Below are 43,556 nucleotides of genomic sequence, written 5' to 3' on the forward strand. Positions count from 1 at the left end.
CGCTCAGCCTTACTTTTATCCTTTAGAGCCTGGGGGCGGCCGAATCTTTTTGGGATTAGTGACGCTGTTGTTGATATTTCTGTTCGCGGCGATGTTTGTGGCTGTCAGTGTTGTCAGTTTGGGTGCTCAAGTCTTTTTCCCAGAGGCTTTTAACGGGGTCGCTGCTGGCTTAGCTACTTTGATTAAAGGGATTATCTACTCACCGACAATTGCGATCGTTGGTTTAATGCTAATCCTCCCGCTGGCTGCTTTTATCTTTTTCAGAAGCAAGTTGATACCGCGCTGGAAGCAGTGGATAATGTTAGCTCTGCTGCTATTTTTGTCGCTATCAGTTAGCGGGATTAACGTAGTAATTAGCTACATAGGTAACTTTTTTACGACATCACTTGCTGAAAAAGATCAGAACACTTTTTGGCGGTTTATGTGGGTTTATGCTGGAGTTTTCATCATCGGTACTCCTATGGTAGTTATCTACCGATATACCCAAGATAAACTGGGACTATTTTGGCGAGAGTGGATGACGGATAGTTTCCTGGATAGATATTTTCAAAACCGCGCTTATTACGAAGTAAATTCTCAGAAGGAAATCGACAATCCCGACCAGCGAATCGCTGAAGATATCAAATCCTTCACTAGCACGAGTTTAGATTTTTTGCTGCTGATGTTGGGAGCAGTTATTGATGTTATTTCTTTTACGGGTATTCTGTGGTCTATTTCTAAGGGTCTTTCGATAGGACTAATCATTTATGCTGTCTTTGGGACGGTAGTAATGGTAATTTTTGGCAAGAGATTGATAGTTTTGAACTTCAATCAGCTCCGCAAAGAAGCTGACTTTCGCTATGGATTAGTTCACATTCGGGACAATGCAGAATCAATTGCTTTTTACCGGGGAGAAGCGCAGGAATCTGTTCAAGTAAAAAACCGATTCTCAGAAGCAGTTCGCAACTTTAATTTACTCATTGGCTGGCAGCGAAATCTGCAATATTTTACATACAGCTATAAGTATGCAACTTATATTATCCCCTCTTTATTTCTGGCTTCTATCTACTTTGCAGGTGAGATCAGATACGGCGATATTACTCAAGCTGAATTTGCTTTTCGTCAGGTTTTAGAAGCCTTTTCTTTGGTGGTCTACAAGATTGAAACTTTGAGTTTATTTGCAGCGGGGATTAATCGTCTAGCTACGTTCAATGAGTCTTTGAAAAATGAAGGAACTCCAGTTGAAGTCGAAGTCAGAACAATTGATACAGTTATAGATTCCCAGTTGTTACTGGAACACGTCACCTTAGATACTCCGAAACATCAAAAGACTTTGATTAGGGATTTGTCGGTAGCAGTGTCGCCCGGTGAAGGACTGTTAATTGTCGGACAAAGCGGTGCTGGGAAGAGTTCTTTGCTGCGGGCAATTGCGGGTTTGTGGGAGTCGGGAACGGGCCGTTTGGCGCGGCCGGAATTGGGGGAAATGCTGTTTTTGCCGCAGCGTCCTTATATGATTTTGGGTAGTTTGCGATCGCAACTTTTGTATCCCAACAGCAGCAGCGAGGTTGATGAGGAAAAATTGCGTCGCGTTTTGGCATCAGTAAACTTAGCAGATTTACCAGACAGATTGGGCGGTTTTGAGGCGGATTTAGATTGGCGTGAGATTTTGTCGCTGGGAGAACAGCAACGTTTAGCTTTTGCTAGATTGTTATTGACGGAACCGAAATACGCTATTTTGGATGAGGCGACAAGTGCTTTGGATTTGAAGAACGAGCAACATTTATACGAGCAGTTGCAAGCGACTAAAACTACGTTTGTGAGTGTCGGCCACAGAATGAGTTTGTTGCAATATCACCAGCAGGTTTTGGAACTTTTGGGCGATGGAAGTTGGCGGCTGGTTTCGACGGAAGAATACCGAGATAGTGCGAAGGTTTTTGGCTGATACAGCCCTGCTTTCAAGAATTGTGAATTTACCCGGTTGTTGGTTGGCGGTGAGTGGTGGCGCGGTTGGATGTATCGTTTGGTTCAAAAGATTAATCGCCGCGCCTCCACCCACCCGACAATAGGTTCTACGGGTAGAAACACAGTAACAATTAATGCCGATCTATTCCCGTTTCCTCATACCCTTTTAGATTAAAAAATTAAAGAATTGAAAAATTGGTAATGACTGATTATGTATGGGTTTGGAGCGCGGGCCTACAGTTGCATTTTTTGTTTAAACTGATATCACAATCGATAACCGGGTATAAATATCTAAAATTGTCCAAACAGCAAAAAGCAAGCTGAACGTTTGCAAATTCGATTCAATTGCTCGCCCGCGAGAACTCACACAATATAATAGAAGATAGATTTTTTTAGTATAGGCGAGATTCCTACCTTGACTACTCCGATTCCTCAAAACTTTGTGCAAACGATCGCCAAACAGCGTGGCGTCACAGATGCCGAGTTAGAAACTGTGTTTATGGCTCTCGACGGTCACTCTACAGCGACGATCGCCACAAAGCTTGGCATTAGCGACATCGCCGTTCGCAAAAGACTCGGCGAAGTTTACAAAAAGTTTCAGATCGGGGGGAACGGCCCTGGAAAGCTTTCGGAATTGAGGCATCAGTTGCTGTTCTCATACCACACCGATCAGGGAACGAGCGATTTTAGTCGAGGTAAAAGCTCTCTATTGAAGATGGCGATCGTCTCCGAGGGCTTCGCTAACGGACAGCGACAGGAAGATTGGGGCCAAGCACCGGATGTTTCGGTTTTTTACGGACGGACTGAAGAATTAACTACTTTAAAGCAGTGGACTGTATCAGATAATTGTCGCCTGGTAGCGCTGCTGGGTTTGGCTGGTAGCGGCAAAACAACTCTGTCGGTGCAGTTGGCAAAACAGGTACAGAATGAGTTTGATTTTGTGATTTGGCGATCGCTGCGATCGACACCCGCACCATCTGACTTCATAGGAAGCTTAATTCAACTTTTTTATAACCAACAACAACCCGATGTGCAGATCGACCTCAACAGCAAAATTTCGCGATTGGTCGAGTATCTGCGGAAACACCGCTGTCTGGTAATTTTAGACGATTTTGAGGCGGTTCTCAGACCCGAAGAATTAGCGGGACACTACCGCGAAGGCTGCGAAGGATATCGAGATTTAATTGTGCGGCTCTGTGAGGTCAATCACAATAGTTGTTTGGTACTCGTTAGTTCGGAAGAACCTACGGAACTGGCTTTGTTGGCGGGAGAAAAAGTGCGATCTTTAAAGCCTGCTATTTCCTCGGAAATAGTCCGGGAAATTTTCCAAGAAAAAGGTTTGTCGCCTCAAGATCAAGAGTTGGAAATCTTGTTATCCCGCTACGGAGGCAATCTGTTAGCATTAAAGATTGTAGCTACCACAATTAACGAGTTTTTCGAGGGAAATGTTTTAAAGTTTTTGGAAGCAACGGCGTTATTTATTGAAGAACATATCAGCAATTTGCTGGCGCAGCAGTTCGATCGAATGTCGAGTTCAGAGCAAGATATTGCCTACTGGATGGCTATTGCTCAAAGCCAGATTTCCCTGGCAACTTTACGAGAGCAGATTTTGGTCAATTCATCGCTTTCAGATTTGCTAAAAAATCTTGATTCTCTGAGTCGTCGCTCGCTGATTGAAAAAATTAGTGAGGGCGGGGAAACTGTTTTTATGCTTCAGCCTTTGATCGTGCAATATGTGACCGACCGATTAGTCGCTCAGATTCGAGCCGAGGTTCTGGAGACGGTTAAAACGCAAGGAATAGAAAGAATGGGGCTGTTGAAAACTCACAAATTGAGCATCAATATTCCTAAAAGCAAAGGAGGTAAAGAGGCGAGAAGCCGAGCTATTTTAGAATTAGTTAAAAATCGGTTGAAAGTTTTGTTTGTGAAGACCACAGGCTCTGAACAACCGCTAAATATCTTGAAGAAAGTTGCCTCGGATCTGGAGGATAAATCGATTCTTGAGGTGGGATATGCTAGGGAGAATCTGGCGCAGATTATTTCAGAAATTCAGCGATAAGAAAAAAGCGATCGCCCTTTGCCAAAAGCGATCGCCCAATTTTTAACACAAACAGAATTCGATAAAATTATTTGACAATGCCAAAAACCGATGCAGATTCAGACCCTGTAATTTTGTCCAAAGCAGGCGATTTTTGAGCTTGGGCAATTTTGGGAACCAAAAGTTGATTCGCATAAATCCGAGGATTGTCTTGAGCGATTTGGATGTAAGATTGGCGGACTTCTGCGTTCACCGCCACAGTCTTCGCGTCGTAGACTTGCATCGCCATGTTGGGATAAAAACCAATGCCGACAATCGGTATCAAAAAGCAAAATGCGATCGCCACTTCCCGAGGTTTAGCATCAATAAACGGTGCCTCACCAGGCAAAACGCAACTATTACCAAAACAAACCGCTTCATCCAGATTGTTTCTCTGATTCTGCAAATTGAGATCCTCAAGGTCGCAAGCCGCTAGTGTCCCACAGTTGTAAAATAACTGTCGCAGCATCGAGAGCAAATAAATCGGTGTCAAAATCACTCCAACCGCCGACAGGAACACAATCGCTGCGCGGAAAGAATCGCTGTAGATATCGCTAGTTGCTACACCGACAAATACCGAAAGTTCGCTAGCAAAACCGCTCATTCCCGGGAGTGCCAAAGATGCCATCGCGCCTACGGTAAACAAGGCAAACACTTTCGGCATGACTTTCCCAATCTCGCCCATCTCGTCCATGATCATTGTATGGGTGCGATCGTAAGTAACGCCAGCCAGGAAAAACAATACTGAGGCGATTAAACCGTGGGAAATCATTTGCAACAGCGCCCCGTTGATTCCCAAATCCGTGAAGGAAGCAATACCCAACAACACGAATCCCATGTGAGAAATCGACGAATTCGCTAAGCGGCGCTTCATGTTCGATTGGCCGAAGGAATTCAGCGCGCCGTAGATAATGTTGACCACGCCGAGCACCGCCATAATCGGTGCAAAGTAAACGTGTGCTTGAGGAAGAAGTTCCAAATTCAGGCGAATCAGTCCGTATCCGCCCATTTTCAGCAATACACCTGCCAGAATCATCGACACAGGAGAAGATGCTTCACCGTGGGCATCAGGTAGCCAAGTGTGGAAGGGGAAAATCGCCAGTTTCACGCCGAAAGCAATGAACAATCCCGCATAAAGCAGTAATTCTAAACCCAGTGGGTAGTCCTTCAAGCCAAGTTCTACCATGTCGAAGGTGGGGGTGCCTCCGCCGTAGAATGCCATTGCTAAGGCAGCTATCAAAATAAAGATGGAAGCGCCTGCGGTGTAAATCAAGAATTTGGTAGCTGCGTAGCGACGGTTTTGTCCGCCCCAAATTGAGATGAGGAGGTACACCGGAATTAGTTCTAGTTCCCAGACAATGAACAGCAACATGATGTCTTGGGCGACGAAAACTCCTATTTGTGCGGAGTACATCACCAGCATTAGGAAGTAGAAGAGTCGTGGCTTGCGATCAACTTCCCAGGCTGCAAAGATTGATAGTGTCGTCACCAATCCCGCCAACAGTACCAACGGAACTGACAGTCCGTCAACGGAAACAGACCAGTTGAGGCCTAAAGAAGGTATCCAGGGATATTGTTCTACGATTTGGAAACTAGAGATGCTTGGATCGTAATGAGTCCAAAACACCCAGCACATTAATACAAAATCTGCAATGCCTACGCCTAGGGCATACCAGCGAATGGTTTTGCCGTCGGTATCCGGCAGAAAAGGGATGGCGAGGGAAGCGAGGAGGGGTAGGATGACAATTGCGGTCAGCCAAGGAAATTGATCCGCTACCATAGTGAGAATAAATACTTAGTTGGAAGTTACCAAAATTATAATACTAAATTTTATTAAAACTTAAGATTTATTCATAAATATTTTTTATATCGAGACAAATGCTGAGAACAATATCACGAATTGCTACACACGTCAATTGATTTTTGATTTTCGATTCAGGACTTATGCACAACAAAATATAGCGTTTTGTAGGTGCAATCTGGCTGGGGTTGAGCGTATTCTGGTAGATGGTTGCGTAAGCCCTGTCTATTAAGGGCGATCGTAAATTAGCTTTCAATCAGCGTTCAATCTGGATTAACTCCCAATTCGCGCAACTTAGCCGCCAATCGTTCAGCCCTTTGCCTTTCCTGGTCAGCCCTTTGCCTTTCCTGGTCAGCCCTTTGCCTTTCTTGCTCAGCTTGTTCTGAACTCCACAGCAACAAATTACCTCCATCATCCCACCAACGCAGCCAGTTCATGGTTTGCTATGCTTCCGAGAGAAACTCCATCACGATCGCCACATTAGCACCATCAGTATGAGGAGTATAACTACGGCGAATTACCCCCTCTGCTAGAGGATGTACTTGCGGCACATAAAACCAGTCTGGAGCTTTGACGACAATGTTTTTATTGATAGTTGCGACTAGCCCCAAATTAGAGCTAATCAGCATTTCTGACTGAATAAGTCCTGCAGCTCCCAGTGCATCGGTGAGAGCAGCGGCGAGAGAAGGTTGTTGAGTATTTTCCACCGGCTCGTCCGGTAATACGAAGTTAGCTGGTAGGGGTTCCCAAGTGACGGTTGGTTTGGCTTTGATAGACTGGGCTTCGAGTACCATTGTATTAACCCTCAACCAGCAATGTTTGTGTAAATTTATCTATATTAACTCAAGTTGCGAGTCATTGTAAAAACAAAGAAGGTTGAAAACTGATAGAAGTATTCAGAGCGCTCTAGATAGAGTCAAAAGCCGATCGCCAAAAGATGCAATTAAAGTACGATCGACTAATTGCGATCGCCATTTTTCCGGTATACCAGATTCTCCGTAAAAAGCCCCCGCCAACTGTCCGTAAACCGCACCAGTTGTATCCGCATCATCGCCCAAATTCACAGCCAACAAACAGCCTTCAGCAAAAGAAGAACTGTTGTAAAAAGCCCAAAGTGCCGCCTCCAAAGACTTGACAACATAACCCGTACCCTGAATTTCAGGAGGTTGTCGCAGTTTAAAAGAACCCGCCGCAATCTCATCAATCTCTGCCACCAGCGGATTTGCGGCCCAATATCCCGAAATGGGACAATATCTTTCCGAAAGCAACACATCTTTAGCAACTCCATTCACCGCCCCCGCAATTAAAGCACCAAAATAGCGGCAAGCATCCACACAAGTAGCAGCACCGTGAGTAGTTCTCGAACTTTCTCCCGATTTTTCTATGAGTTCCAAAGGATTTTTAGCATAAAACAAAGGCACGGGAGCCAAACGCATAATCGAACCATTTCCAGCAGCCCAAGCATCCGTAGAACCGCAATAAGGCTTGTTTGTATCTTCAAACTGCAAAAGTGCTTGTTGAACCGTATTGCCAATATCAAAACATTCACCAGTGCTGCTCAAATGTCCATCTCGCTTCCACCGCAAATATGTTTCTAACTGATGGACTGGATCGAAACCTTGTTTTTCAATCAAACTTTCAGCCAAACAAAGCGCCATCGAAGTATCATCAGTCCACTGCCCTGGTTGCAGTTGAAACGGGCCGCCGCCAATCATATCGTTAATAGGTGTAAATGTTCCGGGGCGATGGAACTCTAAAGTTGTACCCAAAGCATCACCAACTGCCAAACCCAGAAGACTACCGCGATAACGTTCTATTTGCTGCATAAATTGGGAATTGGGAATTGGAAATTGGGAATTGGTAACAAATAACAACAGTTAACAGTCAACAGTTAACAGTCAACAGTCAACAGTTAACAGTCAACAATCGAGCTAATATTGATGTTAACCTGTCCCTACCCGATATCAAACTGTCCCATGACACCCGATGCCTCCCCCGGAGCCGCTGCTGCCGCCACTGAATCAACACCCGAAGTCAGCTTAGAGCTGCAAGTCCGACTCAAAACCGAAGATGGAAAGCTACTGTTGCTACTCCCCCCAGAAACCAATAGCGAACCCGCAACAGCCGCGGCCTCGACTTGGACTGAACTTTGGCAGCAGCTAAAAGTCAGGCTGAATGCGGGAGAACGCTTTTGGCAGCCAAACGCAGAAGTACAATTGATGGGGAACGATCGACTTTTAGATATCCGCCAACTACAAGAAATCGCCGATGCCCTCTCCGAAGTGGAACTGCAACTCAAACGAGTCCACACCAGTCGCCGCCAAACCGCCGTTGCTGCTGCTACGGCCGGCTATTGTGTAGAACAGCAGCCTCCGGTTTCTTCCCTGAATAAAGCCTCAGCCGAAAAACCGCAATCCCTGGCGGAACCTTTATATTTGCAGATGACAGTGCGATCGGGCGTAGAAATTCGCCATCCGGGCACCGTCGTACTTTTGGGAGACGTAAATCCCGGCGGCTCAGTCATCGCCGGAGGCGATATCCTAGTTTGGGGCCGTTTGCGGGGAGTCGTGCACGCCGGTGCCGGTGGCAATACCAAAAGCGTGATTATGACCTTGCAGATGGAACCGATGGTGATTAGGATTGCTAAGTATGTTGCCAGAGGCCCAGAAACCTCACCCGCTCAGTTTTTCCCGGAAGTCGCCTATGTGACGCCTCAAGGGATTAGGATCGGCAGAGCCTCTGATTTTGACAAATCGCAGTTAGTCGGGGGTAATGAGTAATCGATAATTGATAATTGGTCATTAGTAATGGGTAATGGGGAATTGGTAAGGGGTAATGGGTAATACTATTTCTCTTTAACCCTGCACTTGATAATTTTTGCCTTGACTAAATCAGTCACTAAAGGACGATTTAAAAATTAAGTGCAAATTCATAGAGAATTAGTAGAACAAGGAGAGTTGTGAGTTTATCAAGTAGGGACAAAGGCTTTCGCAGTGTCCCTACGGCGGGGATAGAGCGATCGCGCGGTGTCCTTCATAAACGTGGCATCTGCTTTAATTCCCTGAATAACCGATTGCTGCTAATTACCAAAGAATAATTCCCAATTATCAATTAACAATAAGACCAATTACCACTTAGCCATTACCAATTACCAATCACCAATTCTCAATTCCCAATAAATCTAAAATCGCTTATGGCTCGCATTATTGTTGTTACATCAGGGAAAGGCGGGGTAGGAAAAACCACCTCCACAGCCAATCTCGGCATGGCTTTAGCTAAGCGGGGGCGTAACGTTGCCGTAATTGATGCCGATTTCGGTCTCAGAAATTTAGACTTGCTGCTGGGCTTAGAAAATCGCATTGTTTATACGGCATTAGAAGTTCTCGCCGGAGAGTGCCGATTAGAGCAAGCTTTGGTGAAAGATAAGCGGCAGCCGCGCTTGGTGCTGTTGCCGGCTGCCCAAACTCGGATGAAAGATGCCATCAGCGCCCAGCAAATGAAGCAGCTTGTGGGGATGTTGGGAGCAAAGTACGACTATATTTTGATCGACTCTCCTGCTGGAATTGAACAAGGTTTTCAAAATGCGATCGCCCCGGCTCAAGAAGGGATAATTGTTACTACTCCCGAAATCGCTGCTGTCCGCGATGCCGATCGAGTCATCGGCCTGCTGGAAGCCAACAACGTCAAGAAAATCAACCTGATCGTCAACCGGATCAGACCCGCAATGGTGCTGGCAAATGATATGATGTCGGTACAAGACGTGCGGGAAATCCTTGCCATTCCGCTGTTAGGCGTCGTTCCCGACGACGAGCGCGTCATCGTTTCCACCAACCGAGGCGAACCATTAGTATTGTCGGAAACGGCCTCTTTAGCTGGAACTGCCTTCGACAATATTGCCCGCCGCTTAGAAGGCGAAAAAGTTGAATTTCTAGATCTCAATCCCCGTCGGGAAAACTTCTTTACTCGCCTCCGCAAGTTCTTAAATACTAAAATTATGTGATGTGCTGCAATATGGGCGATCGGTTTTCAACCGCAGCAAGTGCATCACAAAAACTGGTCAAGATTTTCCCCGAGTGATACCAGTTCCCCAAAAAAATGAAACTGTATGTCAACTCCAAACCCTTAGGGAATGAGTGATTCCCCAATCGAAAATCGAAAATCGAAAATCGAAAATGGTATGACCTTTTCTATGTCTAATCCTTGACAAACCCGCCAGACCCATGCTATATACACTTCTCGAACGACTTTTCCCGCGCACCCCTGACAACAGCCGCGACGAGGTAAAACGGCGCCTCAAACTGGTTCTAGCCCACGATCGCTCAGAACTCAGCCCAGAAATGGTTGAGTCGATGCGCCGAGAAATTCTAGAGGTGGTATCTCGCTACGTGGAAATCGATACCACCGGGTCTGAGTTCTCGCTGGAGAGCGACCAGCGGGCCACAGCACTGATTGCAAATCTCCCGATCCGGCGAGTCAGGCTCGAACATCCACCGGAGAATTTGCCCCAGAATTTGCCCCCGAATCGGCCCGAGAATCGATCCGAATATGTACCGGAGTATGTAGTCGAAATTCTCCCCGACACTAGCGAGTGATAGGGATTGAGATTTTATTGTCAGGCAAAGAGTTCGAGGAGGCTCGATCACTATTAAAATTCAACTATCTCTCTACAATTAAAATCTTGTGGTGGGCACTCTTAGGCCGCCCAAAATACGTGATTTAAAAGGGAAAAAGTTTCGGATGCCTAAAAACTCCTGAAGTTAATCTTTATAACTAATCGCTTTTTCCAGAGGAGCTGGCGTGGACTATGTTAATAACTAATCGCTCTTTCCAGAGGAGCTTGTAACTGAAGTTCTAATGGTCGGTCGGAGCGAATTTCTAAACCGGGTAACTCATGTTTGACTAACATTTTTTCGCCTGTTTCAGCAGTGGCACTCGGCCAAAGTACCCAGCGGCTGCCTAGGGAAAGAGTGCTTAAAGCTGCAGAGTTTTGAGTCAGCCAAATTATCGGCAATTTCGGCCGATTCTCAACCGCATCTTCCCCAGCATTAACCGCCGCTAAAGTTTCCAAAACTACCCGGTTCCCCGATACGAGTCCAGTCCGGGCAGTCCAAAGTTTGACGTTTAACAGGCGCTTGCTAGCATAGAAGTAAAGAGACGCAGCAACTGTCACGGCTCGTTCAAATTCTTCTGCTTGCCACGTCGCAGCGCTGTCGAGAGCAATAATAATTTCTTGACCGCCGGCTGCAACTTCTAACTCTCTTACCCGCAGTTCTCCGTAGCGGGCGCTGGTGCGCCAGTGAATTAGGCGGGTGGGGTCTCCGTGGCGGTAAGGTCTCAGGTTGCGGGTGAGGCCTTCGGTAGCAGTTTGCGATCGACTACGATTGTAAAATTGCGGGCTGTCTTCTTGACCGATGCGATCGATCAAAGGGCAAGTGCTCAAGGGCAAAACTTGTGGATAGACAACCGCCACCGCTTTGACTGGGCGGCTGCGTCGGCACCAAAACAACCCTAAAGGTGCTGCCGTCCTCAAGTTTACCTCTTGCCACCGATAGACCCCGCGCTGCCGGACTTCTAGATAGTATGTATCCCTGTATATACTGTTAGGCTCTATGACTTCGATGGGACGGGCGACGGGTTCTCCCAATACAAACGGCAAGATGTCTATGACTTGTAACAGAGTCTTCGGTTGGCGGGCGCGATTTTCGATTTCTAGTTCAACGGTGATTTGATCGCCCGCACTCACCGGTTCGATCGGGCGGCGACGGACTTCCAAGGAACGGAGCGATTTTCCCGGCAAAACTGCCGCTACTCCCAACAGCGCCAAACCCCCACCGCTGAGCACATATAGCCACCCAGACATTGTATTAGTCGCAGACCCAAAAAAGAAAACCGTCATTCCCAAGAGCAGCCAACCCGCGTAGGCGGGGGTGACAGCTCGATTTTCGAGCCAGTCGGCGATTTTGTGACCGATGTTCATAAAAAAAGTTCGGTAAGTGGGAAACGAGCGAGACTTTAGTCCTGAGAGGAAAACGACCCGGCGATTTCAATCGCCTTGAATCCCCTTTCGGGGTTGGAGAGGTATGGTTGCCTCTCCGGTGAGGTATGGCTACCTCAATCTCCCTTTCGGGGTAATGTTCGCTTGGCCAATGTTATAAAGGCTTGTTCGGCTTACAGCACTGTTTCAGGGACTTTAAAACTGTTTAACTGTAAACAACAGAGCGGAAAACTAGCGTCGCATTCACCGGTGTTATGACCTAAATAGCGTAGTCAGCTAAGACTTAGGCGGGTCAGTACAGCTTGCTTGATCTCTCTTACAAGCTCAGTAGCTTTAGCCCTGAGTTACTGACAGGAGTTTAAAGTGTTAATTACTCGATCGCCCCATCAAGCCTAATTGTAAAATATTCTCAGCATTTAACACCGAATTAGCTGCGAGCGATAAGATTAGAAATCGGGCATTTTGTCGCAATAAATCACATTGACCCCGCCCAAAAACGGATACAAGCCCCCGACACTCAGTCAGGGTCGATCCCCAAATTTTAGACTCTAGTTCCTGCTCCCCGATTAATCTCTGGAGTCAATCTAAAATCTAAAATCTAAAATCTAAAATAGGCTAACTGGAGACCAAAAAATGAACCCATTAAACAATCGTACACCCCTTCGACCAGAGGCTCAAGCCCGCCGAACACCGCCCCCGCCCCCGCCCTTGGCTGCAACTCCCGCGCCGCCTCCTGCACCCGCGCCGAGTGCGCCCCCCCCGGCTCAGCAGCGGCCTGTCGAGACACCCGTCAGTACGATCGAACAAATGGTCAGAGATGCCCATAGTGCATCGGCTTCCGACATTCACATTCGAGTCGGCCAAGTACCTCGATTTCGGATTCGGGGCGTGATGCAAGTAGCAACTACCCACCCTAAAGTAACGCCAGAAATTTTTGAACAGTACCTAGCCGAAATTCTCACCCCGGAACAGCGAAAACAGTTTGCAACTACCAAGGAATTAGATTCAGCAATTTTTTACCCTGGCTTCGTGCGGTGTCGGCTAAACTGTTTTGATTCCCTCAGCGGCGGTGCGATGGTATTGCGGTTGATCAGTTTGGAAATACCTACTATCGATTCCTTGAGGTTGCCAGAAGTTTTCAAAAGTATCATTTTGCGATCGCAGGGATTAATATTGGTTACTGGGCCTACCGGTTCGGGGAAATCGACAACCGTAGCTGCGATGATTGACCATCTCAATCAGATGGAGCAAAAGCACGTAGTTACAATTGAAGACCCGATCGAATTCATTCACCCCTCTAAAAAATGCTTGGTCAGCCAGCGAGAAGTCGGCTTGCATACCCATGAGTTTCAGCAGGCTTTGCGCGCAGTTTTGCGTGAAGATCCCGATGTAATTCTAATCGGGGAAATGCGCGATCGCGTTACCATCAATACAGCGTTGCAAGCAGCTCAAACTGGTCACTTAGTATTGGGAACTCTCCACACTCGCAGCGCCATTAACGCTATTAATCGGTTGTTGAACCTCTACCCGCCCGAGGAACAACAGGCGATGCGGATTCAAATTTGCGATACTTTAGTAGCGGTAATTGCCCAACTTTTGCTGCCAACAGTTGATAACCGTCGGGTAGCAGTTCACGATATTTTGGTGAATACACCTGCCATGCACGATTACTTGATGAAAGGTGCTGATGATGAAGCTTTCCGATTAATGGAACATGATACTTACGAAGGAATGCAGATTATCAACCAGGGTCTTTACAAACTGGTGCTTGAAGGCAGAGTGACGATCGAAGAAGCAGCAAAAACTTCTCCCGAAGCCAGCGATTTAGACCGTCGCTTGCGAACAGGAGGCTACGATGTTGGGGACGCTCGCGGCTTTGAAGGTAGCAAAAAAGAACGCATTGTTCGCGCCTAGTAGCAGCACATATACAGGGGTAGGCACAGCAGGACTACCCCACCCATCAAGTAACAAGATTTTCCGCAGACGGAAATATTTGGTTAAGGCTTTTGTGCGTATTTTTACTTAAAACCCCACTCTATTGAGTAACAAAAAATACATTTTAATTAAATAGTAAAATGCTCTAATCCATATCGAGTGTATTGTTAAGTTTTTTAAACGTAGACCCTACTTTACATAAACTTTAAAATTACGTGAAAACTCGTAGGTAATTGCAAAGAAATAGTAAAGATATGTTCGGAGTATTGCCAAAACAGAGCACTTTAAGTATATAGTTGTAGTGACAAATTTTCGACAGAGAACATTCCGACTTTGCCGATATTTGCCGAGCGCAGAAATAAGCAAGTTAAAAAAGCGCTTAATAAAGCTACAAGCAGAGCCGATGGCGTGTCTTTCTGATTAAGTAGCTTTCTGTCTAAAAAATCCTAAAACCCAGCAGACTTTTAAAGATTCTGTCCATCGAAAATTGGTTTAACAACTCGCTTATCAGCAACCGTATTTCTAGAAATTAAAGGAGCGCCAAAAGTGAAGAGTGCATTTAACCCCTCAGAAGTGTTTGAAGGTGCCAGCAAAGCAGAAATAATCGATCGCATCCAGCAGCTAGTTCCGCCCGGTTCCCCGGAACCGCAAGATTCTGAAATCCTCGGGGCCTTACAAACTCTCACCGCACAGCTAATCGCAGCTTATCAAGCCGACGGACAATTAGAAAGCGACCCTTTTAGCGACGTGCGCGATCGCACCATTCACCTATACGCCGCCCAAGTCAGCAGCCAAATCCAAGGAAAAACCATCCTCATCACCGGCGGAGAAGGATGTGTCGGTCGTTTCTTAATCGCCAAACTCCTCGAATTAGGCGCAACTAAAATCATTTCCGCAGACAATGCCCGATGTCAAAACCCCGAAGAAAATCTCCCGCTTTTTAACAGAGAAGGTGCAGTCACTTTCTATGCCGCCGACATTCGCAACCTCGACGCGCTCAAACACATATTTGAGGTAGAAAAACCCGAAATTGTTTTTCACCTAGCAGCCCAGCGCCAACCCGGACTAGCTGAAATCAAAATCCGAGAAACAGTTACAACCAGCCTGTTAGGATGTAAACACGTCATCCAACTGTGCGAAGAATACGGCGTAGAACACTGCATCTTCTCTTCCACAGGCAAAACATCTCGATACTTTACAACCGAAGTTTACGCCGCCTCGAAGAAGTTTGCCGAATGGCAATTTGCCAAAGCAGCTCAAGAAGGAGATGTGACTTACGGGATGGTTCGCTTTACTCATATGTTGGAAAATAGCTTGTTCTGCGAGCAAATGTCCAAAAAAGTAGAGCAAGGTAAAACTGTCAATGTTCACGCTCCCCACCGCTACGTAACTGCTCAAAATCTTTTTGAAGCCGTACATTTATTGCTGAATTCACTGGTTGTGTCCGTTCCCGGAAAACTTAAATTTGTCGCCGTGAGTAATCTCGGGTGGCCGACAGAAACCTTGGAAGTAGCTCTTTATAAAATTCTTGAATCAGGCAAAAATCTGCCGATTTATTTTCAAGGACTTTTGCCGGGATACGAAGAACCGTTTTTCCTGGGACAGTTTGACTGGAAAAAACCTACAGACATTCACCTCCTAATTAATGTTCTGGAAGATCCTTTTAGAAGTGTTAACGATGCGGGCGACATGGTGACTGTAGAGTTAGCTCCTTTTTCTTTGCGTGTGTTAGATAAACAAGTGTCGAAACTGGAAAGCTTAATCATCGATCCAGATTTCCCCGAAGTGCAAATCAAGCACGCTCTTGTCGCAGCGGAAAAAGAAGTGATTGCTTCCTCTTTTGCGTGGAGTTCCCCCGCAGATTTGTTGAAGATTTTGCAGTGGGGAATCAATCCCAAAAAATTGCAGGGTTACGGAACGGAAATCGCGGACTATAGCGAGATTATCGAACTCCTCCTGCAAGGAATTTGCGGGCGGCTTAACCAAGAAGTCTTGCACAGTGCTGGAGTTACGGCAGATGAGTTTGATGACTTAGTTGAGAGTCTTTCTACCCTGGATGTGATTCAAGCAGAAGTGGGGTATTTGCGCTCACTGTCGAGATATCTCAGAGAATTCGCACCCCCCGCACAGTTCACCACCAAAAAATCTGAACCTGTGGCTATCCCCGATGCAGCGTAGCTTGAACATAGTTTTGAGTTTGGAGATTGCTTCCTGAGTGCCCACTCACGGGGGAGGAATGAGTTATATCAATTCCGGTTGCACGAGCGAAATGATTGTTGACGGTTAACTCGCCGTCGCAAAACTGAATGGTTGAGTGTTAACTGTTGACTCGATTTTATTATTCCGATGCAACCGGATTTGATGTTAAATATCGACCAAGTGTTTAGTTGATTAAAAATATGACACCCAGAAACCTGGTTTCTTTTAGAAACCAGGTTTCTCCAGTCTGGGCTTGTTTGAGGTTTAATCAAATTGAGTGACTTAACATTGTCAGAAGAGAGATGATATGATATTAGTTGCGATCGCACAACCGCAATCAAATTAATTTGTAGTGATGAGGCTAGTCCTAGTAGTTTTAGGAGGACTTAAGTCGTCACAACAAAGGTGAAAATGGTGATTTTTTGCGGGCATGATATAATGATACTTTAGATAGCGTGGCGCAGTGAGTTAACAAAGGTGCAATAAGATTAAATAAACTCAATGAACGCAACAAAAAAAATAAAATTAAGGTACTAGAATTGTGGAAATTAATCAGCTACTGTTCCTATTGATTGATGTTGTGCTAGGGGCGATCGCCCTGATCCTTCTCATTCCCGTTGCAGTTCTATTTCTAGAATGCAGTGCAGCTTTCTTCTCCGGCTTCGGCGCCACACCGGAAACTACAGCGCCCCGCCCCAAAGTAGCAGTTTTAATTCCCGCTTACAACGAAGCAGCAGGAATTGCCGCCACCATCTCCACCATATTGCCGCAGCTAACACCTCAAGACCGCCTGTTAGTGATTGCTGACAACTGCACGGACGCTACGGCAGAAATCGCCCGTAACTGCGGTGCAAGTGCGATCGAGCGACAAGACACACAACGTAAGGGCAAAGGATACGCACTGGATTTCGGCTTGCAGTCGATCGAATCCGACCCCCCCGAAGTAGTCATCATGGTTGACGCAGACTGCATCTGTCAGCCAGACTCTATAGAAAAATTAGCCCGGGTTGCAGTTGCTGAACAAAGACCGGTGCAAGCAACTTATCTCATGGAACAGCCACCCAATCCTACTCCGAAAGATTCTATTTCTGCTTTAGCATTTCTAGTTAAAAACTTAGTCCGTCCCAGCGGCTTAAAAAAGTTAGGATTCCCATCCTTACTAACAGGTACTGGCATGGCTTTTCCCTGGTCGATAATTCGATCGGTTTCCCTAGCTAGCAGCAATATTGTTGAAGATATGCAGATGAGTTTGGATTTGGCGATCGCCGGACACCCAACAGTATTCTGCCCCCAAGCAAACGTCACCGGGTGTTTGCCACAGCAGCAGCAAGCAGCTAAAAGTCAAAGAACCAGATGGGAACACGGTCACATACAGACATTGTTAACTCAAACTCCCCGGCTGACAGCAGCTTCAGTCGAACAAAAACGTTTTGACTTATTGGCGATCGCCCTCGACTTATCCGTCCCACCCCTATCGCTGTTAGTAGCTATCTGGGTAGCTGCTTTTGCCGCTTCCTTACTAGCAGCAACCTTGGGAACATCCCCAATTCCAGCGGTCTTGTTAGCAGTACAAGGATTGCTGATTTTAGTTTCCATTGTCGGCGCTTGGGCAAAATTCGGGAGGGCCGATATTTCCGGTTCCACTTTGTTATCTGTACCTTTTTACATCCTGTGGAAAATCCCTTTGTATCTGGGTTTTCTCCTGAAGCGGCAAACTAAATGGGTGCGGACAGAACGCGATGTTTAGTATTCGGTAGGGTGCGTCATTGAGATACTTGACGCCACTCTAAAATCTCGTTTCCCGAGCATATTGAATAAACTGGTGCGGACAAAACGCCATGTTTAATATTCGGTATGGTGCGTCCGCCAAATACTTCACCTAAGTCAAAAAGTAAAAACAAAAAGTCTGAAGCTGGAAAATTCCAACTTCAGACTTTTACTAACTCCCCGGGTAGGATTTGAACCTACGACCAATCGGTTACACTTATCCCAACGTTTCCGAAGGGCGCGGACTATTTCATCATCCCTACAAATCATGTTTGTGATCTGTCGTCGGATGTCGGGCGCTATGAGATTTATTGGTTAGGCTCCTCATCTCTAGTCTCTGCACCTTCCTGGGTACTTGCGATCGTAACCGCTGCCTTTCGCCAGACTTGGCTCAAGATTGCCGCCACCCAAAGTGCTGCGGTTTCCTTGAATTCACCCGATTTTTCAGTATCCGTTACCGGATAGAGCTGCTATGTCACTAGGGCTTTTGGTTGATGCCAAAGGCTTGCATTCATTACAGCCGACCGCTCTGCCACTGAGCTACCGAGGATTGGGGGTTTTTGTGACCCACAATTACTAACAATAGCTGAACTTACTCGATTTGGCAAGGCCTTTGATAAACTTTTTTTTTGTCAGACAGCGAGCGGGTTTGAGCAGCTAATGCAGCCCCATTCTCAACTTGGCGAGGCGCTGCTGGGATTCGGGATCGAGGGAATTGGCGAGAAAGCGACTGGAGTTGTGTTTGCGGGATTTGTGCTGGCGTTCGCTGCGGCGGGCGGTGGATTCTACATCAGCCGCTAATTGTTCGGCGGACATCCATTCAGCACCGTAGCCCACTACAGTCAATTGCTGCGCTCGGTCTGAGGTGGCGACAATCATGCGGCCTTTGCCTTTGACCGATCGCAACTCGTAGCGCAAACTAGCACAAGATTTTTCAATATAGGTATCTGCTGTCTGACCGAAGTCAGTGTAGTGCACTGATAAATTTTTAGTAATAATTTCTTTAACGCCGGGAGTATCTCGATAGTGCGCGTCAAACACCAGCCTGGCCTCAAAATCTTGAACGGCGCTGTAGTTAACTAAAACCTCTATTAACTCGCGGCGAGCTGTTTCGAGTTCATCGCGATCGCGCTTCTCTCGGAGTCGAGGCCAAAGTCCAATTATGTTATAGCCGTCTACAAGTAAAACTGCTTGTGATACATAGGGTGACATGGTTCAAGGCTGAAGAGCTCCAGCACGTATAGGACATTATTTGCATTGTTCATCAAAGCTTTTGTTCAATAATATTACCTATTGATGTGTAATTGCTAGGTTACATCGCAATAATTCAACCCCCCAGAGCCAGCTTTACCTGAGTGTTGGGGGGTTAGATTAACCGATAAATTTTCCAGCTTATTCTGCCGATTCCAGCGATACGGGCGATCGTACAACTGTCGGCAGGGATATTTTCTCAACAGCAGGAGTACAACCGAGCCACTGCACCGACAACTCCGCAAACTGCTGCGGGGGGCCACTCACGCAAAAACGAGTCGGTAGCGCACTACCAGCATTCCGCAGCCCCAAAAGCTCCAATTCTCGGGCAGCAGCAGCAACCACCCGTACCGCAGGATCGATCAATGTCACCCCAGCAGGCAAAAGCGAGCGAAGCACAGGAGCCAACAGCGGATAATGAGTGCAGCCGTAAATCAGCGTATCGATGCGCTGCTGAATCAAAGGAGCCAAATATTCCCGAGCTACCTCACAAGTATAAGGGTCGTGAATCCGGTTTTGCTCCACCAGCGGCACAAAAGCCGGACAGCTAACCTGCCACACCAAGCAAGAATCGTCCATCTCCAAAATCGCATTTCGATAAGCATTGCTAGCAGCCGTAGCAGGAGTTGCTATGACCCCGATCCGCTTGCCTTGCTGCACCGCAGCCTGCGCCCCCGGCAGAATTACTCCCAGCACCGGGATATCAAATTCAGCCTGCACCATCTCCATCGCCAAAGCAGAACTGGTGTTGCAGGCCATAATCACCATTTTCACATCCTGTTCCACCAACCAGGCCATAATTTCGCGGACAAACTCCACAATTTCCGACGGCGTGCGAGTGCCGTAAGGCAGCCTCGCCGTATCTCCAAAATAAAGTATCGATTCGTTGGGCAATTGTCGGTACAACTGGGTCAAAACAGTCAAACCGCCCACGCCGCTGTCAAAAATACCGATTCTTTGTTGTCCAGAGTCTGTTGTCATTTGTTAATAGTTAGTTATCTGTTGGCAGTTGGTAGTTGTCAGGTGTCTGTTGTCTGTTGTCAGGTGGCAGTTGCCTGTTGTCTGTTCTCATTTGTTAATCGTTTGCTGTGGCTAATAACAAATAACCAATAACATTAATCAACGCTCAACAGTCAACAGTCAACAGTCAATTGCCCATTATCTTTGTTGAAGATAAAACACAATGCCGCGAGCGATCGAAGCCGCCATTTGACTGCGGTAAGCTGGATCTGAAAGCCTAGCAGCATCCTCAGCACCCGTGACAAAACCCACCTCCAGCAAAACAGAAGGCATAGAAGTTTTTCTTAAAACATAAAATCTCGCCTGCCGCACCCGGCGGTCATTCGCCCCCGTGCCCTCCAAAATACTGGCGTGAATCACCCTCGCCAAATCTTGGCCGTTATTGAAATAATAAGTCTCAATCCCACTGATATCCGGCCGGCTCATATTAATCGCATTAGCGTGAATGCTCACAAACAAAGTAGCATTCACCCGTTCCGCCAAAGAAACTCTGGGTTCCAGGTCGATTTCGCTGTCGTCAGTCCGAGTCATCACCACCTGCACGCCCTGCTGTTCCAGCAGCCTCGCCACCTGAAACGAGATATCCAAAACAATCTCCTTCTCCTGAATGCCCTGAATCCCGACTGCCCCGGGATCGCGGCCACCGTGACCAGGATCGATCGCTACTACGGCGCGGCGGTTAGAAACTTGGGGTACATCGTCGTTTCCGAAAGTCCTTCTCGGCAAAGGCGACAAATTGGGAGGGCGAGTCAAAGGTTGCTGCGCGCTAGCATTAGAGCGCAACTGCAAAGACAGCAACTGCGGACTCGGCCTCGTCACCCTGCCTACCTCTACCCCCGATCGCGGTTGCACCCAAATCACCACAGTCTCCGCATCTTCTTGGCTGGCTGTAAACGATACAGGACTGTTGGCATCGAGCTGAGGAATTTCCCCCGTCAGGACACCAGAGGCGATCCTGATCCAGTAAGCTCTCGACCCCTGATCCCAGCCGCTGGTATAGGAGACTTGGCGGTCAGTTCTCACCACGAGTTGCGTGCCATTACTGGCTAAATCAATTGACTGAACTCTGGCTAAATTTCCTTGAGCTTGTCTAGCCGGAGGATCTACAGTCAGGCGGCGGGAAACCGAGGGCTGTCGTACTACACTTCCAGGCGATAGCGCAACCCCGCCCAAATTGCTCACAGATGCCCGCCACTGAGTATTAGAATTCTTCATCCGCAAAGTCACGCGGGTAACGGGCGGGTCTGTTGGCAGTTGCCGGACTTCAATCTTATCAACCCCGTGCTGACCGTTCGTTTGAGGCTGTTGGCTGTTTAGACCCGGAGCTAAACTAGCTCCTTCAATATCGAGGGTGGCGATGTCCCCAGCCCGACTTTGTTGAAAATTAATTTGGGGGCGACCGCCCGCAGTGCGAACTAAAAAACCGTCCGCCGTCGCCTGAACGTTCTGAACTACAGTCGCCTGGGCTGACTCGGCTTGGGGTGCTGAAGATTCAACCGATAACCTTTCTCCCCCTGGCTCTGAAATCGGATTTTGCGTTTCTCCCGGTACCGGCGTTGGCAAATCCACTGTCCACTCGCTCGGAGAAATCCCCCGGAATTTTACTTGCTGAGGGTCTATAGTAAACCCCTCTCTGATCTCGACAACAATTCTGGTCGTATTGTTGTCAAACTGCCCTACCCGCACCGATTCGATCGCCCCTGAGAGCGGTTTGCTGACCGAGGGACGACCCAGACTCGTCCCCGGCAAGTCGATTACCAACCGCATCGGGTTGAAAATCAGTTGAGCCTTGGGTTGTACTCCCCCGTCTGTTGTAATGTAAAGCCGGTTCTCTGAAGCATCAAACCGCCAAGATTGCAGTCTAGCTGCTTCGGCGGCTCCGGCGAGCAAAAATACACTTAAGAAACTCGGTAGTAGCCAGTGGAATTTCACGACAGTTTTTTCCTCGTTTGCGTTACTGCCAAAAGCTGGAAGGGCGCTGCTTGCCCGATCGGCTTTCAGCAGTTAGCCGCCAGCAGACCGGGGGCACGGGGGCCGTCAGTTGTTGGCTAAATTGACTTTTTTATGAGTTAACAGGCTCCAAAATGCCAGATCCCGGCATTTTTGAACTTTCCCCTATACTTGGGGGCGATCGGTTATAAGCAGACTGAAAGATTGTTGGCACAAGGCAAGGTATTTATTTTTAGGAGCAAGAAACAAGGTGTTTCTTGAAGTTAGAAGGTACAAGTTAGAAGGTAGAATTTTACCGTTCTACCAGGGAGGGGTTTCATAGCTCTTTAATGTTGACGAAGCTCGTTACGGCAAGGGTTATAATCCGCTTTACACTTGCGTTTTGTTCTAACTTTTCCTAAACTACCTCAATAACTTAACAACTTAGCTGGGTAACAATCCGGATTTTCAACATTTAGATAACTTTTCAAGGCCGCCAAATGTTAGTCCCCCACAAAGTGACATATTCTTTGGAAAAAGCTTTTTGGCTACTTTTTTGCTAACAGATTGACAGTTAAATACAACTACATATCGCCCCTGCTCTCTTTTTTCTGAATTTTTAATCAGGGATTTTCGGTGCTGCTTGAAACTTAGTGGGGCGATCATGATCGCGCCCGCCAATTTGACACTATGATAGCTAGTCCATGTTTTCAGCAGTAACGGGAGAGTTTTGTGTTTTACTGGGGCGGGCAATGCTTTGTCCTTTAGACTCTTTTTGAGTGTACGATCGACAGCCAGAGCATTGGTTGGTTGACCTGATAAAAAGTTTTGACCGTAGATTTTGACCGTAGATATAGTTATCGCAGTTGTAAAGTTTGTTGGACAGCAAGGACAATCGATCGGCTTGTGGGTAAAACCTGTGATTTGGTTTAATGACTTGCCTTTCGACTAACTGCATAACTTGGATCTGTACTACCAGTTAGAGAAGATACACTATCTTGGTGATTGTGTCAATCTCTGAGCTTCTAAAAAAAGGGGCAATCAATAACAGTAGATACATGACATCACAGAAAGACGGAGACTTACTTTCCTCCATGAGTCGTCCACAGCAAACCAGTGGTTTAGGTTAGTTCAAGCCTCTAGATAGCGGCTGGGGAGTCAATCTTGAACCTCAAATCGACTGACTCTCAAGATAGGGAAGTTTTGTAATATACCAACCGCCATGACGGTGAGGACGTTATTAATTTTTCAAACCTAAGCGGTCGATTGCGCCTTCTTGCAGGACTGCTTTTTACCCGCTCCCCTTCGTCGCTATAGCCTTCAACATCTGCTATACCATACCACCGGTGGGATCGAGTTCTAGCAAATTTATTTTTGAGTGGGATCGATACCTGGAAGTTATTTTTTTCCCTTAGTAATCCACGGCCCCATGTCTAATCAACAGCGCTGCAATTCGCTCTCGCCCAGAGGTGCAAAATTCCGGCTCATCCAGTTCAAAATTGCTTGATTTACTTGTTCCGGGCATTCATCCTGGGGACAGTGGCCCGCATTGTCTAATTCAATTAGCTCTACATAATTGGGATTGCATTCGACAAATTGGTGCGGCCGGGCGAACCGAGGGGGAATCATCCGGTCTTGTTTGCCCCAAATTAACAGCATCGGGATTCTTAAATTTCGCAGCACAGTCTTGACACTCGGACAAAATTGTGAGCTGCCTACAGCTTTAAATAAAGCGCAGAAGGCGCGGGCGGCTCCCCGATCGCCAGCAGGCCCTGCTAGAATTTCCACTAATTCGTCGGTAACAGCTTCGGGGCTGGCGTAGGCAAAGCCAACCCAGCGGCGGACAAAGGAAGGCTTGCGGGCAAAATAAAACAGAGGCCTGAGTATGATCGGGGAAACAAACAAACTTTCCACAGCTTCGATCGCCGGGAGCAGCCATCCGGGCACCGCCTCGGCTCGCACAGAGGGGTCTGGGAGGCTAATCATCACCGTGCCGGCCACCATGTCCGGGTGAGCTGCGGCTACGGCCAGACAAATTAGCGAGCCGATCGAGTTTCCTACCAAGACTACCGGCTCTCTGATAAAATTCACCCAAAAATCATAAACTTGATCGACCCACAAAGACACAGAGTAGTTGACCGGAGCTTTTTGGGAAGCGCCAAACCCCAACAAATCCAAAGCGTAAACGGTTTGGTTTTGGGCGAGTTGGGTGAGATTTTGTCGCCAGTGACCGATCGAAGCTCCAAACCCGTGCAGTAAAATAATCGGCGTTCCCGATGCGCGCGCGGCCATTGGTTCGGCCACAGAATCTTGAAATTCCAGCGCGACTTGATTTTGTACCCCATCGGGCCGCAAATAAGTGTAGCGAGTTTGCCAACCCCGCCACATCCAGTCTCGTTGAGTTCCCACCCGTTGGTGCCACAGCAGAGAATTTGTCAATTTTGCCTCAGCTCGCAACATAAATTTACACTTGCTTATACCTATTCTATAAGGCAAATCAGGCGACTTGGGGGACTTGCCAGACCGGGGGAGATGCGGTAAGAAAAGCCGTTTTACCTCATCCTTAACCTTTTACCCTGATTTTTGACGGTTTTGTCATCACTTTGACCTTCGGGCGGGCGATCGTGTGTGAAGTTAAAATAAAACTAGGCAGAAACTCAGCCAGACTGAGTAGAATAGCAAGTATTGTAAGAATTCATTTACGATCGTCCAAATATTCCCCAAGGCTTTAGCGGAGGGGAGACAGGGCGCGGTAGTACGTCCGGTAAGGGTAACACCTTATAAAACAGTTCGATCGTCAATCGTGAAATATTGGCCGTTCAAACCTGTAACTATCAAGAAGCTTCGCTATTAAACTACTGCTTGTAAAACCATTCATGCCTGTGATTGAAAGAAGACAAAATCGCAACCTACCCCAGATCAACGAAAACATTCGATACCCCAAAATCCGGGTAATCGATACCGACGGCGCGCAACTAGGGATATTGACGCCTGCAGAAGCGCTGCGCCTCGCCGAAGAAAAAGAACTGGATCTTGTACTTGTCAGCGACAAAGCTGACCCGCCCGTATGCCGGGTAATGGACTATGGGAAGTACAAATTTGAGCAGGAAAAGAAAGCGCGAGAAGCAAAGCGGAAGCAGCACACTGCGGACGTTAAAGAAGTGAAGATGCGCTACAAAATTGAAGAACACGACTACCAAGTGCGCCTCAAACTAGCAGACCGCTTTATCAAATCTGGGGACAAAGTAAAAGCCACGATCATGTTCAGAGGTCGGGAAATCCAACACAGCAACCTAGCAGAGGACTTGCTTAAGCGCATGGCCACAGATTTGCAGGAAATCGCAGAAGTGCAGCAAGCGCCGAAAAAAGAAGGACGCAGTATGATGATGCTGCTGTCGCCGAAGAAAGTATAAATAGATAGTCATCAGCTATCGGTCATCAGTCATAAACTGGTGACTGATAGCTGATGACTTCCGCAGTTAGTCAGGAATAAGCTACCACACAGGGAAATCAACGCTGCATGGAAAATTTTCAAATCAGCGGTTCGGCGGGAGTAAGACAAGGAGTGCTACGATCGCTCAACCTGCGATCGGAAGAAGTAGAGCGAACCGTACTGATGTTCCTCATCTACACTCTAACCTCCGTCGGGCTGATCTGGCTGGAACTCAGCACAGTAGGTCTTTTTCTAGATGAATTTGGTGCAGATAAAATGCCCTGGATTTACATAGCCAGCGCGTTTATCGGTTCTGGCTTGGGATTTGTCTACTCGTGGCTGCAAAAAATCCTGCCGCTAAGGCGCACCGTAGTGGTTGTTCTGGGAATGATGTCGATACCGCTATTTTTGTTTCGATTCGGCATCGGCTACGAAAATACTCAGATAGCTGGCGTCAGCATAGCTTTTATTACTATTTTTTTGATGTGGCTGTGGGTGGAAGCTTGCTATGTCCTCAATGACCTCAACACTTCTATCACTTCCAACCAACTGTTTAATATTAGAGAAATCAAGCGCACCTATCCGCTAGTCAGTAGCGGCTATCTAGTAGCTGGAGTAGTCAGCGGATTTTCTCTGCCTGTTTTGCTGTACGTAGTCGGACTCAAAAACGTTACCCTCATATCAGGGTTGATGGTGGCGACAGGCTCGGTGTTGCTCTACTACCTCACGGAAAAATACAGCCAAGCATTCCCGGAAACGGCTCATTGGACGGATGACGACGAAGACGACGAGCAAGAAGAATTTACCGCCCGCAAAGTTACAGGCCCGCTCCAAAAATACGCCGTACCTCTAGTCAGTTTCTTCATCCTCGCAGAAGTCGTCTACGTGCTGGTAGATTTCCAATTCTACAGCCAGCTAGAATACCAAAACCCGGGGGACGGAGCTAGCTGGATCGCTAGCTTCCTGGGCATTTATGAAGGCATACAAGGCCTGTTTCAAGTGGCGACTCAGTGGTTCGCTTCGAGCCGGTTGGTGGAAAGAATCGGTGTATTTGTGACGGCGATGATTTTGCCGGCGGGCATCGCTATACTCGGGGTGCTGACCATAGGAGCATCTCTGGGCCAGCTAGTATCTGTGTTCATCGGGCTGATATTGCTGAGATTTTTAGACGAACTGCTGCACTACACGCTGTTGGAAACTGTTAGCCCGGTTTTATTTCAACCGATTCCCGACAATATTCGATCGGGCATTCAAACGCTGGTCAACGGTGTAGGCGAACCTTTGTCTACCGGAGTTACAGGAGTTGGCATCCTGATTATGCTGTGGGTGACAGGCAAGATACTTCCCCAGCAAGACGAAAGGGCTTTTCACGACCAGCAAAGCTTGATATTTATTGGCGCGATCGTAGTGTTGGCCCTAGTGTGGGTCTTTGTGGTCTGGCTGATCCGCTCTCAATACGTGGGTTTGTTGGTCAAAAGTGCGGAACGGGGGCGCTTGGGCGTCACAGACGTTGACCTCAAAGCTCTCAAGCGCGCAGTCGTAGAAACTTTACAAAAGCCGGGGGGCGAAGATGAAAAGCGCTCTTGTATAGAACTCCTGACGCAAATTGACCCCAAAAATGTCGGAGAAGTTCTCGCTCCCCTCCTCAATTCGCTGTCCCCAGGTTTGCAGCGCCAGAGCTTGGAAACGATGCTGCAACACCCGAACCCCGCATATTTAGAATCTGTCCGCGCACTCTCGCAGCAATCCTTGCCACCGGAGGTTCTGGCCTTGGCTTTGCGCTACATTTGGCTGACGGAAGCTGAACCTAATATTGAGAGCTTGCGGCCTTACTTGCAGCCGACTGTCGATCCGGTGGTGCGGGGTACGGCGGCTGCTTTAATTATGAGAAGGGGCGATCGCCAGCAAAAGGCAGAGGCTACTAACACGCTGCGCCAAATGCTGACGCACAAACAAGAGCGGGAACGTGTTATGGGGACACGGGCTCTGGGAGAGGCTGATTATTTGCAAGGACTGCGGCTGTACATCCCCAATCTGTTGCAAGATGAATCTCTGCGAGTCCGCTGCGCTCTGTTAGACGTGATTTCCTCTACTCATTCGGAAGAATATTATCCTTCGCTGCTGCGCGGACTTGGTTACAAATCGACTAGGGAAGCGGCTTTGCAGGCTCTAGTCAAACTTCACAACGACGCCATTCCTTTGCTAGTGTATTTGGCTGAGGACATCCACAAGTCGGATTTGGTCAGGTTGCAAGCTTGGACGGCTCTGGGTCAAATTGGGAGCCCGGAGGCGATCGACATTTTGGTTAGCAATTTGATGACGGGTTGGGGCACTACCAGGCGCAACATCCTCCGCATCCTGTTGAAAATGCCTTCGGAAGCGGGGATAGAAGGGGTTCTAGACCGCATCGGCCGCAGCGGCTTGGAAACTCTCATCGAACAGGAGTTAATGTTTATCGGTCAAATTTATGCAGGTCTGGTAGATTTGTCTGGGGTAAAAACCTATGGCAATTTTTCGGGGGATGCCAACAGCACCGGGGCACCTGGCAACGATACGGCTCAATTGTTGCAGCGGGCTCTGGCGGGGTTGGAAGCTGATGCTAAGGAGCGGTGTTTTTTGCTGATGAAGTTTCTTTATCCCCTAGACACAGTACAAGCGGCTGCTTTCAACATCGCTTCTGGCCAACCTTCTTTGCTTGCTAGGGGATTGGAAATTCTGGATAATACTGTCGATATAGCGAGGAAGCGATCGCTGATCAATTTGTTGGATCAGCACTCGGAAAGAGAAAAATTGAGCAACCTCTCGGAATTGATGGTTTACAAACCTCTAGCCCCTAGCGATCGTTTGCGTCGCTTGCTAGAATTGCGCCACTTCCTTTCGGATTGGGCTTTGTCCTGCTGCTTTCACTTGGCGAGAGAAGCGCGCTGGAGTCTTACGGCTCAACAAACTCTCGTCTGTCTGCAGCACCCGACGGGTTTTGTCCGCGAAGCAGTGTTAGCCTATTTGAAAATAGCCTCGCCGCGGGCTTTGGTCGAATTGTTGCCCAGGCTGCAAAATGACCCCGATAATTTGGTCTCGGCTCAAGTTGAAGAGATGATGGCAGAGTTGGGTGCTGGGGGAAAAAGGTAACATTAGTTAGTTGTCAGTTGGCAGTTGGCAGGTGTTATTGTCAGTCAACAGTTAACCGTCAACTGTCAACCGTTTTTATTTCCCTTCTCCTTCTCCTTTTTAAGTTTAAATTAATCACTGCATCTCATTATGTTAACAAGCGTCGAACGCCTATTGTTTGTGAGGGAGGTTCCGATTTTTAAGGAACTGCGGGATGATTTTCTCGTGCGTCTAGCATCGGTAATGGATGAACTCTCGTTTCCTTCCAAACACAGGATTTTTACGGAAGGGCAAGAAGGTCGGTCTCTGTATATTTTGGTATCGGGAACGGTGCGCGTGCATATAGGCGATCGGGATTTGGCACAGTTGAAAGCGGGGGCTTGTTTCGGGGAAATGTCGCTGTTTGATGCAGAACCTCGATCGGCTTCTATTTCTACTCTCGAACAATCCGAGTGTTTGATGCTGACTCAAATGCAGCTCTACGATGCGATTGATGAAACGCCGGGAATTGCTGTGAATATTATTCGCTTGCTGTCGCGCCGGATTCGCGAGTTGAATCAAAAGTTGAATGCTAAAGAGGCAATTATGCCACCTACCGAGACTGTGAGAGTTCCTGAAATGCGATGAAAGTTGGGAATTGGAAATTGTGTTTTTAGATCGGTAATTCTGCACAATTTATCTTCTGTAAGGTGCGAATAGCGATTACTAATATGCACAATTTCTCTGGTAGATTATACCAAATCCCGTTTAGCTACCCCCCCTTATAATGGCAGAGCCGAAACGGAACCCTCTGCGCTCGATCACCAGCGCGAGTTAATGAGACATTTCCAAAATAGTAACATTATGTGGTAAAAAAACATAAGAGACATTTTTTTACACAAAAACATGAGCGACCTCCTGAATTAGATTGAAGAGAATTACAGCACTTCCGGATGTTATGAGGTACAGTAGCAGCAATTAGTAAACCAGTTTTTGAGATGTTTCGGATTAATTAAGTCAAGAGCCACAGCAATTATCGTGTCAACCATTTTAGTGCTGGTTGGTGAAAACTGTCGCAATAAAGATTTAAGTTGCGACCACCATAATTCAATCGGATTAAAATCAGGAGAGTATGGGGATAAACATAAAATAGAAGCACCCACCACGGCAATCATCGATGTAATTGAATCTACTTTATGCGCTGGTAAGTTATCCATCACTACTACGGCTCCGGGCCACAATTGTGGCACTAAACATTTCTCGATAAACACCTCAAATGCTTTGCTATCCATCGAGTTGTCCAGGGTCATTAATGCCACTACTTTCGTGAGGCTAATTGCACCAATTACTGTGACTTTCTTGCCTCGATAAAAAGGTTTGACCGCATAGGCTCTAGTTCCTCGTTGCGAACGTGCATGAGTTCTGGTTAAACCTAGCAATACTCCAGTCTCATCTAAAAATACTAGATTTTTTGGCTCGATATCCTTGACTTTTTCCCAATAGTCTAACCTTAACTTCATCACTCTTTCTGTGCCTGCTTGGCTACTCCTGACTGTTTTTTTTTACGATTTAATCCCAACTTCTGTAAGGCGCTACACATGGCTGTTCTGCCTACCCAATTTCCTGTCTTTTGGGCGAACAACTCACACAATTCTACCAAAGTTGCATCGGGATGTGTGACCACTATTTCTCTTAACTCTTGTGACGCATTATTCAAATGACTGAATCTGGGTTTACCCCTCGGTTTAGGCTGTAAATTCCCCTCTATTTTTTGTTGCTTGACAAGTTTTTGAACTAAGCTTTTACTGCAGGCAAATATTTCTGCTGTTTTTCTGATCGACAGCTTCTGCTCGACATGGGCTGCTACTATTTTGGATCGCAAATCTACTGAGTATGCTTTCATTGGTATATTATTTTTAGTCGATTCTATTGTACCTCATAACATCCGGAAGTGCTGTATAAAGAAACACAGCGATTAATTGGTGTGGAATATGACCAGTTAAAAGAATTGCTCCAAAATGTCGAACGATTACATCATGAAAAACCAGCTTTACTAGAATCCAAGAAAGAGAGAATTATTGCTGGAGGAAGAGGTCGAAAACCCAAACTCTCTATTCCCGAACCAATAATTTTAACCTTGCGATCGCCTGTACTCAGTAACACGACCGAGGTATGTCTGAATTCCCATAAGCTGGAGCTTACGTCCCTGCAAAATAGCGCAACTTTAAGCCACAGCTATTAATAAAATTAAAGTATTTAGACGGTGATGACAAGCGTGACTTTTTTCTAAATTGTAGCTTCATGTGTTACAGTATTTAAACATAGCTTCGATACTAATTCGACATTTAAACGCCGATACAGCTTTTTTTAAGCTCCCTATATTTGTGAGCAAATATCACCCTTCATCTTCACTACTATCTCGATATTTGCAGAGCCAATAACCGGCGATATCAAACTGACCAAATCCTTATTGCTTTGTGACTTTAACTCCCCTCAAATAAAAGCTAATCCCCGTACTAAACCACACTCGCTTAAGTGCTTACCGCTCACTCTACCCGACAGCCCTGTCTTTTAGTCTGCTGTTTCTAATTCCTCTAATTCTTGCGTAGACTGCCATCCAGCTTGCCAGAGCGATCGGTCTTTGAGCTGTGCGGCGTTCAGCCAAAAACGGACATTTGGATCGCAAGCCGCCACCATTTCTGCAAATACCCATTTACCTTCGTTTTTTCGGTTGACCACTTGAAAGTGTCGCCACCCCCAAGTTTTTTGGTGTGAAGTCCATCGGGAACCAACTAAATAAGGAAATTTTTGTTTTTTGCTCACAGTATTTTTGTGGAAAAATATATTAGGGCGTGTCATTAGTTAATGTAAAGAAAGATCAACTAAAAACCAACCCAAATAAAAGGATTTACTCGCCATGACCAGCCGTCGTTATGCCCTACGGGATGACCGGTGGGAAATAATAAAAGACCTGTTACCAGGACGAGACGGTTATGTAGGTGGGACTGCCAAAGATAATCGGTTGTTGGTGGAGGCGGGATTGTATCGCTATCGAGTCGGCATACCGTTGCGGGACTTACGTGAACGGTTTGGGGACTTTCGAGTCGTACACACGCGCTTGGGTCGATCTAGCAAAGCTGGGGTGTGGCAACGGGTATTTGAGGTGTTAGCCGAAGAGGCAGACAGCGAGTACGCGATGATTGATTCCGCCATTGTCCGCGCCCACTTTTCCCAGCGCGGGTGTAAAGGGGGGATGCAGACACAGAAGCAATTGGACGTAGCACTCGTCGGGTTGAGCACCAAAATCCATCAAGCTTAACCGCACCACCAAGCGCGACTACGACAAAGACTTATACAAAGCCCGTCATTTAATTGAAAACTTTTTTGCCAAACTCAAGCAATATCGTGCGATCGCCACCGGCTACGACAAGCTCAAAGTTAACTTTCTGGGTGCAATTTACCTCGCTGCTACCGTGATTTGGCTCAACTAAAGCAAGTGAATTGTAATAACTCGTTCTGTTTGATGATATTAATTCCCTATCAAAGCTCGTCAAATCCTCTCCCCCTATCCCCTTCTCTCCCTCCCATCTCGAACATAACAGATAAGATAGAGGCGCTGCAGCTTATATGAGAGTTTACCTAAACTCTATCTGCAAGTAGATGCGTTTATTGTAACTTGCAGCAGTTTCGCCTCGGGGTTCAAAAGTAAGGGCAGTTCAATGACTGCCCCTGTAATTAGTTATACCTATTGAATAGGATAATTTTTCAGGCGATCCACAAATAGCAAATTTATTGAATACGAGCTAAATCGTGAATCTCAAATCTAAAAGCAAATAACCCAGGTTATAGCTGTGCACAATAATCCCTTCTGTGAAACTTACTCAAATCTACTTTTAAAGCAGGTTTGACGTTCACTTCCTGCTTCTACGAAGGCGGTCGGCCGCTTCTTGTCCACAGGCGTGTTTTCGAGCCCAACTTTCCCTACAAACATTTTTTTCAATCTTAATCGTGTTTCACTGATCCTGTACAGCTCAATAAAAACGCACTTTTAGATAAGATTGACTAATTTCTTTGATTCTGTCGCTACCTCTTGATTACTTCCCTGTTAAGGCTTTTGGCTTGATAAGTCCAGAGGAAGTTGGGGAAGCCGGAGGCGAACCGCATTTGTTTGCAGCCACAGAGTGATAGCGTGCTTCCGTTGCGGGGTCACGTACTCTCCCGGTCGGATCACGCCAGCACAGACGCCGATGTTTTTAATAAGGGTTTCTCGCTCCGATGAACTTGCACCCTGTAGCAACCTGACTTGGGCTTTGATAAAATCCACGTTCATAGCTGAAAGTAAAAGTAAGTAAAGAACTCAGTTAAATAGCGATGCTTTGGTTCCGATTGTAACTCTAAAACAACTTGGTATGAATCAAATTGATTCAACATCCCCAGGATGGGGATCGGGGCGTCTAGAGCTAGCCAACTTTATTTACTTTATCTGTTTTTGCTAGCAAAAGTGTCACTATGCTAGCAGTTTTGACAGAATTATTTATAGTTAAGAACTGTTACAAATTTTGGTCGATTTCCACAATACGGCAGAGTTTAGTGCTAACGCTACTTTCCTGAACTCAAAAAGTTCAGGATTGTCTCCAACTCCTTGCCTTCCTAGGTTTTACACTCCCCGATTGGGAAGCGATCGCTCGGGAAACATTCCTCTTCGATCGCCCCTCTTAACACCCGGACACTGCCACATCACCCTATTGATTTAGATCGTCCCGTAGGCTTGGCTGTGGACTATAACTTCCGGCATACGTGTTGTTACCGGGGCTACAATAACCGAGTAAGTTTTTATTCTTGTTCCTCAAGGGAATATTTTTTGGATTTTCTTGTAAAGCCCTTATTTGTGTTAATTAAGACAGCTTAGCAATGTCCAGGGAAAGGAAGACTCGCAGCTTGCGAATCCAGATGTTTTGTGCTGTGTGGCGGTGAATCGGTTTCCTGAATTCCTGAAGGGCGATCGCTCGTCCACGAGAATTGCCAGTAACGGATCATTTTGTATAATTCATAACATATCGGTCACTGCTAAGAATTTAAAAACAGCACAAGTTTAAACAGCCTTCCATCCTTTGATCGCTCCTAATAGCCCACAAAGAGGCATAAAAAAAATTAATTCTGCATACCCAATTTTTTTAGGCGATTTTACCTTAGCTTTTGCCTTAGATAGCAATTCACTATAGCCCAATTTTCTACTCAGTAAAGTTAAAATAAACTATAATAAATTAAGCTGATAATTCTAGGTAATAAAATATAAAAAATAACTGTTTTAATCCCCTTAAGATTAACTTACTTAAGACTAATTTATGATTTAACAAAGTATATTTACAGCCATTCTTATTGTTTGAAAACTCGTTTTTGACCGCAATCATCCAGGATACAAGCCCCCGAATTTATCCGTGGAAAAATAAAAAACGTGTATCCGATAAACAAGCCCCCGAATTTATCCGTGGGGTCAATGCTTCATTCTTTAATCTAAAATCTAAAATCTAAAATATAAAATGGATTGACGGTGGAGTCGCCGATTTAGGGAACTCTAGATGTGAATTAAAGATATTAATTAACGGGCGTTGCACAATTTGAGGATTATTGTGGGGAGTTGGGGTTAGGCGTCCCGCCTGCTGTGAAAATACACGCCTTCGGGCTCATGGTTCCAGCCACAAAAAAATTAAAATCATCCCCCTATTATGCAACCGCCCATTAACCACCTCATATGATATTTTTCACTCTACAAAAACGAACCGACCAGGCAGCATATAAAATCCCCTCGCGCAGAAGCTGGGGAGGGGAAATGGTGAATAAAATTATTGGTTTTAAATTATCGATATGTAGGTCTCTTTTTGCAGTATCAAGAGGTATCGGGCGATCGATCGACCGATGTTGGTTAGTCGCTAAGATAATTTCCCGGTGGGAAACCGAGAAATTATCAACTAAATCAACCTTTTTTCTGGCGTTGCAGTTGAGTTTTCCAATTGGCCATATCCTTCTGAGCAGGCTGATAACTCTTAGTACCCGACGGCACTAGCGAAGCAGCTTCAACTGCCTCTTTCAGCTTTCCTTGAGAGCCGCGCAACTGAGCAATTTTGAGAATACTTGCGCTCCACTCTCCAATTAACTGTTGAGCTTCTTCATACTTCGGCTGACCGGGTTCAATTTTATTAGCTTGCTGGATGCCTTTACTGTAAGAAGAGGCAACCCCCCGCTTAATTTGACCTTTAGCAGCCGATAGCAAAGCAATATTTACATCCTGGTCTTTGGATAGCTCCTCCCACTGAGCGATCGCCTGTTTCGACTGATTGTACACAGGCTGATTGACATCGGGCATCAATTTAGCCGCGCCGATCGCCCCCTGGAAATCGCCCCGAGCAGCCCGCCCGTTAGCTATATCCAAAATTGTCAAACTCCAGCGCTCAATATCCTGCTGAGCCTGCGGGTAGAGCGGATCGCTAGCCGGAATCGTTCGAGCCTTAACCACCGCTTTATTAAAACTAGAAGCCGAACCATCCTTGAGGAAAGTTTTCGCCTCAGCCCACACCTGCTGGCTCGATGGTGGCTGCTTGGTTCCACTCCCTGCTTGCACCGTCCGCGGTTGGTTCTGCGACCCCCCAGTACCAGTAAATTTTTGAGATCCCGAGTTTTGGGCATTTTCAGCAGGCGATCGAGGATCTCCTTCCCGCTGACCAAGAAAAATTGATTTGTTCGTCACAAAAACACCCAACAGCAGCACCAAAGCCGTAGCTGAACTCCATAAAACTAGCTGCTGCAAAAATGACTTATCCGACCCTCCGTTATGCTCATCCTCCGGCTTTTGCAAGTTCGGTCGATCGCCCCCCCGATCAGTAGGAGCCACAGCATTTGGCTGCGACACAGGTGGCATCTCAACCGACGAATTCTGAGCGTTGCGAACTGCTGGAGGCAGATCCATTCGAGCCGTAGCCGTCGCCATTTGCGGGCGATCGAAACCATCAGCCGCAGCAACCGTCACATTGCCGTTGCGTCCGGCCAACGCAGCAGTTGGTACCCCTGAACCATCCGGCAAAATCACTAAATTAGCCTTTCCCGGAGGATTCACCACCATCAAAGGTTCTTGTTTCGGACGCAAATGGTGGTCACACAGCTCCGGCAGTCGATCGTTCAAAAAACGGTCTAAACCCTTAATGGTCATGCACTGTCCCGAGCGTAGCCCCTCCAAAAGCGCCGTCGTAAAAAACCCCTGACGCAAAGCCGAAGTTTCCCGCGAAACTTGATTCGGGCGACAAGAAAGCACCGTTGGGATTTCCAGTTCCCGCGCCAGCTCGACCGTTTGAGAGCCGATCGTTTCCCCCGCTTTCACAATCTGGCTACGGTTCATATCAACCAGCACCAATACCGTTTCCGTAGGAGCGTTTTTCAAAGTATTCAACAGCAACTCTACCGGAATCCCCGTACCCTGAATGTCAGCCGGATTGCCGTCAACCGGCATCAAATAATCCTTACCTTCATAGCTGACACCGTAGCCGCTAAAAAAACACCAGAGTAAATCTCCCTGTTGCACATGTTCGGCGCAGAGGCTTTGGGTCAATCTCAGAATATTTTCCCGATTTGGATATGTAGATTGACCCCACAGCGACGGCGAGCTATCGGTCATCAGCAGACATCCATCCGGCGCAAAACCCGCCTCCTCAGTCAAAAAACCGTACAGGGCCTCTGCATCCTCTTGGGCATAACTCAAAGGCTGGAGTAACTGATATTGATTGATGCCTATTGCAATACAAGCGTGATTTTTCATCCCCATATGCCCTATATATATAGTGGACAGCTTGCACAAAACGATAACACATACCCGTTTAAGGTTATACCCACTTTTGCCAGCATTCAGAGAGCACTTGTCCGAAGGCAGAACTCCCAACAAGCCCCCAGATTTAGCATCCTAGAAGTTTTATTTTTTATATTGCGGCAGTGAAAAATTATACCCTGTGCCTGCCTTTAGAAAAATCAAGTTAAATTGGATACACCGGCCAGTCTATTTGACTCTAATTTTCACCAAACTACACCAAAAAGGAATAACCCGCCAATGGTCTCTACCGCCAAAAAAGAAATCTCGCCCCACAGCGAATCGCTACTGAAGCAAAAGCATCCTAAAACTCACAGCCACTATAGGTTTCAGGACTTTTTTGCCTTCGATCGCCAGATGGGTACAATTGACGACTGGAATCAGTCGCGCAACATTTTTACCAGCGAAGACTTCATTATCGGTTTGGTGGAGGGACTCGAAGAAGAAGTCGGCCCCGCGTCCTCTGTCATCATGTATACTATTGGTTGCCAGTGGGGACTCCAAGATTCCGAATTTTTTCAAAAATGGTTTAGTGCCGAATACAGCCAGAACATTCGCCAGTCAAATCTCATGTTTCTGCTAGAAACTTGGTGGTGGCCTTTCACGGCTCAAGGTTGGGGTCGCTGGGAAGTAGACATGAGCGATCGCAAGCACGGCTGCATCTTCATCAACCTCTTTGACTCAGCAGTTGCTCGCACATTGGGAGACGTAGGCAAACCGGTTTGTCACCTATACGCCGGTTTGTTCGCCGGTTTCTTCGGCTCTTTAGTCAAAAAGCCTCTGAGCTGCATAGAACTCCAATGTTACTCAATGGGAGAAACCTATTGCAAGTTCCTGCTTGGCAACCCAGATAAAATTGATGCAGCAGCATTCTGGCTCAACGAAGGTGCCAACGCCCGCGATATTCAAAATCGACTGCAACACGGTGAAATATTGCGGTAAACAACCTGGAAAGGCACATCCCCTGCCCTGCCTTTCCTCCCACCAATTTCGCGCTCGAAAGTGCGATGGTGGATTTCTCCAGGCAGGAAGAAAGATGAAAAGTCAAACTTCATGGTTGGGCCAATCTGTCCAAGAATTCTTTGGTCACTATAATTGGCTGGGAAAATCTTTAGAAACTCCAACTGGCTCTAGCCCCGGTCAACTTCTGAGTTTAACCCAGCCAGTAGCAGACTTTTTTCAAGCTATTTCTTGGGAAGGAATTCCGGAAGTAGGTGCCCTCCCCCTACCGCCACCCTTGCCAGTAATTTCTATTTCTGAACAAGCAGAAGTCACCATTGATGACCTATTCGACCTGTTTTAATGTGTGCACGGAATAAAAAATGAAAAATAGGGCAATCCCTCATCCATCTTCCCTCACCCCTCTTTCCTTATCCTTCAAAATCCCTTAGTTAAATCCGTTAAATCCCGTACATTGCTCGTTGCGGAACTTCTTTCCTTTTATCAATTATCGATTACCACTTAATTAAAATCATGCACCCTGAGATTGAGGCGCTGCTGGATCAGGCAGAAAACCGCTTTTTAAAAGGCGAAGAACTCATAGCTTTTAAGCGTCAAGCTGTAACCCTTGTCCAGCGCTTAAAAATTTACGAATTTTTGCGAGAGAAGGAAGCCAGCATCTTCCAACCAGTAGCCACCAAACTACAAGAAACATTCCCCGACGAAAAACAAGAAACCTTAGAACGATCGCTCAAACACTGGGTTTTAGTCTTGCGGTACTGCGCTATGGCTATGCTGCTGAACGATCAAAATTTTCTCGAAGAGCGCCTTGTAGACTGGCTTTCCGGCATAGTAGAAGCCCACCAAACTCAAAATATCGAAGCAACTGTTTGCAATCTGCTGCAAACTCGTTTAAAAGAATTGCTTTCCGAGCAAGCCCGGGCTATATTGCAACCATTTTTCGACCAAGCAGAGTCAATTATTATTGACCAAGGTAATAAATAATCAGCTTTCTTCCCAATTTCCAATTCCCGATTCCCAATTCCCAATTTCCGATGATTAATATAGCCGACTTACTCAAACAGCCCCGAATCCCTGGAAATTACTTTGCCAGCGATGCCTACGTCCGAGGCGACCTCGAACTCGGCCTCCTCGAAAACCGCCGCGGCGATCGGCTCCTAGCGCTCCCAGAAACACTGATTCAAGCCATTTATATCGGCTTAGAAAAAGAAACAGGTCAAGCCTCCCGCCTCGTACTTTTCAACTGTGGTCGCTGGTGGGGTAAAAACTTCTACGTGCGTTTTTGCGAAGAAGTCAGCGAATACTACGGTCAGCCAGTTTCTGAAATGGAAATGGTAGAATTTCTTCAGTCCTTGCAGCAGTGTTGGAAAACTCATGGATGGGGAACATTTGAGTTGGACCCCAGCTATGCCGAACAGGGATTTTTAATAGTAAAAATTGCTAACTCTCTTTTTGCTAAAACAGCCCCCAAGTCTAAGCGACCAGCCTGTTTTTTAGAAGCAGGTATTTTAAGTTCGTTCTTTAGTCAGCTTACGGGTCGAGAACTTCATTGCCTGCAAACCTCCTGCGAATCATTGGGTTCGGACTGCAACCGCTTTATTTTAGGGCTGCGCGATCGCCTACAACCTGGCGATTCTATGGTCGAAGAAGGAAAAGACCATGAAGCTATTCTCAGTCAACTTTTCCAAAAAAACTGACTGAGTTGACAGCTATTACTTTGTTGCTAATAGCTGTCAAATCGATGGTTGGGCAGCCATATTATCCACCGTATCATCAAAACTGTGAGTTAAATTATAAAAAAGCTCCTGAGTTAAAAAATCAGGTTTTAGCCATTTAAATAAAACCTGATGATAACTAGCAGCTACAAACTTCATAACTTCCTCTAGAAATTCATAAAATTTAAAACCCATCAAAACCTAAAACATTTTGCTAGAACTTAATGGACGCCAATGAACTTCTAACTCGATATGCAGCCGGCGAAAGAGATTTTAGACTGGCCAATCTGCGGGGCATTGTGTTGAGTCCGATCGATTTATACCGTTCCATCGATGCCCCAACTCTAATTTTGGCAAACCTCAACCAACACCAGCAACGACCCTACTTAATCGGTGCTAACCTCAGCGGGGCCGACCTCACCAAAGCCCATCTGAGCCGAGCCAATCTCAGCAAAGCTGACCTTAGCGGAGCCAATCTCACCGGCGCCAACCTCATGGCAGCCAGTCTGAGCGGAGCTAATCTCATCGGAGCCAATCTCACCGGCGCCAACCTAGCCGGATCTCATCTGAATTGGGCAAACCTGACCGGAGCAATTCTTCCCCAGGCTAATCTCATAGGGGCAGATATGAGCGCCGCTAACCTCACCAAAGCCAATCTCACCGAGGCCAATCTCAGTAAAGCCTATCTGATTAAAGCCAATCTCAACGGGGCAAACTTCAAAGATGCTTACTTAAGTCTAGCGAGTTTGAAAGAGGCAGACTTGACCGAAGCACAGCTCACCGGAGCCGAATTATCCAAAGCCAACCTAGCCGGAGCCAACTTAACCCGTGCTAACCTCAGCAAAGCCAACCTGTTGAAAGCTAATCTCAGGCGAACAAACCTCACTCAAGCCTATTTAAACGGCGCGTGCTTGATCGGATCAGATCTTAGCGAAGCTTGCTTAGATAGAGCCAATTTGTGCAAAGCAGACCTCAGCCAAACCTACCTGAGAAACATTACTTTGAATGGCAGCCACTTAAGCGGTATTAACCTCAGCGGGGCCGACCTCAGCGGTGTAGACTTGAGCCGCAAACTTTTAACTGGAATTAATATGGCAGAGGCATTGTTGAATGAAGCCAACTTGAGCGGTGCTTATCTGATGGAAGCTAACTTAAGCGGGGCAAACCTCAGCAAAGCCAACTTGAGTCTAGCCTACCTGATCAACGCCGACCTGTCTAATTCTTGCCTGCATGAAATTAACTTCAGCAAAGCTAACCTGAGTAAAGCCAATTTGCAGAAAGCTGACTTGACAGGAGCCAACCTCCGGGGAGCGATTCTCACTGAGGCGGATTTGACGGGAGCGAAATTGATTGGAGCCACTCTTCCTAACGGCACAGTTTATCGGCGTTAACTTATCCACCCCCTCGATTATTTGCCTAGTTTATTTGCCTAGTAAAGTGCGGTTGATGTCCAGAATCGGAAAAAATAGGTTCCTTTCTTCCACCGTGAGATATTGTTTGAGGACCTTTTTCATCACATCGTAGGTCACGGCCGCACTATTTCTAACTTGAACAGCCCCTAAAATAGTTTGCAACCAAAGTAGTAGCCGATCGCGCAATCGTTCCGTATCATTAATCAATAGTGCTGCCGCCGAATGCCTCAACACGCGCACAATATCTCCACGGCACTTTTCACTGACATCGTTAGCCCCCCGCCGAAATAAGTTAGGGTCTAGAGACAGCATTTGTGCTTCCACTTGCCGCATAATTTCTGTTTCAGAGGCTTGAATTTTTTTATAAGCACTCATCCGGTGATTCAAAGACTGAAAGTAGTCTTTCAAAAATTGGAGTTCTTCTGCACTGGCGTAGCGTCCGTCTGCTTCGGTGCTCAAACGCGCAAGTTGGCTCAACATAGATTTTTCTCTACTACTAAAATACAAACATATCAGTTTTAAGCTTCTTTAGTCCGAACTAAATACTGTCCCACTTGAAAGCGGGTTTCATTAAGCTGTGTAACGATAGAACGAGTAATTAACTTTCCCGATTCTACAACTACTTGACCCGTAATTGGGTGTAATAAATCTTGCTGGGCCCGGCGGCCGATCAGAGCTTCGACATTTTCAATAGCATTAATGTACATCCCCGCAGGTAACTGTACAACCACACCCTCGCCCATAATTTGAGCCTGACAAGCAAGTCGCGAATTGGCTTTAGCCGTAGTAATGACTTCCAACGTCCTTCTCTCGCGGCGGTTCATGTCCGACAAGCCTTCCATGCCTTCTTTAATGTAAACATGGCAGGTAGCGCACATTCCCCGCCCCCCGCATTCCTTGAGAACGTCTAAGTCTTTGGAAAGTAAGGCAGACAGGATATTTGATCGGGTTTCGACTGCTATTTCCTCCGCAATTGGATCTAGTTTAATAATTTTAACCATATTGATGTTTGCTCCTGTAAAGTTCAGTATTTAGCAAGTTACGATCAAGTTATTCAAAGCGCAAAAAAATTTGGCTAATACTCAAAAAGGTTAAGATGCCTTGACGACAGCATCGCCTTCTGGCTCTCTAACCCCTATGACATAACCCCACTTCTGTTTTGGTCATATCGCTGTTCCCTCGCCTCGATTCTCCAGCTTAGCCTCGAAAAGCTAAAACCTTAGATACTTTGTGGATGGCATTGAAAAAACTGTAATAGTCGCGATCGACTAAAATAGCAGCCACAGGTAGTTTTAGATCCGACACTCGAATCCGGCAAGATTGATACTGATTCCTAAAGTCAAGGATGTTAGTAGGTGCGAGTGTGCGATCGCTCTCAAGGAGGCTGAGAATAAACCGGAGATAACATAGGCTGTACCTGGCGAGCGATTCAAAAATTTGAATTTTTGTCAGAATTATTTACATATTTTAATACTAGCTCAAGCTTTTTCTATAATTAGACCGATGCAACATTCTAAGTACCGCATTTTAGGGCTAGTCGGACAAGGACAATTTGGTCGAGTCTTTTGTGCCAGCCTTCGAGAAGCTCCCGCCCAGGACTCCCGCCTCACCAGCCAACTGGTTGCTCTCAAAGAACTTAGTCATCAAAAAGCCCCAACTAGCGAATTCTTGCGAGAGCTGTGGTTTCTGATCACCTTGCAGCACCCGAACATTGTTACCTGCCGAGCTCTAGAACATACAGCTACAGGCAGGTACTTGGTTATGGACTACTGCGAGGGAGGAACCCTCCGCAACCTGCTCAAACAAGACCGCCCCTTGCGTCTGCTCGAAGGTTTACAGCTAGTCATGGAAGTTTTAGCCGGCTTAGACTACGCCCACCGCCGAGGCGTCGTTCACTGTGACATCAAACCCGAAAATATCCTCCTAACTTTAGGAGCAAAAGGTTGGTCGCCACGGCTTTCTGACTTTGGCATCGCGCGTCGGCTGCCAGAAATTGGTACCACTCGCCTCCACCAAGAAATTTCTCCCGACGCTACCGTCGGTTCCCCCGCTTACATGGCCCCTGAGCGGTTTTACGGTCTTTTTTCCCCGATGTCAGATATATATGCAGTAGGAATTCTGCTGTTTGAATTGCTAATGGGCTACCGCCCTTTCGGGGGAACCCCCGGAGACTTGAGGTGGGCGCACCTGAATCAACGCTTGCAATTTCCCGACGCCATCCCCGAACCTTTGCAAGCAATAGTTAAAAAATCTTTAGAAAAGCTGCCAGCCCGCCGTTTTGCCAGTGCTTCCCAAATGGCTCAAGCTCTGCGGCTGATCATGTACGACCCCGCTGTCAGGCAATTGGGCGACTGCATTATTCCATGGGAAAGCCCCACAACCAGTGGTGATAAAAGTCTCAAGTCGGAAACTGAGCCTTTGCTGGAAGTTGAAGAGGAAAAAGCATCACAGTCGGCTATTAATTTACTTGGGACTGTACGCTATTCGCTTTCGCAGCCCAAGCCACTGATACTTCCTGCACCGTTGACCGCTTTAATTGCCACTGAAACGTATCTATATGCTGCTGTAGGTACAGAGGTCAAGGTTTGGTCTCAGCCTGGAAAACAGCTAGTTACCGGAGAAATGTCTACTTCTATTTCATTAATGGCGGAAAGTGTGCGTGGCATTTTACCGAGTTCCCACGGCTGCTGCGTTCTCACTCCCCAAAAACTTTACTGGCTCAATGAGCGCTCTTGGGAGCCTCAGTGTTTGCTGGATATGGGTGTGAGGCAAGGTCCAGATGCTTTTAAAGCTGCTATAGACTCTCACGGCAACTGGTTGACAGTAGCCGTTCCCGGTGAACTGCGTTTTTATTCTTTAGCTGGAAACAGCACTGCAGGGGATCAAAAAAAAGCCTTGAAGCTGATCGCTACTGTGCCGTTACCAGAACACTATTTACCCGAATTAATATTTTTGGATCGGCGACACGTCTTAGCAGTTTGGCCGGACAACGAACCAAAAAATCCCCAAACTATTTTTAGAGTTTATACTCGCCGCGGCACGCCCGTGGGCTCTGTGCGGTTGTCTGCGAGCGTGGGACAGATGCTGTTGACACCTGAGCCTTATACTTTGCTGGGAATTCCCCAAGGTGGTAAAGCGGCGGTGCTGTTGATGAAATTGTGGCCGCTCAAGGTAGCGCGAAT

The 43,556-nt window shown here is 46.8% G+C and carries 35 protein-coding genes and 2 pseudogenes (2 of these 37 only partly in view); 20 read left to right on the top strand and 17 right to left on the bottom strand.

The annotated features are described in order from the left end of the window. Together D0A37_RS05540 and D0A37_RS05545 are read left to right on the top strand one after the other, a co-directional pair. Positions 1 to 1,921 carry the 3' portion of an ABC transporter ATP-binding protein/permease gene (locus D0A37_RS05540; protein WP_242722085.1) on the top strand. 44 nt of this gene lie to the left of the window's left edge, so the window shows 1,921 of its 1,965 coding nt (coding positions 45–1,965); its start codon lies off the left edge, out of view; its stop codon occupies positions 1,919 to 1,921. Positions 1,922 to 2,356: 435 nt separating this feature from the next. After that, on the top strand, positions 2,357 to 4,000 hold the full coding sequence (locus D0A37_RS05545; protein ID WP_242722088.1) for an NB-ARC domain-containing protein: 1,644 nt from the start codon (positions 2,357 to 2,359) through the stop codon (positions 3,998 to 4,000). Between the two features lie 67 nt (positions 4,001 to 4,067). On the opposite strand, the gene D0A37_RS05550 is transcribed toward D0A37_RS05545, so the two are convergent. The 3 genes and pseudogenes from D0A37_RS05550 to D0A37_RS05560 all read right to left on the bottom strand — a co-directional run bounded on the left by D0A37_RS05550 (position 4,068) and on the right by D0A37_RS05560 (position 7,645). After that, on the bottom strand, positions 4,068 to 5,798 hold the full coding sequence (locus D0A37_RS05550; protein ID WP_242722091.1) for an NAD(P)H-quinone oxidoreductase subunit 4: 1,731 nt from the start codon (positions 5,796 to 5,798) through the stop codon (positions 4,068 to 4,070). Between the two features lie 284 nt (positions 5,799 to 6,082). Beyond that, positions 6,083 to 6,613, bottom strand: a pseudogene (locus D0A37_RS05555) (hypothetical protein). Between the two features lie 102 nt (positions 6,614 to 6,715). Continuing rightward, positions 6,716 to 7,645 (bottom strand): ADP-ribosylglycohydrolase family protein, encoded by a 930-nt coding sequence (locus D0A37_RS05560; RefSeq protein WP_242722094.1) that lies wholly within the window; start codon positions 7,643 to 7,645, stop codon positions 6,716 to 6,718. A gap of 150 nt (positions 7,646 to 7,795) precedes the next feature. Between D0A37_RS05560 and minC the strand changes: the two genes are divergently transcribed. From minC to minE, 3 genes are all read left to right on the top strand, one after another. Further along, positions 7,796 to 8,599, top strand: a complete 804-nt coding sequence (minC, locus tag D0A37_RS05565; protein ID WP_242722097.1) for a septum site-determining protein MinC — start codon at positions 7,796 to 7,798, stop codon at positions 8,597 to 8,599. A 413-nt stretch (positions 8,600 to 9,012) separates the two neighbouring features. Further along, complete coding sequence (gene minD / locus D0A37_RS05570; protein ID WP_242722100.1) at positions 9,013 to 9,819, top strand: septum site-determining protein MinD; 807 nt, start codon at positions 9,013 to 9,015, stop codon at positions 9,817 to 9,819. Between the two features lie 220 nt (positions 9,820 to 10,039). Further along, positions 10,040 to 10,411, top strand: coding sequence for a cell division topological specificity factor MinE (gene minE / locus D0A37_RS05575; RefSeq protein WP_242722103.1), 372 nt, complete (start codon positions 10,040 to 10,042; stop codon positions 10,409 to 10,411). 215 nt (positions 10,412 to 10,626) lie between these two features. Here minE and D0A37_RS05580 read toward each other — a convergent pair whose 3' ends face one another. Next, positions 10,627 to 11,796 carry a DUF58 domain-containing protein gene (locus D0A37_RS05580; RefSeq protein WP_242722106.1) on the bottom strand — a complete coding sequence of 390 codons (1,170 nt, stop codon included), beginning with the start codon at positions 11,794 to 11,796 and terminating at the stop codon, positions 10,627 to 10,629. A 651-nt stretch (positions 11,797 to 12,447) separates the two neighbouring features. Between D0A37_RS05580 and D0A37_RS05585 the strand changes: the two genes are divergently transcribed. The 3 genes from D0A37_RS05585 to D0A37_RS05595 all read left to right on the top strand — a co-directional run bounded on the left by D0A37_RS05585 (position 12,448) and on the right by D0A37_RS05595 (position 17,695). After that, complete coding sequence (locus tag D0A37_RS05585; protein ID WP_242722109.1) at positions 12,448 to 13,728, top strand: type IV pilus twitching motility protein PilT; 1,281 nt, start codon at positions 12,448 to 12,450, stop codon at positions 13,726 to 13,728. 567 nt (positions 13,729 to 14,295) lie between these two features. After that, on the top strand, positions 14,296 to 15,927 hold the full coding sequence (locus D0A37_RS05590) for a polysaccharide biosynthesis protein (RefSeq protein ID WP_242722112.1): 1,632 nt from the start codon (positions 14,296 to 14,298) through the stop codon (positions 15,925 to 15,927). Between the two features lie 562 nt (positions 15,928 to 16,489). Next, on the top strand, positions 16,490 to 17,695 hold the full coding sequence (locus D0A37_RS05595; protein WP_242722116.1) for a glycosyltransferase family 2 protein: 1,206 nt from the start codon (positions 16,490 to 16,492) through the stop codon (positions 17,693 to 17,695). 677 nt (positions 17,696 to 18,372) lie between these two features. Here the strand turns inward: D0A37_RS05595 and D0A37_RS05600 are convergent. The 3 genes from D0A37_RS05600 to D0A37_RS05610 form a co-directional block, all read right to left on the bottom strand. Beyond that, positions 18,373 to 18,927 carry an NYN domain-containing protein gene (locus tag D0A37_RS05600; protein WP_242722119.1) on the bottom strand — a complete coding sequence of 185 codons (555 nt, stop codon included), beginning with the start codon at positions 18,925 to 18,927 and terminating at the stop codon, positions 18,373 to 18,375. Between the two features lie 180 nt (positions 18,928 to 19,107). Then, complete coding sequence (murI, locus tag D0A37_RS05605) at positions 19,108 to 19,947, bottom strand: glutamate racemase (RefSeq protein ID WP_242722122.1); 840 nt, start codon at positions 19,945 to 19,947, stop codon at positions 19,108 to 19,110. A gap of 177 nt (positions 19,948 to 20,124) precedes the next feature. Continuing rightward, a complete protein-coding gene (locus D0A37_RS05610) occupies positions 20,125 to 21,918 on the bottom strand; it encodes an N-acetylmuramoyl-L-alanine amidase (protein WP_242722124.1) in 1,794 nt (597 codons plus the stop codon). On the opposite strand from D0A37_RS05610, the gene D0A37_RS28915 reads away from it, so the two are divergent. Next, on the top strand, positions 21,907 to 22,038 hold the full coding sequence (locus tag D0A37_RS28915) for a hypothetical protein (RefSeq protein ID WP_278187159.1): 132 nt from the start codon (positions 21,907 to 21,909) through the stop codon (positions 22,036 to 22,038). The genes D0A37_RS05610 and D0A37_RS28915 overlap by 12 nt on opposite strands. Before the next feature lie 574 nt (positions 22,039 to 22,612). On the opposite strand, the gene D0A37_RS05615 is transcribed toward D0A37_RS28915, so the two are convergent. Both D0A37_RS05615 and D0A37_RS05620 read right to left on the bottom strand, forming a co-directional pair. After that, positions 22,613 to 22,873 (bottom strand): hypothetical protein, encoded by a 261-nt coding sequence (locus D0A37_RS05615; RefSeq protein WP_242722126.1) that lies wholly within the window; start codon positions 22,871 to 22,873, stop codon positions 22,613 to 22,615. A 479-nt stretch (positions 22,874 to 23,352) separates the two neighbouring features. After that, on the bottom strand, positions 23,353 to 24,375 hold the full coding sequence (locus D0A37_RS05620) for an alpha/beta fold hydrolase (RefSeq protein ID WP_242722128.1): 1,023 nt from the start codon (positions 24,373 to 24,375) through the stop codon (positions 23,353 to 23,355). Between the two features lie 416 nt (positions 24,376 to 24,791). Between D0A37_RS05620 and infC the strand changes: the two genes are divergently transcribed. From infC to D0A37_RS05635, 3 genes are all read left to right on the top strand, one after another. Beyond that, the gene (infC, locus tag D0A37_RS05625; RefSeq protein WP_006635262.1) at positions 24,792 to 25,328 is read left to right on the top strand and encodes a translation initiation factor IF-3; all 537 of its coding nucleotides are present in this window, start codon (positions 24,792 to 24,794) and stop codon (positions 25,326 to 25,328) included. Between the two features lie 107 nt (positions 25,329 to 25,435). Then, the gene (locus tag D0A37_RS05630; protein ID WP_242722130.1) at positions 25,436 to 28,477 is read left to right on the top strand and encodes a HEAT repeat domain-containing protein; all 3,042 of its coding nucleotides are present in this window, start codon (positions 25,436 to 25,438) and stop codon (positions 28,475 to 28,477) included. Positions 28,478 to 28,606: 129 nt separating this feature from the next. Further along, a complete protein-coding gene (locus D0A37_RS05635) occupies positions 28,607 to 29,083 on the top strand; it encodes a Crp/Fnr family transcriptional regulator (RefSeq protein ID WP_015176146.1) in 477 nt (158 codons plus the stop codon). A gap of 308 nt (positions 29,084 to 29,391) precedes the next feature. Here D0A37_RS05635 and D0A37_RS05640 read toward each other — a convergent pair whose 3' ends face one another. Together D0A37_RS05640 and D0A37_RS05645 are read right to left on the bottom strand one after the other, a co-directional pair. Further along, positions 29,392 to 29,955, bottom strand: coding sequence for an IS630 family transposase (locus tag D0A37_RS05640; RefSeq protein WP_242715923.1), 564 nt, complete (start codon positions 29,953 to 29,955; stop codon positions 29,392 to 29,394). After that, positions 29,955 to 30,338, bottom strand: a complete 384-nt coding sequence (locus tag D0A37_RS05645) for a helix-turn-helix domain-containing protein (RefSeq protein ID WP_242715925.1) — start codon at positions 30,336 to 30,338, stop codon at positions 29,955 to 29,957. The genes D0A37_RS05640 and D0A37_RS05645 overlap by 1 nt, the downstream gene beginning before the upstream one ends. A gap of 48 nt (positions 30,339 to 30,386) precedes the next feature. Between D0A37_RS05645 and D0A37_RS05650 the strand changes: the two genes are divergently transcribed. Continuing rightward, the gene (locus tag D0A37_RS05650; RefSeq protein ID WP_242722132.1) at positions 30,387 to 30,677 is read left to right on the top strand and encodes a hypothetical protein; all 291 of its coding nucleotides are present in this window, start codon (positions 30,387 to 30,389) and stop codon (positions 30,675 to 30,677) included. A gap of 329 nt (positions 30,678 to 31,006) precedes the next feature. Here D0A37_RS05650 and D0A37_RS05655 read toward each other — a convergent pair whose 3' ends face one another. Then, positions 31,007 to 31,258, bottom strand: coding sequence for a TIGR02450 family Trp-rich protein (locus D0A37_RS05655; protein ID WP_242725377.1), 252 nt, complete (start codon positions 31,256 to 31,258; stop codon positions 31,007 to 31,009). Positions 31,259 to 31,352: 94 nt separating this feature from the next. On the opposite strand from D0A37_RS05655, the pseudogene D0A37_RS05660 reads away from it, so the two are divergent. Then, positions 31,353 to 31,926, top strand: a pseudogene (locus D0A37_RS05660) (transposase). Positions 31,927 to 32,540: 614 nt separating this feature from the next. Here D0A37_RS05660 and D0A37_RS05665 read toward each other — a convergent pair. Both D0A37_RS05665 and D0A37_RS05670 read right to left on the bottom strand, forming a co-directional pair. Then, on the bottom strand, positions 32,541 to 32,765 hold the full coding sequence (locus D0A37_RS05665) for a hypothetical protein (RefSeq protein ID WP_242722134.1): 225 nt from the start codon (positions 32,763 to 32,765) through the stop codon (positions 32,541 to 32,543). Positions 32,766 to 34,409: 1,644 nt separating this feature from the next. Further along, positions 34,410 to 36,242, bottom strand: a complete 1,833-nt coding sequence (locus tag D0A37_RS05670; RefSeq protein WP_242722137.1) for a caspase family protein — start codon at positions 36,240 to 36,242, stop codon at positions 34,410 to 34,412. Between the two features lie 285 nt (positions 36,243 to 36,527). Between D0A37_RS05670 and D0A37_RS05675 the strand changes: the two genes are divergently transcribed. The 4 genes from D0A37_RS05675 to D0A37_RS05690 all read left to right on the top strand — a co-directional run bounded on the left by D0A37_RS05675 (position 36,528) and on the right by D0A37_RS05690 (position 38,944). Beyond that, positions 36,528 to 37,229 (top strand): V4R domain-containing protein, encoded by a 702-nt coding sequence (locus D0A37_RS05675; RefSeq protein WP_242722140.1) that lies wholly within the window; start codon positions 36,528 to 36,530, stop codon positions 37,227 to 37,229. A gap of 94 nt (positions 37,230 to 37,323) precedes the next feature. Beyond that, entirely contained in the window at positions 37,324 to 37,590 is a 267-nt protein-coding gene (locus D0A37_RS05680; RefSeq protein WP_242722143.1) for a hypothetical protein, read from the top strand. Positions 37,591 to 37,760: 170 nt separating this feature from the next. Beyond that, positions 37,761 to 38,231 carry a bilin-binding protein gene (locus D0A37_RS05685; RefSeq protein ID WP_242722145.1) on the top strand — a complete coding sequence of 157 codons (471 nt, stop codon included), beginning with the start codon at positions 37,761 to 37,763 and terminating at the stop codon, positions 38,229 to 38,231. Between the two features lie 50 nt (positions 38,232 to 38,281). Then, complete coding sequence (locus D0A37_RS05690) at positions 38,282 to 38,944, top strand: V4R domain-containing protein (protein WP_242722148.1); 663 nt, start codon at positions 38,282 to 38,284, stop codon at positions 38,942 to 38,944. A 36-nt stretch (positions 38,945 to 38,980) separates the two neighbouring features. Here the strand turns inward: D0A37_RS05690 and D0A37_RS05695 are convergent, their stop codons facing one another. Then, positions 38,981 to 39,121: a hypothetical protein gene (locus D0A37_RS05695; RefSeq protein WP_242722151.1), complete on the bottom strand. Its 141-nt coding sequence runs from the start codon at positions 39,119 to 39,121 to the stop codon at positions 38,981 to 38,983. 65 nt (positions 39,122 to 39,186) lie between these two features. On the opposite strand from D0A37_RS05695, the gene D0A37_RS05700 reads away from it, so the two are divergent. After that, positions 39,187 to 40,353, top strand: coding sequence for a pentapeptide repeat-containing protein (locus D0A37_RS05700; protein ID WP_242722154.1), 1,167 nt, complete (start codon positions 39,187 to 39,189; stop codon positions 40,351 to 40,353). A gap of 30 nt (positions 40,354 to 40,383) precedes the next feature. Here the strand turns inward: D0A37_RS05700 and D0A37_RS05705 are convergent, their stop codons facing one another. Both D0A37_RS05705 and D0A37_RS05710 read right to left on the bottom strand, forming a co-directional pair. After that, complete coding sequence (locus tag D0A37_RS05705; RefSeq protein ID WP_242722157.1) at positions 40,384 to 40,854, bottom strand: bilin-binding protein; 471 nt, start codon at positions 40,852 to 40,854, stop codon at positions 40,384 to 40,386. A gap of 38 nt (positions 40,855 to 40,892) precedes the next feature. Beyond that, positions 40,893 to 41,375, bottom strand: coding sequence for a 2Fe-2S iron-sulfur cluster-binding protein (locus D0A37_RS05710; RefSeq protein WP_006635922.1), 483 nt, complete (start codon positions 41,373 to 41,375; stop codon positions 40,893 to 40,895). 502 nt (positions 41,376 to 41,877) lie between these two features. Here D0A37_RS05710 and D0A37_RS05715 point away from each other — a divergent pair. After that, positions 41,878 to 43,556 carry the 5' portion of a serine/threonine-protein kinase gene (locus tag D0A37_RS05715; RefSeq protein ID WP_242722159.1) on the top strand. Its footprint extends 262 nt past the window's final position, so the window shows 1,679 of its 1,941 coding nt (coding positions 1–1,679); the start codon lies at positions 41,878 to 41,880; the stop codon falls past the right edge of the window.

The organism is Microcoleus vaginatus HSN003, assembly GCF_022701255.1.
Lineage (GTDB): Bacteria > Cyanobacteriota > Cyanobacteriia > Cyanobacteriales > Microcoleaceae > Microcoleus > Microcoleus vaginatus_B.

Coding starts and splice junctions, on each gene's coding strand:
- D0A37_RS05550 (WP_242722091.1), bottom strand. CDS start 5,798: ATGGTAGCGGATCAATTTCCTTGGCTGACCGCAATTGTCATCCTACCC.
- D0A37_RS05560 (WP_242722094.1), bottom strand. CDS start 7,645: ATGCAGCAAATAGAACGTTATCGCGGTAGTCTTCTGGGTTTGGCAGTT.
- minC (WP_242722097.1), top strand. CDS start 7,796: ATGACACCCGATGCCTCCCCCGGAGCCGCTGCTGCCGCCACTGAATCA.
- minD (WP_242722100.1), top strand. CDS start 9,013: ATGGCTCGCATTATTGTTGTTACATCAGGGAAAGGCGGGGTAGGAAAA.
- minE (WP_242722103.1), top strand. CDS start 10,040: ATGCTATATACACTTCTCGAACGACTTTTCCCGCGCACCCCTGACAAC.
- D0A37_RS05580 (WP_242722106.1), bottom strand. CDS start 11,796: ATGAACATCGGTCACAAAATCGCCGACTGGCTCGAAAATCGAGCTGTC.
- D0A37_RS05585 (WP_242722109.1), top strand. CDS start 12,448: ATGAACCCATTAAACAATCGTACACCCCTTCGACCAGAGGCTCAAGCC.
- D0A37_RS05600 (WP_242722119.1), bottom strand. CDS start 18,927: ATGTCACCCTATGTATCACAAGCAGTTTTACTTGTAGACGGCTATAAC.
- murI (WP_242722122.1), bottom strand. CDS start 19,947: ATGACAACAGACTCTGGACAACAAAGAATCGGTATTTTTGACAGCGGC.
- D0A37_RS05615 (WP_242722126.1), bottom strand. CDS start 22,873: ATGCAGTTAGTCGAAAGGCAAGTCATTAAACCAAATCACAGGTTTTAC.
- D0A37_RS05620 (WP_242722128.1), bottom strand. CDS start 24,375: ATGTTGCGAGCTGAGGCAAAATTGACAAATTCTCTGCTGTGGCACCAA.
- infC (WP_006635262.1), top strand. CDS start 24,792: ATGCCTGTGATTGAAAGAAGACAAAATCGCAACCTACCCCAGATCAAC.
- D0A37_RS05630 (WP_242722130.1), top strand. CDS start 25,436: ATGGAAAATTTTCAAATCAGCGGTTCGGCGGGAGTAAGACAAGGAGTG.
- D0A37_RS05635 (WP_015176146.1), top strand. CDS start 28,607: ATGTTAACAAGCGTCGAACGCCTATTGTTTGTGAGGGAGGTTCCGATT.
- D0A37_RS05640 (WP_242715923.1), bottom strand. CDS start 29,955: ATGAAGTTAAGGTTAGACTATTGGGAAAAAGTCAAGGATATCGAGCCA.
- D0A37_RS05645 (WP_242715925.1), bottom strand. CDS start 30,338: ATGAAAGCATACTCAGTAGATTTGCGATCCAAAATAGTAGCAGCCCAT.
- D0A37_RS05665 (WP_242722134.1), bottom strand. CDS start 32,765: ATGAACGTGGATTTTATCAAAGCCCAAGTCAGGTTGCTACAGGGTGCA.
- D0A37_RS05670 (WP_242722137.1), bottom strand. CDS start 36,242: ATGAAAAATCACGCTTGTATTGCAATAGGCATCAATCAATATCAGTTA.
- D0A37_RS05675 (WP_242722140.1), top strand. CDS start 36,528: ATGGTCTCTACCGCCAAAAAAGAAATCTCGCCCCACAGCGAATCGCTA.
- D0A37_RS05680 (WP_242722143.1), top strand. CDS start 37,324: ATGAAAAGTCAAACTTCATGGTTGGGCCAATCTGTCCAAGAATTCTTT.
- D0A37_RS05685 (WP_242722145.1), top strand. CDS start 37,761: ATGCACCCTGAGATTGAGGCGCTGCTGGATCAGGCAGAAAACCGCTTT.
- D0A37_RS05690 (WP_242722148.1), top strand. CDS start 38,282: ATGATTAATATAGCCGACTTACTCAAACAGCCCCGAATCCCTGGAAAT.
- D0A37_RS05695 (WP_242722151.1), bottom strand. CDS start 39,121: ATGAAGTTTGTAGCTGCTAGTTATCATCAGGTTTTATTTAAATGGCTA.
- D0A37_RS05700 (WP_242722154.1), top strand. CDS start 39,187: ATGGACGCCAATGAACTTCTAACTCGATATGCAGCCGGCGAAAGAGAT.
- D0A37_RS05705 (WP_242722157.1), bottom strand. CDS start 40,854: ATGTTGAGCCAACTTGCGCGTTTGAGCACCGAAGCAGACGGACGCTAC.
- D0A37_RS05710 (WP_006635922.1), bottom strand. CDS start 41,375: ATGGTTAAAATTATTAAACTAGATCCAATTGCGGAGGAAATAGCAGTC.